Here is a 57,671-nt window from a genome sequence, read left to right on the forward strand (position 1 = left end):
CTCGGCGACATGAGCCCGGTGATGGCGCCCACCCACGACATGGCGAAGGCGAACAGCAGGATCACCGCGAAAGCCAGGACGGCATCGGCGATTCCGCCGTTGATCCGCCACCCCACCACATATCCGCAGCCCACCATGACGCTGAGCGCCAGGATATTGACCACGGTGTCCGACAGCGTGCGGCCCATCAGCACCGCCAGCCGCGACATCGGCAGCGTCCGCATCCGGTCGATCATGCCCTTGTGCAGATCGTTGGCCAGGCCGACGGTGGTGAAGGCCGCGTTGAAAGCGACTGTCTGAGTGAAGATTCCGGCCAGCAGGAACTCCCGGTACTGACTGCCGCCCAGCGAAGCCCCGAAGACGTAGGCGAACAGGAACACGAACATCAGCGGCTGGATGGTCGCGGTCACCAGCAGGGTCGGCACCCGCAGGATGGTCAGCAGATTGCGGTAGGCGACGGTGGCGCTGTCGCGGAAGACGCGGGGCAGCAACATGAGTGGTCCGGGCGCGCCGGCTCTCCCCGTCGCGGCCGGAGCCGGCGGGGTGGCGTTTGCGGTGGTCAAGACAGAATCTCCTCTTGCACATCGTGGTTGGTGCGTACCGGCGGGACGCGTTCGGCGGATTTGCCGGTGAGTGAGAGAAATACGTCGTCGAGACTGGGGCGGTGCACGTGCGCGTCGAGCACGCACACGCCCGCGTCGTCGAGGCGGCGCAGCGCCTCGACCATGGTGCGGGTGCCGTCGCCGACCACCACGAACACCTGGTCGGCCCCGGCGTCGTGGGCCGGTTCGCCGACGCCGATCCCGGCCAGCACACGCAGTGCGGGCGCGGGATCCTGGCCGGCGGCCAGGGTCACGGTGAGTTTGTCGCCGCCGATGGAGGTCTTGAGTTCGTCGGCGGAACCGCGCGCGATGACCCGCCCGCGGTCGATGACGGTGATGCGGTCGGCCAGTAGATCGGCCTCTTCCAGGTATTGCGTGGTGAGCAGGACGGTGGTGCCGTCGTCGACGAGTTCGCCGATGACGCGCCACATGTCCAGGCGCCCACGGGGATCGAGCCCGGTGGTGGGTTCGTCGAGCACCACCACCGGCGGGCGGCACACCAGTGCGCCCGCCAGATCGAGCCGGCGCGCCATACCGCCGGAGTAGGTGCCGGCGCGGCGGCCGGCGGCGTGGGTGAGCCCGAGCGCCGACAGCAGTTCCTCGGCGCGTTCGGCGGCGCGTTTGTGGCTCATGCCGTAGAGCCGGGCCACCATGCGCAGGTTCTCGAATCCGGACAGGTTGGCGTCGACCGCCGCGTACTGCCCGGACAGGCCGAGCCGGGTGCGGGCGCGCGCCGGGTCCTTCAGCACGTCGATGCCCGCGATCCGGATGCTGCCCGAGCTCGGGCGTAGCAGGGTGGTGACGATGCGGACCGTGGTGGTCTTGCCGGCGCCGTTGGGCCCGAGCAGTCCCATCACGGTGCCGGACGGGATCTCGAGGTCGATCCCGTCCAGGACCCGGATCTTGCCGTAGTACTTGACCAGTCCCGTGACTTCCACCGCGAGGCTCATCGGGTTTCCTCCCGTCCGGCGCGAGCGGCCAGCTCCGCCAGGTGATCCCGCAGTACCGGTCCGATGACGGACAGCGCTTCGGGGGTGGTCATTCCGGAATGCCGGCAGCGCACCTTCTGGTCGTGCACCGTGCCGGTGACGTACGGCTCCCACGCGGACGCGCAGCGCTCGGGGTCGGCCAGGTTGATCTCGTCGTCGGCGGCGGTGAAGAAGAGCAGATCGCCGTCGAAGACGCGGGGCCGGAAGCCGTGCGCCTGTACCGCGCCGTTGGTGTAGCCGGTGTAGAGCCGTTCCAGGTGTTCGACGGTGAGCGCGGCGAACGGGCCGGGGCGGCTGCGCAGCAGTTCGGCCGCCTCGTGCAGGTTCATCCGCGGGTCCACGTCGGTATCGCCGCCGAGCAGGTCGGAGCCGAATTCGCCGATGATGTCGGCCACCGACGGGACGGCGCTCTCGAGCCAGCGGTCCGAGAGCTGGTAGCTGTCCATCAGCCCGAGCAGCGCCACTTCGTCGCCGCCGGCCTGCAACTGCACCGCGACCTCGTGGGCGATGAGCCCGCCCAGCGACCAGCCCAGCACATGGTAGGGGCCGTGCGGCTGCACCTCTTTCATGTGCGCCACATAGTATTTCGCGGCTTCGGCGATGGTCGGATGGCTTTCCTCGCCGCACACGTGCGGCGCCTGCAGCCCGTACACCGGCCGGTCGTGCGGCAGGTGCGAGACCAATCCGGCGAAGCACCAGGACAATCCGATGGCCGGGTGCACGCAGAACAGCGGCGGCACCGCACCGTCGGTGACCGGGCGCAGCGGCAGCAGCGCTTCCAGGGCGGCCAGCAGCGCGGCCCCGGCATCGCCGTCGGCGTCGGCGAGCCGGCGGGCGATGGCGGCCGGGGTGGATTCGCCGAACATGGCCTGCACGGGCAGGTCGATACCGGCCGCCCGTACCTGCGAGACCACCTTGGTGGCCAGCAGCGAGTTGCCGCCGAGTTCGAAGAATCCGTCGTCCGCGCCCACCGATTCGATGCCCAGCACGTCGGCGAACGCCGCGCAGAGGGCTTCCTCGGTCGGATTGGACGGCGCCCGGTAGCCCTCGCGGGCCGCGAACACCGGTTCCGGCAGGGCTTTGCGATCGAGCTTGCCGACCGGGGACAGCGGGATCCGGTCCAGCAGCATGATCGATTGCGGGACCATGTAGTTGGGCACCAGCTCGGCCACGTGCGCGGTCAGTTCGGCCACGGTCGGCGCGGTCCCGTTGCGCGGCTTGACATACGACACCAGCGCGGTGGACCCGGCCGGGGTGCGATGGCCGATGGTGGTGGCGAATTCCACCGCCGCGTGCCGGGCCAGCGCGGCGTCGATCTCGCCGAGCTCGATCCGGAAGCCGCGGATCTTCACCTGATGGTCGGTGCGTCCCACGTACTCCATATCCCGTGCGCGCCCGCCCTTTTCGAGCCAGCGCACCAGGTCGCCGGTGCGGTACATGCGCTCGCCGGGTTTGCCGAACGGGTTGGCCACGAACCGCTGGGCGGTGAGCCCGGGCCGGCGCAGGTAGCCGCGCGCCAGGGCCGCGCCCGCCAGGTGCAGTTCACCGGTGACCCCGCCGGGCGCCGGGTGCAGGCGCGCGTCCAGCACGCTGGCCCCGACCCCGCGGATGGGTCCGCCGATGGTGATCTGCCCGCCGGGCGTCATGGGCTGCGAGATCACCGTGACGATGGTGGTCTCGGTGGGCCCGTACACGTTGTAGAGCTTGCGCCCGGGCGCCCACCGGGTGACCAGGTCCGGCGGCAGGGCTTCGCCGCCGACGAGCACGTGCCGCAGCGCGGTCACGCCGGTCGGATCGACGGTGCCCAGGGCGGAGGTGGTGATGAAGGCGTGCGTGATGCCTTCCTCCTGGAACACCTGCCCCAGTTCCTGTCCGCCGACCACCCCGGGCGGGGTGATGACCAGGGTCGCGGCCCCGCCGAGCGCGAGCAGCAGATCGAGCATGGCGGCGTCGAAACTCGGGGTGGCGAAGTGCAGGACGCGGCAGCCGGGCCGCACGTCGAAGCGCTGCGCGGTTTCGGCGGCGAAGTTGGACAGGCCGCCGTGGGTGACGACCACGCCCTTGGGGATGCCGGTGGAGCCGGAGGTGTAGATGACGTAGGCGGGGTTGTCCATGCGCAGGGCGCTGGTCCGCTCGTCGTCGGTGATCGGGGCGTCGGAGGTGGTGAGCACGCGCCGCCGGAAGGAGGGCGCGTCCAGCACGGTCCAGTTGGCGCCGTCGGGCATGCGTTCGCGGTGCGCGGACAGGGTGATGCCCACGGCCGCACCGGAATCCAGCAGCATATGGCTGATGCGCTGTTCCGGATAGTTGGGGTCGACCGGCACGAACGCGGCGCCGGCCTTGGCGATGGCCAGCATGACCGCGACCGATTCGGCCGAGCGCGGAATGCCCATGGCGACCAGCACTTCCGGTCCCACCCCGTAGCCGATGAGGACGCGCGCGAGGCGGTTGGTCCAGCGGTCCAGGGCGTCGTAGGAGATCTGGGTGCCCGCCGCCCGCACCGCGATGGCGGTCCGGTTGAGGTTGGCGGCGGCCTCGAACACCTCCGGGAAGGTGATGGGCAGGCCGGCTTCGGCGCCGCGCACGGGCGCCAGCGCCGACCATTCGGCCTCGTCCAGCAGTTCCAGATCCCCCACGGCGGTGGCCGGATTCGCCGCGGCCGCGCCGAGCAGGCGCACGAACCGGTGGGCCAGGCGCTGCGCGGTGACCGCTTCGAACAGGTCCGAGGCGTAGTTGACCGACACGGTGATGCCGTCGGGTTCGCGCCGCTGCGTCCAGGATTCGGTGAGGGTGAACTGCAGATCGAATTTGGCGATGCCCGGGTCGGCGTCGTCGGCTTCGATGCGCATGCCCGGCAGCTCCAGTACCCGCACGGGCTGGTTCTGCACCGACAGCATGACCTGGAACATCGGGTGATGTGCTTGCGAGCGGGCCGGATTGAGCACCTCGACGAGCCGTTCGAACGGGACGTCGGCGTGCGCGAAGGCTTCCAGGTCGGTGTCGCGGACCGCGCGCAGCAGGTCGGCGAATCCGGCGCCGCCGTCGACGTCGGTGCGCAGTACCAGGGTGCCGACGAACATGCCGATCATGCGGTCGAGCGCGGGGTGCCCGCGTCCGGCGATCGGGGTGCCGACGGTGATGTCGTCCCCGGCGGTCAGCCGGTGCAACAGTGCCACCAGTGCCGCGTGCAGCACCATGAACATGGTGACGCCGTGTTCGGCTGCCAGGGCCTGCAATTCGCGGTGGGTGAAGGCGTCGATCTTGCATTCGACGGTGCCGCCGCGATAGCTGGGCACCGGCGGGCGCGGCCGGTCGGCGGGCACCGCGAGCAGTTCCGGGATGCCGTCGAGGGCGCGCCGCCAGTAGTCGAGCTGGCGGCTGATCACCGATTCGGGATCGTCCTCGCGGCCCAGCACATCCTGTTGCCACAGCGTGTAATCGGCGTACTGGATGGGCAGGGCGGGCCACTGCGGTTCCTGGCCGGCGGTGTGGGCCCGGTAGGCGGCGGCCACATCGGCGGCCAGGGGTTGCAGCGACCAGCCGTCCATGGCGATGTGGTGCACGACCAGCACCAGCACGTGCTCGTCCACGCCGGTGCCGGTCAGGCGCAGCAGCGCGGCCCGCAACGGCACCTGGTTGGCCAGGTCGAATCCGGCCGCGGCGGTGCGCCGGATCTCCGCGGGCACCTGGGCGGCGTCGACGGTGCGTACCGGCAGCCCGATGGCGGCCTCGTCGGCGTCGAGCACGCGCTGGCAGGGTTCGCCGTCGAGTTCGGGGAACACGGTGCGCAGCGTTTCGTGCCGGGCTTGCACCGCGTGCAGGGTCGCACGCAACGCCTGCACGTCGAGTTTGCCGCGCAGCCGCAGCGCCACCGGAATGTTGTACGCGCCCAACGCTTCCCCGTGATCGCCGGAGGCGTTGAACTTCTCCAGGAACCACAGCCGGCGCTGGGCGGCCGAGAGCGGAATGCGCTGCGGCCGGGTGCGTTTGCGCGGTTCGGGCAGCAGATCCCCCGAAGGCGTCCCGGCGTCGAGCTGCGCGGCCAGTCCGGCCACGGTCGGCGCGGCGAACACCGCCCGCACCTCCAGCCGTACCCCGGTCGCGGTGGCCAGGCGCGCCACCAATTGGGTGGCCAGCAGCGAGTTTCCGCCGACCTCGAAGAAGCTGTCGTCGGCGCCGAGCGCTTCGGCCCCGACCAGATCGCCCATCACCTCGGCGACGAGCCGCTCGGTGTCGGTCTCGGGGTCACGTGACACCACGGCCACCACGGCCTGGGGTTCGGGCAGCGCGTCACGGTCGAGTTTGCCGACCGGGGTGAGCGGGATCCGGTCGAGCAGGGTCAGGCTGCTCGGGACCATGTGCGCCGGAAGGTGTCCGGCGCAGTGCGCGCGCAGTTCCTCGAGATCGAGCGCCGCCGCGGCGTGCCCGTCCGGTCCGGCCGCGGCCCCGCTGATCGCGGGCAGCCCGTGGGCGGGGGTGTGGGTGCCCCGTCCGGTCGCCGCGCCCGCGGCGAGGTCCGCCGCGACCGGCAGCACATAGGACACGATGCGGCGGACGCCGGCGATCTCGCAGACCTCGGTGTGTGCGAAGCGGATCGCGGGGTGCGCGGTGAGCACGGCGTCGATCTCGCCGAGTTCGATCCGGAATCCGCGCACCTTGACCTGGTGGTCGCTGCGCCCCAGGTACACCAGTTCCCCGTCGGCGGTCCAGCGCACCACGTCTCCGGTGCGGTACATGCGGGTGCCTTCGGGTCCGTGCGGGTCGGCGACGAACCGGGTGGCGGTGAGCCCGAGCCGGTCGAAATAGCCACGCGCGGAACCCTGTCCGCCCAGGTACAGCTCACCGGGCACGCCGACCGGGACCGGGTGCAGGCGCTCGTCGAGCACCAGGGCCCGCGCGCCGCGCACCAGGCTGCCGATGGTGACGGTCTCGCCGGGGATCATCGGCCCGGCGATGGTGATGACCACGGTGGTCTCGGTGGGCCCGTACCCGTTGAACATCATGCGCCCGGGGGCCCAGCGCGCCACCAGTTCCGGCCCGCACGCCTCGCCGCCGACCATGACGGCCCGCAGGTTGGGCAGCGCCCACCGTTCACGGTCGATGGTGGCGAGGGCGGCCGGGGTCATGAAGGTGTGGCTGACCTCTTCGCGATCCATCAGCTCGGCCAGTTCGTCACCGCCGTAGATGTGCGGCGGCACGATCACCATGGTGGCTCCGGAGCCGACCGCCAGCAGCAGGTCGAACACGGCGGCGTCGAAGCTGGGCGAGGAGAAGTGCATGGTGCGCGATTCGCGATCGACCCGCATCCGCTCGCGGATCTCGTCGGCGAAATTGGACAGGCCGCCGTGAGTCACGGCCACGCCCTTGGGTTTTCCGGTGGACCCGGAGGTGTAGATGACGTACGCCAGGTCGGCGGTCCACAGGGTGGTGGTGCGGTCGGCGTCGGTGACGGCGCCGTCGTCGTGGGCTTCGAGTTCGTCGAGCAGTTCGGCGTCGTCGAGCAGCAGCCATTCGATGGCGTGGTCGCCGCCGGCCTGGTACAGCCGGTCGGCGTGCCCGGTGAGGCTCACCCCGACCCGGCAGCCGGAGTCGGTGAGCATGTGCCGCACCCGGTCCGCCGGATAGTTGGGGTCGACCGGCACGTACGCCGCGCCCGCCTTGGCGACGGCCAGTACGGCCAGCACCGATTCCACCGACCGGGTCAGTCCCAGCGCCACCCGGTCCCCCGGGCCGAGATCGCGCGAGATGAGCGCGCGGGCCAGGCGATTGGAGTAGACGTCGGCTTGCAGGTAGGTGAGTTCGGTGTCCTCGTAGCGCAGGAACACCCGGTCCGGGTTGAGGTGCGCGGTGGCCGCGAAGTAGGCGGCCAGGCTGCACTGCGGTTCGGGCGCGGGTCCCCAGGCGGGGGTGAGCAGTTCGCGTTCGATCTCGGTGCGGGCGTCGATATCGCGCACCTTGATGCGCGGATCGGCGGTGACGGCGTCGAACACCCGGACCAGGCGATCGGCGAGGGTGCTGACGGTCTGCTGCTCGAACAGTTCGGCGGCGTAGACGAATTCGTAGATCCGGTCCTCGTCGTCGGCGCCGGGCAGCACCCGCAGTTCGAGGTCGAACTTGGCGAGCGCGATATCGAGTTCCTCGGCGGCCAGGCCCAGGCCCGGCAGTTGCAGCGCGGGCGCGGGTTCCTGCACGGTCAGCGCGACCTGCAGGGCCGGGCGCAGCCCGCCGGCGCCGCCGCCGATCTCCTCCACGATGCGTTCGAACGGCACCTCGGCGTGCGCGAGCGCGGCCAGTTCGGTATCGCGGTCGGCTTGCAGCAGTTCGGCGAAGCTGCGGTCGGGGTCGACGTCCGAGCGCAGCACCAGGGTGTTGACGAACATGCCGACGAGCTCTTCCAGGCGCGTGTCGGTGCGCCCGGCGACGGGGGTGCCGATGACGATGTCGCGGCCGCCGGTGACCACCCGCAGCAGTACGGCCATGGTGGAGCGCAGCACCATGAACAGCGAGACGCCGTGGGCGCGCGCCACTTCGGCGAGTCGCCGCTGCACGTCCTCGGGGACCTCGAAGCGCACCGCGCCGGCCCGCTGGGTGGGTTCGGCCGGGCGGGCCCGGTCGTAGGGCAGCGGCATTTCCTCGGGCAGGTCCGCGAGCGCGGTCCGCCAGTAGGCGAGCTGGATGGCGGCGGCGCTGTCGGGATCGCCTTCCTGGCCCAGGCATTCGCGCTGCCACAGGCTGAAGTCGGCGTACTGCACCGGCAGTGGCGTCCAGGCGGGTGCGACGCCGCCGTGCCGGGCGGTGTAGGCGACCGCGAGGTCCCGGGTGAGCGGGCCGAGCGACCAGCCGTCGGCGGCGATGTGATGCAGCACGATGCCGAGCAGGTGGCGGCGATTGCCGGTGCGCAGCAACGTCATTCGCAGCGGGATCTCGTGCGCCAGGTCGAAGCCGCGCCGGGCCAGCGACCGCAGCGCCTTGCGGGCGCCGACATCGTCGGTCTCGACGGCTTCCAGCACCGGCAGGCAGCGGGCGGTGTCCAGGACCCGCTGGTAGGCGCCGTGCTCGTCCTCGGGGAAGACGGTGCGCAGTACCTCGTGCCGTTCCACCACGTCACCGAGGGCGGCGCGGAGGGCGGGCAGGTCCGGATCGCCGTCGATCCGAAGCACGAAAGCGATGTTGTAGGCGCTCGATTCCGGGGAGAATCGATTGAGGAACCACAGCCGCTGCTGCGGCAGCGACAGTGGCACGCGCTCCGGACGCGGGGTGTGCACGGCCAGCGCCGCCCGCTGCGTCCGGGGCGCTTCCGCCAGCCGGGCCGCCACGCCCGCCACGGTGGGGGCTTCGAAGATGGCGCGCACCGGCAGCTCCACCCCGAATTCGGCGTGCAGGGCGGCGGTGAGCCGGGTGGCCAGCAGCGAGTTGCCGCCGATCTCGAAGAAATTGTCCTCCGCGCCGTGTACGGGTGCGCCGAGCACGGTGCCGAACACCTGCGCGACCTGCTGCTCCATCTCGGTTTCCGGGGCGCGGGAGGGGGCCGCGGCCACGAAATCCGGTGCGGGCAGGGCCTTGCGGTCGAGTTTGCCGGACGGGGTGACCGGCAGCGTCTCGAGCACGGTGACCGCCGAGGGCACCATGTAGCCGGGCAACCGGCCGCGCGCGGTGTCCAGCACCGCGGGGATGTCGAGGTCGGTGTCGGCGGTGAGATAGGAGACCAGGCGCGGGATGCCGCGTTCGTCGTGGTGGACGACGGTGAGCGCGAAGGTGACTCCCGGATGGTCGCGCAGCACGTGATCGATCTCGCGCAGTTCGACACGGAAACCACGGATCTTGATCTGGTCGTCGGCGCGGCCCAGGAAGCGCAGCTGCCCGACGCCGTCGGAGACCACGAGATCGCCGGTGCGGTACATGCGTTCGCCGCGGCGGCCGTGCGGGTTGGCCGGGAACTGCTGCGCGGTCAGCCCGTGCCGGCCCAGGTAGCCGCGGGCCAGGCCGGGTCCGGACAGGTACAGCTCGCCCGCCACGCCCGGCGGGACCGGGTGCAGGCGGCCGTCGAGCACGAACAGCCGCATGCCGCGCACGGGCAGGCCGATGGGCACCGGGCGGCCGGCCACCATGGGTCCGGTGGCGGTGGCGGCGACGGTGGCTTCGGACGGGCCGTACATATTGTGCATGCGCCGCACCGGCATTCCGGCCGGTCGCGCCTCCGGATCGGTCCAGACCCGGACCAGGTCCTCCGGGCAGGCTTCGCCGCCGACGATGACCGCTTCCAGGTCCGGCAGGTCCGCGGCGGGCACGGTGCCCAGTGCGGCCGGGGTGACGAAGGCATGGGTCACCCGTTCTTCGCGCAGCAGCGTGGCCAGTTCGGCGCCGCCGTAGATGCCGGCGGGCGCGACCACGATGGTGGCCCCGGCGGCGAAGCCGAGCAGCAGCTCCAGCACCGAGGCGTCGAAGCTGGGCGAGGAGAAGTGCAGGGTGCGTGCGGCATCGGTGACGCGGAACAGATGCATCTGCTCGTGTGCGAGGGAGGCGATGCCGGCGTTGGTGACGACGACGGCCTTGGGTTTGCCGGTGGAGCCGGAGGTGTAGATGAGGTAGGCCGGGCCGCCGGTGCGCAGCGGATGGTGCCGGTCGGTGTCGGTCACCGGGCCGTCGGTCTGCTGGGCGCATTCCGCGGCCAGGGTGTCCGAGCCGAGCAGCAGCCAGTCCACGTACGACTTGCGGTGCCGCCCACGGCTTCCGGGCCAGTCCGGCATTTCCGCGCGCCGTTCGGCATTGGTGAGCCCCAGCATGGCGCCGGAGTCGGCGAGCATGTGCGCGATGCGATCGGCGGGATAGTCCGGGTCGATGGGCACGTAGGCGGCGCCGGTCTTGGCGACCGACCACACCGCGAGAATGCTCTCCAGGCTGCGCGGCAGCGCGATGGCGACCACGACCTCCGGGCCCGCGCCGTGTTCGATGAGCACCCGCGCCAGCCGGTTCGAGCGTTCGTCGAGTTCCCGGTAGGTGGTGTCGTGGCCCTGGTAGCGGACCGCGACGGCGTCGGGCACGCGTTCGGCGGTGTCGGTGAGCAGGCGCGCCAGGGTGCTGGCCGGTTCGGCCGGGGACCCCATGATGGGCACCAGTTTCGCGGTCTCACGCGCGTCCAGGATGGGCAGGTCGCCCACCGGGACGGCCGGGTCGGCGACCGCGGCGGCCAGCAGCGCGGCGAAGCGCCGGGCCAGCGCCTCGACCGTGGCGTGGTCGAAAACGTCGGCGGCGTAACCGAATTCGGCGGTGAGCGGGGCTTCTTCGGCGCCGCTGCCGACCGGTTCGTGCACGGTCAGCTGGAGATCGAATTTGGCGATGTCCATGGCCATGGGCAGCACTCGCGCCGCCACCCCGGGCAGGTCGACGCGCAGTTCGGGGCTGCTGTCGTAGGACAGCATGACCTGGAACAGCGGGTGCCGGGCGGCGGAGCGCTCGGGGTTGACGACCTCGACGAGGCGTTCGAACGGGACGTCGGCATTGGCGAAGGCATTGAGGTCGGTGTCGCGGACCTCGGCGAGCATGCGATCGAAGCCGGCGGCCGGGTCGATGCGGGTGCGCAGGACCAGGGTATTGACGAACATGCCGACCAGGTCGTCCAGCGCCGGATCGCTGCGCCCGGCGATGGGTGTGCCGATGGCGATATCCGTCGAATTGCACAATCGCGCAAGCAGTGCCGCCAGTGCGGCGTGCAACACCATGAAGGTGCTGACGCCCCGTTCGGCGGCCAGCGCGGCCAGATCCCGCCGCAGCTGCGCCGGGATGGCGAACTCCACGCGCCCGCCGTCGGTGGAGCGCTGCCGGGGCCGCGGGCGATCCAGGGGCAGGTCCAGCTGGTCGGGCAGATCGGCCAGCGCGGCCCGCCAGTAGGCGAGCTGCCGCGAGAGCGCGCTCGCGGGATCGGCTTCGTCGCCGAGCAATTCGCGCTGCCACAGCGCGAAGTCGGCGTACTGCACCGGCAGCGGCGTCCAGTCCGGCACCTGCCCGGCGGCGCGCGCGGCGACCGCGACCATGATGTCGCGGGTCAGCGGCGCGACCGACCAGCCGTCACCGCTGATGTGGTGCAGCACCACCAGGAACACGTGCGTATCCGGTCCGGTCGCGTACAGCGCCACCCGGATCGGCGCCTGACTGCGCAGATCGAAACCGTACCCGGCGAACTCGGCCACCAGCTGGTTGACGTCGGCGTCGATCGCGTCGACCGGTTCGAGCGTCAGCGGGATCTCCGAGGCCGGATGCACCCGCTGGCACGGACCTTGCGGGGTGTCCGGGAAGATCGTGCGCAGGCTCTCGTGCCGCTCCAGCACATCGAGGAGTCCCGCGCGCAGGGCCGGAACATCCAGCGGCCCGGTCAATTCCACCGCGAGCGGCATGTTGTACGCGGCCGCGTGCTCGGCGAACCGGTTCAGGATCCACAGCCGCTGCTGGGCCAGCGAGAGCGGGATGTGCTCCGGGCGCTGTCCCGCCAGCAGTTTCGGCGAGGCCATCTCGCTCTGCGGGGATGCCAGCCGGGCGGCCAGCGCGGCCACGGTCGGCGATTCGAACAGATCTCGGATGGTCAGCGCGGCCCCGACGGCCGCGTTCACCCGCGCGATCGCCCGCGCCGCCGACAGCGAGTTACCGCCCAGATCGAAGAAGTTGTCCGCCACCTCGATCTCGTCGACGCCCAGTACCTCCGCGAAGACCCCGATGACCTGATGCTCCACCGCATTCCGCGGCCCCGCCTCGGCGGGCCGCGCCGGCCGGCGCACCCCGATGACCGGTTCCGGCAAGGCCTTCCGATCCACCTTGCCGTTGGCGCTGAGCGGTAGTTCGTCAAGCACCATGATCGCCGACGGCACCATGTAACTGGGCAGCGTCCGCCGCAGCACCGTCGTGAGTTCGGCCGCGAGTTCCGCCCGATCGGCGGCCTCGGCGGTGGTCCCCGCCACCGCGGTACCGGTACCGCCGGAGGCGGGGGTGGCCGCAGCAACACTGCCGCGACGTGTGATCGAACCCGCCGGTCCGTCGGCCGCGCCCGGCGCGCCGATCTGCTTGCGCCCGTGCATATCCGGCGCAGCCGTGCCGACACCGCCGGTGCCGTTCGCGGTATCGGCTCCGGCCGGCACGCCGCCGGAGGGCAGGATGCCCTGCGCCGCCACGGCGTAGGCGATCAGTTCGTCGCCGCCGCGCCCGCGCCGGGCCACGCACACCGCGCGGGCGACGCGGTCGTCGGCCAGCAGCGCGTTCTCGATTTCGCCGAGTTCGATGCGCAGGCCGCGGATCTTGACCTGGAAGTCGCTGCGGCCCAGGTATTCCAGGACGCCGGTGCGGCCGCCGCTGCGCCAGCGCACCAGGTCGCCGGTGCGGTACATGCGGGTGCCGGGGGTGAAGGGGTTGGCGACGAAACGGTCGGCGGAGAGGCCGGGGCGGCCGAGGTAGCCGCGGGCGAGTTGCACGCCGGCCAGGTACAGCTCGCCGACGACGCCGGGGGCGACCGGTTGCAGGCGGGCGTCCAGGACGTAGGTGCGGGTGTTCCAGACCGGGGAGCCGATCGGGACGTCGGTGGTGCCGGGCGCGCAGTGCCAGGCGGTGACGTCGACGGCGGCTTCGGTGGGGCCGTAGAGGTTGTGCAGTTGCGGCGCTTCGGCTCCGGTGCCGAGCGCGGCGTGGAACTCGGTGACGGTGGCCGCGGGCAGGGCTTCGCCGGAGCAGAAGACGCGGGTCAGGCCGGTGCAGCCGCGCACATCGGTGTCGGTGAGGAAGACCGAGAGCATGGACGGCACGAAATGGGCGGTGGTGACGTTCTTCTCGGCGATGACGCGGGCCAGGTAGCTGGGGTCGCGGTGCCCGTCGGGGGCGGCGATGACCAGGCGGGCGCCGATCTGCAAGGGCCAGAAGAACTCCCACACCGACACATCGAAGGTGGCCGGGGTCTTCTGGAGCACCACGTCGCTGCTGTCGAGCGGATAGGCGTGCTGCATCCAGCGCAGCCGGTTGACGATGGCGGCGTGGCTGACGCCCACGCCCTTGGGCTTACCGGTCGACCCGGAGGTGAAAATGACATACGCCAGATGGTCGGCGCGCAGCGGCGTGATGCGGTCGGCGTCGGTGATCGGCCGGCCGCCGCGCTCGGACAGGTCGGCGGTGTCGATATCGAATCGCGGGGCGAGCGCAGGCAGTTCGAGTTCGTCGCGGGCGGCGGTGAGCACGCACAGCGGCCGCGCCTGCTCGAGAATCGCCTCGATGCGATCGGCCGGATGGTCCGGATCGATGGGCAGATAGGCGGCTCCGGCCTTCACGATGCCGTACATGCCGACGAGCAGGTCCAGGCTCCGGCGAATCGCCAAGCCCACCACGGTGTCCGGTCCGGCCCCACGCGCGATGAGCTCGCGGGCGAGCCGGTTGGCGCGCTCGTCGAACGCCGCGTAGGTCAGGGTGTCGCCCTCGAAGTCCAGGGCCACCCGGCTCGGGCACATGGCGGCCCGATCGGCGAACAGCCCGGCCAGGGTGCCGTCCTGCCGCGCGACCTGCGTCGAGTTCCATTCGTGCAGTACGCGTTCGCGTTCGAGGTCGGTGAGCACCGGCAGGTCCCCGACGGGGGTTTCCGGCGCGGCCAGCACCAGCCGGCGCAGGAAGTCCACGAACCGCCCGTGGTGCATGGTCAGTTCGGCGTCCCCGTACAGCCGCGGGTTGGCCTCGAAGTCGATGTGGATGCGGTTGCCGACCCCGTTGTACAGGTTGATCGACAGATCCTCCACGGGCCCGGTGGAGAGCACATTGATGGCCCCGACCAGGCTGCCGAACTTCAATTCGCTGTGGAACAGCATGAGATTGACCATGGGCCCGAAGAACCCGCGGGCATCGCGCGAGTATCCGCATTCTCTGCGGATGTCGTCACTGCGATACCGCTGATGCCGCAGCGCCCCGGTGATCTGCAGTTCGACGGCCCGCACCGTATCGGCGAGGGTGTCGGCTCCGGTGAAGCGCACCCGGATCGGCACCACGTTCGACACCACGCCGCCGGAGCGCCGCAAGGCCACGGTGGTGCGCGCGGACACCGGCAGGCTCAGCACCACGTCCTGATGTCCGGTGACGGCCCGCACGTAGCAGGCCAGCGCCGCCACGAAGATGGCGGAACTATTGCTGCCGAAGGTGTTCGACGCGGCTTCGACGGCCGCTTCCAGTTCCGGTCCGAGCACCGCGGTGGCGGTGCGCCGTCCGGAGTCGGAAATGGGCGCGAGCATCCCGTTGCCGGACAGCGTGATCGGCTCGCCGACCCCTTCCAGCTGTTCGCGCCAGTACTCGGCATCGTTGCGGAAGCGGGTGGTCTCGCGGTAGCGGCCCTCGTCGGCGTAGATGGCGGCCAGCGGGGTGGCGCGTGAGACGACCGGTTCGGTCTGGTTCTCCAGCGCCGTGTAGATCTCCGCGGCGCGGGTGGTGCCGTTCATGGCCCCGTAGCCGTCGATGACGATGTGGTGCCCGCGGGTGTACCAGATCCAGTCCGAATCCCCGGTCCGCAGCACCACATTGATGGTGAGCGGATCGTGTTCGATATCGATGGGCGAGCTGGCGTGGTCGTTCATCCACGCCAGCGCGGCCGCGCGCGGGTCCGGTTCCTCGCGCAGGTCCAGGCGCTTCCAGCCGGGCCGCCAGGTGGGGTCCACCACCTGATGCGGTTCGCCGTCGATCTCCAGCAGGCGCACGTGCCCGACCTCGGTCTCCGACCCGAACCGCTCGATGGCGTAGAGCAGCCGGCCCACGTCGAGGTCGCCGTGGATCTCCACGTATTGCGCGATGGTGAGCGGGATGTCGGGCCTGATGCGCTGCGCGTAATAGAGCGCGGCCTGCGCGGGAGAGAGCGCGAATGGTTGAGCCGAGAATTCACCAGATGAACATTGGTCGACACGATCGGTGGCCAATGAACTCATCAAACACTCCGTTCTGCCGCTGTTGACGCAACTCCCCGAGCCCCGAAGACCGATCACGGCCAGCGAATGCGCGCACGCGCGAGCCGTAGGACGTGATCCACGCCCTATGATTCGGAGCACCCCGCCGAGTGGATCGGTGGTGATCTCGAGTTGCTCGCAACCAACAGCATTGGCGGAGCGCAGTATTAGGCTAGTTACCTCATGGCTAACCTCGCGATAAGGTCGCAATTCGCAGAAGAAACCGCACCAACTCGGGCAAAACGCGCCAAAACGGGCTGACTGAACAGCACTCTGGCTATGCGCTGGCGAATTGAGAATCGCCGCCGCGGGACGGCCCTCGTCGCACGAGCCCGCGGTCTATCCGATGATGTTTCCGGGCCGGATGGTTACCGGCCCACCTGGTCGCCGGCCGGCGTCGCAGGGGTGCGCGTCCGCCGCCGAATCACTGCCGCCACAGCGGCAGCCGCGGCCAGAATACACAAGATCCGTTCGGGCGCGGGGCCGAAACGGGTGGCGAGTGTCGTGTCCGTTTGCAATTGCAGTTGCGCCACCAGCGCCGCCGGAACGAACTGTTCAGTCTGCTGTTGGATGGCGCCGTCGGCGGTGATGATCGCGCTGACGCCGGTGGTCACCGAGACCACCACGGCGCGGCCGTGTTCCACCGCGCGGATGCGCGACATGGCCAGCTGCTGGAAGGTCATCTCGCTGTCGCCGAAGGTGGCGTTGTTGGACGGCACCGCCAGAATCTGCGCGCCCGCCTCCACCGCTTCCTGGAAGGCGCGGTCGAAGACCACCTCGTAACAGGTGGCGATGCCGATGGCCACCGGCGCGCCGCCGTTCGCGGGCCGCACGTGCACCACGCCGTCGCCGGAGCCCGGGACGAAATAGCCTGCCCGGTCGGCATAGTCGGAGAAGTGCCGGAAGAAGCTGCGCATCGGGAGGTATTCACCGAAGGGCTGGATGATCTTCTTGTCGTGCCGCTCCCCCGGCCCGTCCGCGCCGTTCCACACGATCACCGAATTGGTGGTGGTCCGATCGTCGTTGACGAGTACCGCCCCGACCAGAATGGGGGCCTTGATGTCTCGTGAGGCCTGGGTGATGAGCGCCCGCGCGTCGGCATTGCGCAGCGGATCGATATCGGAGGAGTTCTCCGGCCAGATGACCACGTCCGGCTGCGGGGCCTGGCCCGCGGCAACGGCTTTCGCCAGTTCCTCGGTGCGCTTGACGTGATTGTCGAGAACCGCGCGGCGCTGGGAATTGAAGTCCAGGCCCAGGCGCGGCACGCTGCCCTGGATGGCGGCGACCGTGATCGGCCGGTTGCCGTCGTCCGGGCGGGGCAGCGCGGTCCGGAGGATCACTCCGGTGAAGGGAACTATAGCCACAAGCATTGCCGCAGCAACAATCCGCGTCCACGATGTGGGACGCGAAGCCCCCCATCTGGGAGAATCCGACACACCGCCCGACACGCCCACAGCGCCCGTTTCCGGCAGCCCGCGCACGATCAGCGCCGCCAGCGCGGTGCCCGTCAGCGCCACCGCGAAACTCACCAGCGGCGCCCCGCCGATCATGGCGAAGGGCAGATACCACCCGTCGGCCTGCCCGAAAGCCAGCCGCCCCCAGGGAAACCCGCCGAACGGAAAGCTCGACCGCCCCCATTCGGTCAACGACCAGGCGGCGGCCACCCACAGCGGCCACCCCGGCAACCGCCCGACGAGCCGCACCAGCACCCCGAACAACCCGATATACACCGCGCACACCGTCGACAACGCGATCCACGGCACCGGCCCCACATAGATCCCGGTCCACGGCAGCAACGGCAGGAAGAATCCCAAGCCCGCCAGGAACCCGTACCCGAATCCCCCACGCAGCCGCCCGTTTCCACGCACCGCGAGCACCAGCACCGCGACCCCCACCGGAGCCAGGAACCACAGCGTCCGCGGCGGAAAACTCGCGAACAGCAACAGCCCGGCGACCACCGCCGCCACCGCGCGCGACAGCACCGGATGTCTGCCGAGGACCGCGATTACACGCGCGCCGATCCCCGGCTCGCCGCCCCTGACGCTGCTGGCGCCGGAACCGTCGGAAGCAACCGGATCCGCACCGGATTCCACTGCGAAACCTTGACTTTCGGTCGGAGCGATACCGGTCCCACCCTGCCGGTCGGGGCTCACCGCATTCGCGGCTCCGGACGCGTCGTCGCGCGGCCCGGTCGCCCCGGACGGCCCGGCTGCCGCGAGATCGCCGGATTCGGCTGCGCCGGAGGAGTTTCCGGGGCGGGACTCAGGCGGCATGGATGGTGACCCCGCGGTGCACGGTGCGCAGGCAGCGCGGCAGCGGGGCGCCCGGGTGCAGCGGAGGCAGGCCGGGAACACGGGAGCGCGGGTCGGTGGACCAGCGCTGGACCGTATCGGAGGCGGCGGCCACGACAAGCTCCTCGGCGTCCCAGATCGCGTACGACGCCGGGGCGCCGGCGACGAGGGTGCCGGCCATGCCGTCGCGGACGCCGCCGGCGCGCCAGGCGCCGCGGGTGGCGGCGGCGAAGGCGGCGCGGGGGGAGATCTGGTGGCCGGGGGTGCGGTGGTGGGCGGCCGCGCGGATGGCTTCCCAGGGGCTGAGCGCGGTGACCGGGGCGTCGGAGCCGATGGCCAGGGAGATGCCGGCGGCGGCCATGGCGGAGAAGGGGTTCAAGGTGGCGGCGCGGTCGGCGCCCAGGCGGGTGGCGTACATGCCGTCGGGGCCGCCCCAGGCGGCGTCGAAAGCCGGTTGGACGCTGGCGATCACGCCCCATTGGGCGAGTTTCGCGATCTGGTCGGCGTCGATCATCTCGGCGTGCTCGAGGCGATGGCCGCGCGAGGCGACGGCGGGGCCGCCGAGCTGGGTGACGACGCGTTCGAAGCCGGTGACGACCGCGTCCATGGCGGCGTCGCCGATGACGTGGAAGCCGGTCTGGATGCCCGCTTCGGTGCAGGCCAGGATGTGCGCGGTGATCGCGTCGGCGTCGAGGTAGGCGGTGCCGAGGGTGTCGCGGTCGGCGTAGGGGGCGCGCAGCAGGGCGGTGTGCGAGCCGATGGAGCCGTCGACGAACAGGTCGCCGCCGAGGGCGTGCACGCCCAGTTCCTTGACCAGGGTGCGGGCTTCGTCGGCGGTGCGCACGGCCTGGCCCCAGTAGGCGCGCACTTCCACGCCGTGGGTGAACTCGAGGAGTTCGCGCACGTCGGTCTCGCCGGAGATGTCGGGGCCGGCGCATTCGTGCACGGCCACAATGCCGTTCGCGGCGGCGGCATCCAGGGCGGCCCGGCGGGCGCGGTCGCGCTGGGTGCGGTCCAGGGCGCCGAGGGCGGCGGCCCGCACGCGGTGGTGGGCGTCGGCGCGCAAGGGTTCGCCGCGGGTGAATCCGGTGGCTTCGGTGATGCCGGGGACCGTGTCGAGCAGTGCGGCGGAGGCCATCGCCGAATGTGCGTCCACGCGAACCAGATACACCAGCCGGCCGGGTGCGGCGGTTTCGATTTCCTCGACCGACGGCGGCCGCCCTTCCGGCCAGGTGGTCTCGTCCCACCCGTCGCCGAGGAGCGCGCCGCCGGGGTGCGCGGCCGCGAAAGCCGCCAGCAGCTCCAGGCATTCACGCAGCGAGGCCGCCGCCGACAGATCCAGTCCGGTGAGTTTCAATCCCAGCGCGGTGACGTGCACGTGCGGGTCCACGAAGGCGGGCGCGACGAACGCGCCGCCGAGGTCCACGATGTCCGCGTCCGGGTGCAAGGCCCGCCCCGCCCGGTCCAGTCCGACCCAGCTCACCACCCCGTCGGTGACGGCCATGGCCGTCGCGTCGGGATTACTGGAACTGTAGACACGACCGCCGACAAGCAACTGGGTACTCACGAGTTTCCAGTCTGCCCCACGCGCGCGTCCCGCCCGCAACCGCACCGGCCCACTGTGACCTGGGTCCAATACGAAAGGGCTGGGCGCCCATTGGACACCCAGCCCGCCAATTACCGATAGCCGTCGGCTATCTGAAGACTTATCGCGGATCGATGGCCCGGAAGCCGCCGTTCTTGCCCTGACCGTCGTCGTACCACTCGTTCACCACGGTGGCGTCGATGACCTCACCGTCCGGGTCGATGACCACATTGCGGTACCCGTAGGGCCCGACCGCCGTGGCGACCCGGCTCAGCCGTCGCGCCGCGAACGCCGCCACCACCGGCCGCAGCACGAACCGGGTGAACGGCACCAGCGCCAGCAGACCCAGCATCGAGGTCAGCAGGCCGGGCACGAACATCAGCACCGCGCCCACGGTGACCAGCGCGCCGTCGGCGACCGCCGTGGTCGGCTCGACCTCGCCGCGCGCGGCCTTGCGGAAACCCTCGAACACCTTGCGGCCCTGCGAGCGCACCAGCACCAGCCCGGCCGCCGAACCCAGGGTCAGCAGCGCGATGGTCGGGAACACCCCGATGAGGTGCCCGAACACCACGAGCGTGGCGATCTCGGCGATGAAGTACAGCGCGAACAATACGGCGGGCATGGCGGCGATCCTTTCGATCGATCTACCCTCCCCAACGCGCGAGCCCCCGATTTTTCTCCCGCCTGCGTCCCGCCTCACACTCAGGCGCTGCCGGGACGAACCAGACCGGTTTCGTAGGCGAGCACCACGGCCTGCACGCGATCGCGCAGGTCGAGCTTGGTCAGCACCCGCCCGACATGGGTTTTCACGGTGGCCTCGGACAGGAACAGCGCCGCGGCGATCTCCGCGTTCGAGCGCCCGGCGGCGATGTGCTCGAGCACCTCGCGTTCGCGCGCGGTGAGCGCGTCCAGCACCGACGGGTCGCGGCCCGCCCCGGGCGCATCGGCGATGAGCCGGTCCAGCAGCCGTTTGGTCACCTTGGGCGAGACCACCGCATCGCCCGCCGCGACGCTGCGGATCGCGGACACCAGATCCTCCGGCGGGGTGTCCTTGAGCAGGAACCCGCTCGCCCCGGCCCGCAGCGCACCCAGCGCGTGCTCGTCCAGATCGAAGGTGGTCATGACGAGAACCCGGCTGCCGCAACCGGATTCGATGATGCGCACGGTCGCGGTCACCCCGTCGATGACCGGCATCCGCACATCCATCAGCACCACGTCCGGGCGCAGTTCGGCGGTCCGGGTGATGGCGGTGGCCCCGTTGTCGGCCTCCCCCACCACTTCGATATCGGGTTGCGCGCCGAGCACCATTCGCAATCCCGCCCGCATGAGCTCTTGGTCGTCGACTACCAGCACAGTGATCGGCACGCTCATCAATCTATCGGCCGCACACCGCAACCGGGGCAGCCCCGTCCCGGAGACGACACGATCCGTTCCCGGTACCCTGTCGCGATGGCCTACGCACCGAACGCGGCACGGCGCAGCGAATCGAGCCGCCGCGCGGTCTTGGCGGCCACCGCGGAGCTGTGTGCCGAGTTCGGGTACGGCCGGTTGACCATCGAGGCCATCGCCGCCCGGGCCGGGGTCAGCAAGAAGACGATCTACCGGTGGTGGCCGTCCATCGGCGCGGTCGTGGTCGAGCTCATCGACGAAACCGCGGACGAGGTGGCTACGCATCCCGATACCGGTGATCTGTTCACCGATCTGCGCACCCAGCTCGGCAATGTCATCGCCCTGCTGTCGCCGCCGGAGACGTCGCTGTTCGCGGGGCTGATCGCGGCCGCGCAATCCGATCCCCAGCTGGCCGGTGAACTGCGCGACCGCCTGATCCAGCCGCGCATCGAGGAATTCCACCGCCGGATCCGCAGTGCCAAAGCCCTCGGCCAGCTGCCCGCCGACGCTGATCCGGCCATCGCCTTGGATCTGCTCTACGGGCCGATCTACCACCGGTTGGCGTTCCACCTGGGCATGCCCGAAGGCGAATACCTGGATTCGCTCATCCGGCACACCCTGCGCGCACTCGGCGGCTGACCGCGGCTCGGCGCTCCGCCGGCGGCTCGATAGCCGGGCGCGCCGGTCCAGGCAGACGGCTCAGGGCGCGCCCCCGTCTAGTCGATGTCGGTGCGATCCAGCGGGATGGTGGCGCGCACCGACCAGCCGCCCTGCGGATTCCGTCCCGTCGACAGCGTGCCGCCCAGCACGGCGATGCGTTCGCGCATGCCGACCAATCCCAGTCCGCTGCCGGGGATTCGGAGCGCGGGGCCGAGCGTCCCAGCGGCGCCGGAAGTGGCCGGGCCGCATCCGCTTCCGGTCTGACCGCGTCCGCCGCCGGTCCCCTGCGTGCGAGCCGGGGCGGGCGGGCCCGGGATATCGGACGGGCGCGCCCCCGGCATCGCCTGCCCGGCGGGCACGCCCGCGGTGGCTTCCAGGCTGGCGGGGGTATGCCAGCGCGGCCCGGAACCGTTGCGCGGCTCGGGGCTCGGCGTCGGTTCGGTGGCGAGCCCACGGGAATCGACGATCTCGACGAGCACATCGGTGTCGCGGCGGGCGACGGTGACGCGCGCGGACGGTGTGGGACCGGCGTGGCGCAGGGTGTTGGTGAGCGACTCCTGAACGATCCGGTGAATACCGAGGCTGACTTCCGGACTGACGGTGTCGATTTCGCCGGTCAGTTCCAGGGAGACCTGCAATCCGGTATTGCGCATCATCTCCACGACCTTGGCGATGCCGGCGGTCCCGTGCTGCGGAAGTTGTTCGGGGGCATGCTCGGTGCGCAGCAACTCGACGGTCCGCCGCAGTTCGCGCAGGGCGTCGCGACCGGTGCCGGCGATGGTGGCGAGGGCTTTCTCGGCGGTGTCCGGGTCGTGGCGCAGGGCGTAGCGGGCGCCGTCGGCCTGCACGATGATGACGCTGACGGCGTGCGCGACCACGTCGTGCAGTTCGCGGGCGATGCGGGTGCGTTCGGCGGCGACGGCATCGTGGGCGCGGCGTTCGCGGTCGTAGTCGGCGACGGCCAGGCGGGCGGCCACCTCGTTGTCGTAGGCGTGGCGGGCGCCGACGAATTCGGCCAGGGTCCAGCACAGGGCGTAGAAGAGGGCGGTGAACGCATTGTCCGCACCCTCGGGCTTGCCCAGCATCGCATAGGAGAACACGCTGTCGAGCAGCAGCAGAGCCAGGTAGATCAGTCCCTCGCGCCGCCCCACATAGCCGACCAGCGTGTAGAGCATGATCCCCAGACCCAGCAATGCCGGATGCGCCGCATCCTGGTCGCTCCCCGCCCAATTCGTCACCGTGAGCGTGGTCGAGGCCAGCACCAGCGCCAGCGCCGCCGCCTTCGGATAGGTCCGCCGGAACACGAGCGGCGCCACCAGCAGCACGCTGAGCACCAGGTAGGCGACCTTGTTGCGACTCTCCCCCACCGCGAGCACATCGATGACGAGCAGTCCGAGCGCGAGCAGCGAATCGGAAACCATGGGCTTGCCACGCAGCCACAGACTGAACCGGCGCACCACCCCACCCTAGTAGCTGCGCCCGGCATGCCCGGATTCCGCGCGGCCGCCGGCGTCCGCTCCGCACGGAAACCCGAGCGACCGGGCTCCTTCGTCGGCGTCCCGGCGACCAAGGCCGATCGCTCGTCATCCCCCGGGACGACCCAAGTCGGCTTTAGTGCACGGAGCGCGGCCAACAGACACCGGCAGCCGCGGGTCACCCGGCGGCGAGCAGCAGCGACGGCGGACAGCGGACAGCGGGCAGCGGGCAGCGACGGATGGCGACGGACAGCAAGCAGCGGCGGGGGACGACGGGCAGCGGTGGCGGTTTGCCCGGAGTTGGCGCGGTCTGGTTGGGTTCCGGTGTGAGTCTTGCGGACTGGGCGGTATTGCTTACGGCGGCGACGGCGGCCGGATGGGTCGACGCGGTGGTGGGCGGTGGCGGGCTGATCGTGCTGCCGACCCTGTTCGTGGTGCTGCCCGGTGTGGTTCCGCAGACCGCGTTGGGCACGAACAAGCTGGCGGCTTTCTCCGGTACCAGTGCCGCGGTGATCACGTTCGCTCGCAAGGTTCCGCTGAATTGGAAACAGCTGCTGCCCGCGGCCGCCCTGGCGGCGGTCGCCGCCGCGTGTGGGTCGGCAGCGGTCGGGCTCATCGACCGCGCGTTGTTCATCCCCATCGTGATGGTGGTGCTGGTCGGCGTGGCCATCTTCGTCACCGCCCGCCCGGCCATCGGCGTCACCATGGCCACGCATCCGCCGACTCGCCGCAAAACCCTGCTGGTCCTGGGCCTGGCCGCCGGTCTCATCGGTCTCTACGACGGCATCCTCGGCCCCGGCACCGGCACCTTCCTGATCATCACCTTCGCCACCCTGCTCGGCACCGAATTCGTCCGCGCTGCAGCCATGGCCAAGGTCGTCAACTGCGGCTCCAATCTCGGTTCCCTGGTCTTCCTCGGCGCTACTGGGCACGTGCTGTGGACCCTCGGTCTGGCCATGGCGGTGGCCAATGTCGCCGGTTCCATCGTCGGCTCCCGCATGGCCCTCGCGCGCGGCGCCGGTTTCGTCCGCATCGTGCTGTTGGTCGTGGTGATCGCCATGGTGATCCGCCTCGGCTGGCAGCAATTCGCCTGACCCGCGCGGAACTACCTCACCGCGGCGACGAAACGGCCCGGCCGGGAACGAATCCCGGCCGGGCCGTCTGCGCGCTTCGACATCACCGCCGAACGAAATCGCGTGACGATCCCGCCGCTACACCAGCACCTCGTCGTCGGCCGCGGTCCCGGCGACATCGGATGCCGTAGCGGCGGCATCGCTTCCGTCGTTCCCCGGCCCGTCCGGCTCGGCAGCGTGCTCCGGCTCGGTGGTGGATCCGACGGTATCGACCATGGACCCCGGATCGACCGCGGCCGTCTCCGCGTTCTCGCCCTCTCCGAACGCGTTCCCGGCCCGCATGTTCCGCACCGCTTCCTTGTACAGCTTCCCGGCATCGGCGTATTCCAGTCGGGCGCTCGCCTCCGAGATCGGGCGGAACACCGACGAATTCACATGCAAGCGCGATCGCCACGCCGGCACCACCACGTTCGGCCGGGGCGGCAGCGGCGCGGCGATCTCCTGCACCACGAACTCCCCGGACCCGCCGCGCGCGGGCGCAACAGGCTGCGCGGCCCCGGCCGACGGGCGCGCCGCCGCGTCCCCGGACGGATCCCCTTCGGCACGCGGCGAATTCCCCGACGGCCCGCCGCTCTCGCCGGGGGCATCCGCGCGCGGACTCACGATCGCGGCCCCCGCACCGCGCACAGCGGCCGCCAGATCGTGCAGCCGTGCCGCCGCGGACGGACCGGACCGTTCCACCTGCCCGGCACCGCGACCCGCCGCCTCGGCGCCGGCCCCGTCCTGCCCACTGTTCCCGGTGCCCCACACGACGGCGCTCCGGCGCAACGCACTGGACGCGACAGACTCCGAACCACTGCCCGCGACACCGGAACGGCTCGATTCCCCGCCGTCGCGACGCTGTCCCGAATCCGGCGATGCGTCCGCCGCCCGGAAACCGCCCGGCGCCACCGACTCCCGGCTCACACCCGAAGCTTCGGTGTCACCGAGACGCCGAGCGCCCGGCGTGCCATGCGAGTCGTCACCGTGACGCATGGGATCGGCCTCGGCATCCTGAGCCCCACGGCTCTCGGTGCCCGCGGACCGCAGCTGCGGCGCAGGTCGGTAGCCGTCGACCCGCACGTCGTTCGAAGGCCCGGCAGAGCGCGCACCGCCGTTCCCGCCGGCACCGTCGATTCCACGCCGGGTGGCGTCATCGAGGTGGTGCGAGGTGTCGCCCCGTGCGGCATGCGAGCCGGACCAGCCGGACCGATCGTCCTCGGCGCGAGCGTCTTCGGCGCGGATCTCGTCGGTATCCGCCGAAGCCGAGTCGGATTCGCCCGCGCGCAGGGCCGCTTCGCGCACTCCGGACAGCCCCGATGCGAACGCGTGGGGGCCGACCTCGTCATCAAGGGGATGCAACGGCACCGAGGACTCCGCGTCGACCCGGGTATCCGCGCGACGCCGATTCTGGTTGTCGCCGGCGAGATCTCGCGTATCGGCCAAGACCGGTTCCAGGCCCGGGCGTTGATGCGCAGCGGGATTGTCGTCGGCCGTGCGAGGGCGGGAAGCCGAATCCGCGGGCGAGTCGGGCCTGTCGCGTTCGCTGTCGGCACCGGTGGGCCCGGCGCTCGCTGTCGCCGACGCGGCCGGGTCGCCAGCGGTTTGCCCGGGAGCCGGATTGAGCCAGGGGGCAAGGACTTTGTTGGTGACCTCGCCGATCTGACGGTGCAGGCGGTCGGGGTCGGCGGCGCCGGCGGGGTGGGCGAAAAGGGCGGTCAGGGCCCCGGAGACGGCGCCGACGACCGCGCCCACCAGTGCGGCGGCTTCGACCTCGTCGAGTTCGTCAGGGAAGGCCGCACGCAGGTGGTGGGCGATCTCCATCTGGGCGGCGAGCTGGGCGTGCGCGGCACGGCCGCTCACGGCGGGGACGGTGCGAGAGACCTTGGCGCGCAGCACCGCTATCCGGGAGGCCAGGTTGTCGCCGAGATGATCGCCCGGGTTGTCACCGGCCGCGCGCAGGGCACGCAGCAGGACTTCCACGGGGCGTTCGTCGGGGCGGCGAGTGGCCACGGCATGGGCTGCGGCGGAGACTCTTTCGTCGGGTTCGGGGAAGAGCAGCTCTTCCTTGCTGGCGAAGTAGTTGAAGAACGTCCGGGTGCCGACTTCGGCCGCGGCGGCGATATCGGCGACGGTGGTCGCCTCGTAACCTCGGCTCTCGAACAGTTCGACGGCGGCCTCTTGCAGGGCGCGGCGGGTACGTTCTCGTTTGCGATCGCGGAGTGCGGATGGCGGCACGCGGACGGACAGTACGGCATTCGCGCAGCAAAACGCCGCATATCCAGGGCTTGTCGGGCGCGTTTCATACTGTGCCGGTTCGCACTTCGTGCATTCTTGCAGCGTGTGCCACTTTGCACGTTGTGTATTTCACTCCGGGTGAGCGTGTTGTTGATGCCCCTGCCGCTCGCCCTCTAGCGTGGAGCGGGTGAGCATCGCAACCAAGGTCGTGGACGAGCAGTTCCGCGCACTGCCATTGGCCGCGCTCGCCGACGCCGCGTTGTCGGCGGCGCGGGCGGCCGGGGCCGAGTACGCGGATCTGCGGGTGCACCGACTCCTGCAGCAGTCCATCCGGTTACGTGACGGCCGCGTCGAATCGGTGCGCGACAGTACCGATCTCGGTATCGCGGTCCGCGTGATCGTGGACGGCACCTGGGGTTTCGCCTCGCATGCCGACCTGTCCACCGCATCGGCGGCCGAAGTGGCACGCCGCGCAGTCACAGTAGCCAAGACTTTGCGGTCCCTCAACCGCGAGCGTGTGGAGCTGGCTCCGGAGCCGGTGTACGCCGACGCCGAATACGTCTCGCCGTACGAGGTGGACCCGTTCGAGGTCGCCACCCCGGATAAAGTCGCACTGCTGCTGGATTATTCGGAGCGGCTCAAGTCCGCGGACGGCGTGGATCACGTGACGGCGAGCGTGCTGCAGGTCAAGGAGCAGACCTTCTACGCCGACAGTTTCGGCTCGCGCATCACCCAGCAGCGGGTGCGCCTGCATCCGGACCTGGAAGCCATCACCGTCGATCCGGCCGCGGGCGTGTTCGAGACCATGCGCACCCTGGCCGCCCCGGCGGGCCGCGGCTGGGAGTACGTGACCGGCGCGGACGGAACCTGGGACTGGGCGGGCGAACTCGCGCGCATCCCGGAGTGGCTGGCCGAGAAGGTGAAGGCCCCGACCGTGCAGGCCGGGCCCACCGATCTGGTCATCGACCCCACCAATCTGTGGCTGACCATTCACGAGTCCATCGGCCACGCCACCGAGTACGACCGTGCCATCGGCTACGAATCGGCCTACGCGGGCACTTCTTTCGCCACCCCGGACAAGCTCGGCACCTTGAAGTACGGCACGCCGATCATGCATGTGACCGGCGACCGCACCGAAGCCCACGGCCTGGCCTCGGTCGGCTGGGACGACGAGGGCGTGGCCGGGCAGCGCTGGGATCTGGTGCGCGACGGCATCCTGGTCGGCTATCAACTCGATCGCGTCTTCGCGCCGCGGCTGGGCCTGGAGCGCTCGAACGGCTGCTCCTACGCCGACTCCGCGCATCACGTGCCGATCCAGCGCATGGCCAATGTGTCGCTGCAACCGGATCCGGTCAACGACACCAGCACCGCCGAACTCATCTCCCGGGTCGAGGACGGCATCTATATCGTCGGCGACAAATCCTGGTCGATCGATATGCAGCGCTACAACTTCCAGTTCACCGGCCAGCGTTTCTTCCGCATCCGCAACGGCGAACTCGCCGGCCAGCTGCGCGATGTCGCCTACCAGGCCACCACCACCGACTTCTGGGGTGCGATGGAAGCCGTCGGCGGCCCCTCGACCTGGGTGCTGGGCGGTGCGTTCAACTGCGGCAAGGCTCAGCCCGGACAGGTGGCGGCGGTCTCGCACGGCTGCCCGTCGGTGCTGGTGCGCGGCATCAATATTCTCAATACCCGCGCCGAAGCCGGGCAGTGAGGAAAGGACTTTCACGGTGAGTGTGCTCCCCGCCCCCGAGGTCGTCGAACGCGCGCTGCGGTCCGCCCGCGCCGATGAGACCGTGGTGATCGTCACCGACGCGCACGAGGCGTCGCTGCGCTGGGCCGGAAATTCCATGACCACCAATGGTTCCTCGGTCGCGCGGGACTGGGCGGTGGTGTCGGTGTTCCGCGACGGCCCGAATGCCGCGCGGGTCGGCAGCGTCAGTTCGACCAGTGTCGATCCGGCCGATATCGAGGCCGTGGTGCGCGCCAGCGAGGAGGCCGCGCGCACCGCCGAACCCGCGCGCGATGCCATGCCGCTGCTGGCAGCCGACGCCGTCGAGGCGGGCGCGCCCGATCAGCTGCTGGACTGGCAGGGCCCGCCCGCGACCACCGATATCGGGGTATTCGCGGGCCTGGCGCGCGATCTCGCACCGGGATTCGACGAAGCCGACACCCTCTACGGTTTCGCCCACCATCAGGTGCATTCGACCTGGCTGGGCACCTCCACCGGGGTGCGCCGCCGCTGGGTGCAGCCGACCGGTTCGCTCGAGATCAATGGAAAACGCGGCGCCGGAACCGATCTGGCCAGCGCCTGGGTGGGCGCGGGCACCACCGATTTCGCCGATGTCGACACCCCCGGCCTGCTCGCCGAACTCTCGCGCCGCCTGGACTGGTCCAAGCGCCGCGTGCAGCTGCCCGCCGGCCGCTACGAAACCCTGCTGCCGCCGTCCGCGGTCGCCGATCTCATGATCTACCTGGCCTGGTCCATGGAGGGCCGCGGCGCGCACGAGGGCCACACCGCCTTCGCCCGGGCCGGCGGTACCCGAATCGGCGAGCGGCTCACCGATATTCCGCTCACCCTCTACTCCGATCCGAGCGCGGCGGGCCTGCAATACCGGCCGTTCGTCGCGACGCCCGCCTCCTCGGAATCGCTGTCGGTGTTCGACAACGGGCTCACCGCCCAGCGCGCGGACTGGGTACGCGAGGGCGTCATCGAATCGCTGGTGTATCCGCGTGCCACCGCCGCCGAATTCGACGCCCCCGTCACGGTGCCGGGTGAAAACCTGCTCATGACAGGCGGTTCCGACGCGACACTGCCGGAGATGATCGCGAACACCGAACGCGGGCTGCTGCTCACCTGCCTGTGGTACATCCGCGAGGTGGATCCGGCCACGCTGCTGCTCACCGGTCTCACTCGCGATGGCGTGTACCTGGTCGAGAACGGTGAAGTGACCGGTGCGGTCAACAACTTCCGCTTCAACGAGAGCCCCCTGGATCTGCTGCGCCGGGTCTCCGAAGCCGGGCGCACCGAGATCACGCTGCCGCGCGAATGGAAGGACTGGTTCACCCGCACGGCCATGCCGCCCTTGCGGATTCCCGACTTCCACATGTCCTCGGTCAGCCAGGCGACATAGCTATCGGAAGGGACGCCATGCTCGCACGCGACCGCTCGGCCCGGATCGGCTTGGGCGGTCGCGCCGGTTGGAACGCGCTGGTGGCGGGCATGGCCGGGCTCGGCGTGCTGGAAGCGGCGATCCTGCACTTCGCGGGCACGGCTTTGCTGCCGTCGATGGCCGCCCATCTGCTGGACCTGGTGGTCGGCGTCCTGACACTGGCTTTCCTGCTCGCTGCCGCCTCCCCGCTGTGGACGCGGATCCGGATCGACGACACCACGATTCACGCACGCTTCGGCTGGCTCGGCTCCCTCGATATCGCCCGCGCCGAAGTGAGCGCGGTGGGCCCGCATCGCGCCACCCCGCAACGCCCGGCCCAGCTGGGCATGGATTTCGACGCCGAGTCCGGCTTGCTGTCGTGGGTTCGCTCCCCCACCTCGCCCCTGGTGCGCATCGACTTCGATGTATCGCTGCCCGCCCGCACTCAAGGCTGGAAACGAATCGAAGCCCGCTCCCTGCTGCTCAGCGTGGACGACGCCGACCACGCCCTCGCCGCACTGCACGGCTCGCCCCGATGAATCCGCTCCCGGTCCGCTGAACGAACTCGGGGCGCCGCTCGGCGCGGGCACCTGCCCGGATTGCGCTGTCGGCGAACGGGTTGTCGCCTCGCCGCCGCGCGCGCATCCTGAATTAGGGACTGTAATCATGTAATCGGGGACGGTGATCGTCGTGGACGACGAAGCGACCTTCTCGTCAGCGGCGAGACCGGACGATACGTCAGGCAATGGCGCAGCGGGAGAGCCGGGACCTGCGATGCTCGGCGGCCCGGCCGACGCCGAAGCCATGGATTCCTACTCGCGAACCGTGATCGCGGTAGCCGCCTCGGTGACACCGCACGTGGCGAGCGTGCAGACCCGGCGCGGAGGCGGCTCGGCGGTGGTGTTCACCGATGACGGATTCCTGCTCACCAACGCGCACGTGGTCGGCTCCGCACGCAACGGAACCATCGTGTTCGCCGACGGCGTCGAATCGAAATTCGATGTGGTGGGCGTGGACCCGCTCTCGGACCTGGCGGTACTGCGGGCCCGCAGCGGCGCACCGGACGCGGCGCTGCTCGGAGACGCGGACAACCTGGTCGTCGGGCAACTCGTGGTGGCCGTGGGCAGCCCGCTCGGATTGGCCGGATCGGTGACCGCCGGGGTGGTGAGCGCTCTCGGCCGCTCGGTACCGGTAGGCAACAACCGCGCCGCACGGGTGATCGAAGACGTGATCCAAACCGACGCCGCCCTCAACCCAGGCAATTCCGGCGGCGCCCTGGCCAATTCAGCCGGTCGAGTGGTCGGCATCAATACCGCCGTCGCCGGCATCGGCCTGGGCCTGGCCATCCCGATCAACATCACCACCCGCCGCATCATCACCACCCTGCTGCACGAAGGCCGGGTACGCCGCGCCTACCTCGGCGTCGTCGGCGTCCCCGCACCCCTGCCCGACGCCGTAGCCGCCCGCACCGGCCAGAACGCCGGCCTGCGCATCGTGGAAGTGGTCCGCGGCGGCCCCGCCGAACGCGCCGGCCTGCGCCGCGGAGACCTGGTGCTCAGCGTCGCCCGCCAGGAAGTCCGCGACGCCCAGGGCATCCAGCGCCAACTCTTCGCCGAGGCCATCGGCCGCTCACTGCCGGTGACCGTACTGCGCAACGGCGCCATGGTCGACGTGATCGCGGTCCCGGTCGAACTCACCGTCGACTAGGCGGTCATCGTTCGATGGCGGCTGCGCTGAATCCCATGCCTCGCATGGTGGTTCGCAGGTGTGCCTCGAACAGGGCGTCCGGGTCGGAAACCAGCTGGGCCAGGGTGCCGAAGGCCTCGGCAAGGAGGAACCCGGTGATGGACGCGAAGGCGCTGGTGATGATGCCGGGTATCGGGGAGTCTGCGGCGGCTTGCGTGTCGAGCAGGTAGGCCAGCAGTGGTCCCACCGACATCGCCGGCACCTCGGTCTGCTCCGGATCCGCCATCCCGGCGGCGACGGCCTCGAGGTAGGCGCCGGTGAGTGCGTTGACGAATCGGCGTGCCGCCGGCCCGGTCTCCTCGGGCGCGGCCTGGTATCCCGGGATCGGGGTCCCGCCGATCAGGGCGAATTCCGCGGGGTGCGCGAGTACCCATCGGCGCATCGCGTGGCATACGACTCGCCAGTTGCTCGCCGGACCGCAGTCCGCGGCGCGCTGGGCTTCAGCGATCGCGTCGGCCAGGTGGTTATAGGAATCGACGCACAGCGCGGTGATCAATGCCGACTGGTTCTCGAAGTACCGGAACGGCGCTGTCGGCGACATCCCCATCTCGCGGGCGATGGCGCGCAACGACAATCCGCCCGTCCCTTCCGTGGCCAGCTGCCGCCGAGCCAGCGTTTTGATCTGGGCGATGGTCTCGGCGCGGCGGAGCTCCCGGCGAGAAGTAGCCGTTTCGGGCGGCATGGACATCAGGCTCCTTGTACGGCGTGGAGGCGGACCGAGCCCGCCCCGGCTGCCCACATCCTACAAGAATCGTAAGCATCGCTCACAGAAGCCATGGCTGTCTATATCGCGATTAGCTGGGTTGTCCATCAAAAACAACCCTTGCAGTTTGTGAGCAGTGCATACAAAGTAGATACTGCTAACAAATAGGCGGGCTGCCGCGACAACCCACGCTGCGAAGGAGTTTTCGTGCGTGAACTCAACTTGCTGTCTCCCGGCACCATGGCCTGGCTCGATCGCCGCGACCCAGAACTGGAACGCGAGGACGACGTGATCGTGCGCCCGTTCGTCGCGGCGCGCTGCGATGCGGACTCGATCCCGACCACTCCGGCGCTGCTGCGGCTGGTGCGACTGGCCATGAAGGCGAAACTGCTCGATCCGATCGTTCGCGACGGTGTCGGCCCGACACCGTTCGCCGCGCCGTGCGCCCTCGGGCACGAATGCGTCGCCGAGGTGATCGAGGTCGGTGCGGCGGTCACCGCGGTCGCGGTGGGCGACAAGGTCGTGGTGCCGTGGTCGATCTCGTGCGGGCAATGCGCGCCGTGCCGCCGCGGACTGACGACGAAATGCGTGGTCAGCCGAAGCGAATCCGGCCGGGAACGACCTGTCGCGTGCTACGGAAACGGGCCGGTCGCAGGCGGATACGGCGGAATGGTCAGCGACCTGGTGCGCGTGCCCTACGGCAATCACATGCCGGCCCGATTACCCGACGGGCTCGACCCGCTCAGGGTCGCGGCCGCATCGGACAACCTCACCGATGGATGGCGTTGCGTCGCACCGTTTCTGCGTTACCGCCCCGAGGCGTCGGTATTGGTCGTCGGCGGGCTGGCGAAATCGGTGGGCCTGTACGCGGCGGGCATCGCGGCCGCGTTCGGTGCGAGGGTCGACTATCTCGACTCGAACCCGCGCCGGCTGGCGATCGCGGAATCATTGGGCGCCCGCCCCACCCAACGGCCGGGCCTGCTGCGGTTTCCGCGCGAACGCGGCGAGTACGACCTGGTCGTCGACGCCTCCAACCTCACCAACGGCCTCACCTACGCCGTGCGTTCGACCGCACCCGGCGGTGACTGCGTAGTGCCGAGCTACCACCTCGGCGCCTTCACTCCCGTCCCGCTCATGCACATGTCATGGACCGACATCACCTTGCACGTCGGCCCCTCACACCCCGCGGCGAGCCTGAGCGACATGCTGACCTGGATCCACGAGAACGCGTTTCCCGCCGAGAAAGTCACCACCGTCATCGCCGATTTCGACGACGCGCCCCTCGCCTACGAACAACGCGCGACCAAATGCGTGCTCTACCGCCCGCCCCTCACCTGACGCCGGCATCCACGTCCGAAACTATTTCGGGAAATTTTTCGCCCCGGATGTCGAGAACGCCGGTTCGGCTCCGTCCCTGGGATGACGAGCGACCACGAGCGGTCGCCGCGACACCGACGAAGGAGCACTCGCCATGGAACCGAACGAGATCGCCGAAATCCTGAACCGCCCGCTCAGCCAGGAACTGCTGGCCCGCGATCTGGCCCGGCTGGCCTATGTCGCCACCGACGGCACCCCACGCGCCATTCCGATCTCGTTCACCTGGAACGGCGCCGAGATCGTGCTGTGCACCACCAAGAACGCCCCGAAGTTGTTCGCACTGCGCAAGAATCCGATGGTGGCGCTGACCATCGACACCGAGGTTCATCCGCCCAAGATCCTGCTGCTGCGCGGGCGCGCCGAGCTCGATGTCGTCGACGGCATCCCGGAGGAGTTTCTGCAGATGAACGGCAGCTACGAGATGACCGCCGAGCAGCGGGTGGAATGGGAGGCAGAAGTGCGTTCGCTGTATGACGGCATGGTGCGCATCGTCATCACCCCGACCTGGGCCAAGCTCATCGATTTCGACACCACCCTGCCGAGCGCGGTCGAGGAACTGGTCCGCGAGCGCGCCGAACGTCAGCACGCCTGAGCCGGCACGAACACTTCGAGGAGACGATCATGGCTAAATACCTGCTGCTCAAGCACTATCGCGGCGCACCGGCTCCAGCCAACAATGTGCCGATGGACCAGTGGACGCCGGAGGAAGTCACCGCACATGTGCAGTACATGCAAGACTTCGCAGCCAAGCTGGAGGCCACCGGGGAGTTCGTCGAACATCGGGCGCTGGCCCCGCAGGGCGCCTGGGTCCGTTCCGACGGCGAGGGCCGCCCGCCGGTCACCGACGGGCCGTTCGCCGAGACCAAGGATTTGGTCGCCGGGTGGACCATCATCGACGTGGAATCCTATGAGCGCGCTTTGGAACTGGCCGCCGAACTGTCCGCCGCGCCCGGCGCCGGCGGCGTCCCGATCCAGGAATGGCTCGAGATCCGGCCCTTCTTCACCGCGCTGCCCACGGTCACCGAGTGAACGAGGCGCTGCTGCGGGATCTGGTGCCCGCGGTGATCGGCATCCTGGTCCGGCGCGGCGCTGATTTCGCCTCGGCCGAGGATGCCGTGCAGGAGGCGCTGATCCGGGCCTTGCAGACCTGGCCTGCCGACCCGCCGCACGATCCGAAAGCCTGGCTGGTGACGGCGGCCTGGCACCGGTTCCTCGATGCCGCCCGCGCCGAAACCGCGCGGCGCGGCAGGGAACTGGTCATCGACGCCGAGCCGCCGCCAGATCCGGTCCCGGGCACCGACGATTCGCTGTGGCTCTACTTTCTGTGCGCGCACCCGGCGCTGTCGCCCGCGTCGGCGGTGGCGTTGACCTTGCGCGCGGTCGGCGGCCTCACCACGCGGCAGATCGCGGCGGCCTATCTGGTGCCGGAAGCGACCATGGCGCAACGGATCAGCCGCGCCAAGAAGCGGCTGGGCGGGGTGCCATTGAACCAACCCGGGGATCCGGCGACGGTGTTGCGGGTGCTGTATCTGGTGTTCAACGAGGGCTACGGCGGCGATGTCGATCTGTCGGCCGAGGCCATTCGCCTGACCCGGCAGCTGGCCGCCGCCACCGACGAGCCCGAGGTGGCGGGTTTGCTGGCGCTCATGCTGCTGCATCATGCCCGGCGGGCGTCCCGGCTCGGGCCGGGCGGGCGGCTGGTGCCGCTCGCGGAACAGGACCGAAGCCGCTGGGACACCGCGCTGATCGCCGAGGGGGTGACGATCCTGCAGGCGGCGCTGGCCCGCGACCGTCTCGGCGAGTATCAGGCGCAGGCCGCGATCGCCGCCTTGCACGCCGATGCCCGCGTCGCCGCCGAGACCGATTGGGTGCAGATCGTCGAGTGGTACGACGAGTTGCTCAAGCTCACCAACAGCCCGGTGGTGCAACTCAATCGGGCGGTCGCGGTCGGTGAGGCCGATGGGCCGCACGCGGGATTGGCGGCGCTGGACCAGGTCGATCCGGGGTTGCCGCGCTACACCGCCGCGCGCGCCTATCTCGTCGAACGTACGGGTGATCTCGTACAAGCCGCCGAACTGTACGCGGCGGCGGCCCGCGCGGCCACCAGCGAGCCCGAACGCGACCACCTCACCCGCGAGTGCGCCCGCGTGCGGCAGCTATCACGTTCGTGAGGAAATCGTGGACGCGTCTGTGAGCACATCTTGGCCGGTCCGCGAGTACCTCGTGGCCGGTCCGTGAGCACCTCGTGGCCGTGTCCGTGAGCACGTCGCGGCTTGTTCGCGAGCACGTCGCGGCTTGTTCGCGAGCACGTCGCGGCTTGTTCGCGAGCACGTCGCGGCCTGTTCGTGAGCACCGCGGCTCCTGGGCGGTGCGACCGGCACGCGGTTTTCGCTGCTCGGAATCGGCTGTGGGTGGCGCGAATTCAGGAGGCCGAGCGGTGCAGTTCGGCCGACGTCGACTGCCATACCTCGGCCAGCTCGTCCAGGGGGATCTCCAGGGCGCGGGCGAGCGCGACGACCGTACCGAAGGCGGGGGTCGGCAGCCGCCCGGATTCGATCTTGCGCAAGGTTTCCGGCGAGATGCCCGCCGCGGCGGCGACCGCGGTGAGTTCACGTTCGGCGCGGGCGGCGCGCAGGGCGGCGCCGAGCCGGCGGCCGGCCTCGAGCTGGGCGGGAGTCAGCGGCAGTCGGACCATGCGGGCCACACTACGGTTGGTATTTAAATACCGCAAGCCGCTATGGTCGGTATAAAAATACCGAGCATTGGAGGTTCGTCATGGTGGAACTCAAGTCTGCCGAGGAGATCGCACGTATGCGAGTGACCGGCCGGTTCGTCGCGGATGTACTCGCCGAACTGCGCACGAAGGCGCAGATCGGGGTCAACCTCTTGGAACTGGAAGCCATCGTGCGCGAACGCATCCGCGAACGCGGCGCGGTGTCCTGCTACGTCGACTACTCGCCCTCCTTCGGGCGCGGACCGTTCCGCAACACCATCTGCCTGTCGGTCAATGACGCCGTCCTGCACGGACTTCCGCACGATTACGCGCTGCGCGACGGCGATGTGCTGAGCATGGACCTGGCCGTGAGCATCGACGGCTGGGTGGCCGATTCGGCGGTCACGGTCATCGTCGGCACCCCGGACCCGGAGGACGTGCGTCTGGTGCGCGCTACCGAGGAAGCCCTGGCCGCCGCTATCGAGGTGGCCCGCCCGGGTAATCGGATGGGCGATATCTCCGCCGCTATCGAAGCGGTCGCCCGCGCCAACGGCTACCGCGTGAACACCGAATACGGCGGCCACGGCCTGGGCCGCACCATGCACGAGGACCCGCACGTGTCCAATGCCGGCCGCCCCGGACGCGGCTTCCGCCTCACCCCCGGCCTCACCCTGGCCATCGAGCCCTGGTTCGCCCGCACCACCGACCGCGTCTACACCGATCCCGATGGCTGGACCATCCGTTCCGCCGACGGCTCGCACACCGCCCATTCCGAGCACACCATCGCCATCACCGACTCCGGCGCGGAGGTGCTCACACTGCCCGCCTGAACCCAATTTCCGGCCCCTGACCGGGCGATTTCATCCCACTCTCCGGGTCTGCCCCTGCCGTGAGCTTGACCACAGTGCTGTGATCCAGTTAACGTTCCGTTCACTAAGCGCCCGCTTAGCTGCTCCACGTGACCTGAACCACGCATCCGGTCCGAATGATCCAACCATTCGGGTTCCAAGTTGGTTCAGGGAGGCCCTGAGAAGGACAAGATGAGGAAGATCGCCGCCACCTCCGCCCTGCTGATCGGCACCGCCGTCGTCGGGTGCGGAACGGCCACCGCCGCTCCGGCCCCCGCCGCCGCCGAACCGGTGAACTACGCCGCGCAGATCAGCGAGAAGAACGCCGTCATCACCACCGATGCCGGCTCCCTGACCGCCGAGAACGGCGTCTTCGCGATCAAGGCCGCCGACGGCACCGTGCTCGGCGGCACCGAATTGTCCTTCCGCGTGGACGATTTCGTCTTCCCCATCGCCGCCGAGATCAACAACCACACCGCCACCCTCACCCCCCAGTTCGATCTCGCCCACGCCACCTACAAGCCGGTCGCCCTCCCCTACGAGAACCAGGCCCCCTGGAAGTCGGAGTACGAGCGCGAACAGGCCGCCTGGAACCGCATGACCCAGACCATCACCATGGGCGCCACCATCGGCACCCTGGTCGGCGGCATCGGCGGCGCCGGCCTCGGCTGCCTCCTCGGCGCCGGCGTAGCCTTCGCCGCCACCATCCCCCTGGCCGCCATCTTCGGCCTCGGCCCCCTCGGCGGCTGCGTCATCGGCGCCAGCCTCACCGGCTTCCTCGGCACCGTAGCCGGCCAGCTCTTCGTCACCGCCCCCGTGGTGATCGCCGCCGCCGTCCAGTACTTCACCACCATCAACGCCCCCGCGCCGTCCGCGGCCAAGTAACCGCGGGCTCCCCACTGACGTGAGCCGCGCCCGGCAGTCCCCTCGTGCCGAGCGCGGCTCACCTCACGTCCGGACAGTCGCGGTGTAACCCAGGCCCTTGACGGCGGCGACGATGTCCTCGGGCGCGACTCGCTCGGAGTCGGCCTCGACGGTACAGCGCCGCTTCTTGACCGAGGTGGTCGAGTCGAGAACGCCGGCCAGATCCGCGAGGGCATCGTCGATCAGCAATGCGCAACTGCCACAGTGCATTCCGTCGATGTCGAAGATGTAAGTGATCATGGGTACGGCTCCGGTGGTGTCGCAGGGTGGTTTCGTGGTCAGACGACGGTGATGACGCCGGAGTACATGCCCATTCCGCAGGTGTAGTCGAGTCGGCCGGGATCGAGTACGCCCAGTTCGACGCGCGTTTCACCACGCACGGGCAGCGTCTTCTCGATGCCTCGGGACGGAATGACCAGGGAACGGATGCAGCCCTTGGCGTTCTCGGAGTTCAGCACGAGGATGGTCGGCAGCCCGGCCTTCGCTTGGACGTTCCGGGGTGAGTAGGCGCCGGGGCGCACCGTCACCACAACCGTCTGCACGCCGTCGGATACCGCGGTGGCCGTCGCATCGGCGGCCGATGTGGTCAGGCCGGCGGCCTGCGCGATCCGGCTTGCGGCCCAAGGACTTCCCGCCAATTCGAGGCCACCGTTCAGGGTGATCAGCCCCATGGCGAGCACCGCCAGCCCGGTGGCCAGCGCGAGACGTCCGCGCCACACCGTCGCGGCGACCCGCGCGGCATACCCGAGCAGCGCGAACAGCGGGCCGGTGCCGAGTACGAACACGGCCATGATCGCGGCGCCCCAGAACGCCGAACCCGAGGCCAGCGCCAGGGCTTCCACCGAGAGTGTCACGCCGCACGGAATGAGCACGGTGACCAGGCCCAGGACCGCGGGCGCCAGCGCCGACCGCGACCGGCTGCGCCGGCGCACCAAACGCATCCACGACTGTGGCGGTTCGACGACGATACTCCGGAAACCCGGTACGCCCAGCTGCGCGAGGCCGAACACCACGATCAGCAATCCGGCGCAGATCTGCAACCACGATCGCACCCCGGCCGAGAGCTGGACGGCCGCGCCGAGCGCACCCAGCAGGGCGCCTAGCAGCGTATGCGACAACAGCTTTCCAGCCAGGAATCCCATGACCGGCGCGAGATCGTCGCCGAGGCGCGCGGCCCATCCTGCCGATGCCGTTCCAGCGGTAGCACGCGACGTCTGTTCCGATGTTGTGACGGCCGTGGCGGATTCGGCAGCACGCTGGCGAGTGATCAGACCTGTCAGCAAGCCGCCCTGTACGGCGGCACATGACACACCGCCGGCGAACAAACCGGTGGCGAGAACGGGAAGAAGGTTCACGAAAAGAGCTCCTGGCGAAGTGATTACGCAGACATGACCGATTTCGGCAGGGGTGCGGTAGAGGCGCACAGCACTGCCGTCATCGTGGCGGTGTCACCACGATGATCGAGATCGGTCTATGTCCTGAGCACGCAGAGTTCGGCCAGGCTGGGTGGGCGACAAGGAATCTCGGGCGGTCTCAGGACCAGCCCGCCGTCAGGTCCTCTACGGTCGAGCCAACTCCGCGGCGCCGATATCACCGCTACGTACAGCAATACGGCCAGCACCGTGACGCACACCAGCATCAAACCGGCCGGCGGCATCGTCGGCCCGGACGGATCGGCGAACATCGCAACTGGACCGTTCAGCACTTCGAAACCCGCGCCATCGGAGGTGATGCCGGGATGCGCCACGACATCGGCCGAGCCGACACCAGGCTCCATGACCATCGGCATCGGGTCCGCACACATCGCGCAGTGCGCGAGGCCGAGCCCCGCCAGTGCGACCAACACCAGAAGCAACCGCGCAAACCGCACGCGTGCGGCGCCACGGTCCACTCGGTCGTCGATCACGCGAGCGATAGTACTAAGTAGCTACGTAGTTCGCACACCAGCGGCGAGCGGGCCGGCAGGCGCGGAAAGGAATTCGATGATCGTGCGGTTCACCGTGTCGGGCTGTTCGAGATAGCCGTAGTGTCCGCAGTGGTCGATCTGGGTGTAGCGGGCGGCGGGGATCGCGGCGGCGACTTCGCGGCCGAGTTCGGGCGGGACCATGCGGTCGTCGGCGAAGCCGATGACGAGGGTGGGGACGGTGATACGGCGGTAGTCAGCCAGGCGGTCGCGGGAGCGGTCCATGCCGAGTTGGGCGCGCACTCCGGCCGAAGGTTTGCCGGATGCGGTGAATTCGAAGATATCGAGCCATTCCTGGGCTTTGCCCGGTTCGGCGAGGGTGGCCGGGGACAGGTTCAGGATGGCTTTGATGGCGGCCGCGTAGGACGGCGGCAGTTGCACGCCTTCGTCGATCAGCGCGCGTTCGCCCCGATTGAGCATCTGCGCAACGGGATCCGGGCGGCCGGTGGCGGCCATCAGCACGGCTTTGCCGACCAGGTCGGGGCGGGCCAGGGCCAGTTCGGCGACCACGCGCGAACCCATCGAGGTGCCGACCACGGCGGCGGGCCCACCGCCGAGATGCTCGATGAGCGCGGCGATGTCACCGACCATGTCCTCCATGCGGATGCCGGCGGCGCTCTCGGCCGAGGGCGCGATCCCGCGATTGTCCAGGGTGGCCACCCGGAACCCGGCCTTGACCAGTGCGGGCACCTGGTATGTGCGCCAGACCCGTCCGGGACTGCCGGATCCCATCACCAGCACGACCAGTGGACCCGAACCGGTCACGTCGTAGTTGAGCTGGATTCCGTTCAATGTGGCGACAGGCACGCGTGATCTCCATGGTTTCGATAGGGGCAAGTGACGATGCGCCGCGGTGCTCGGTCAGCGAGCCGAGGGCCCCGCGACCGGTCTAGTTATACTGCTTGCTAAAGTTCGCAATCAATCGAGCGGTCGTCGCACCGCTCGCCCGCCGTCTGCAGAAGGAGTGGCGCACATGCCGGGACTGCAACGGCCGCTCTATCAAATGAAGGCCGAGTTCTTCAAAACCCTGGGCCACCCGGTGCGCATCCGGGTACTGGAATTGCTCAGCCAGCGTGAGCACGCGGTCTCGGAGATGGTCACCGAGATCGGCGTCGAACCGGCCAACCTGTCCCAGCAGCTGTCGATTCTGCGGCGCGCCGGTCTGGTCACCGCCCGCCGCGAAGGCCTCTCGGTCACTTACGAACTCACCAGCTCCGAAGTCGCCGAACTCCTCGCCACCGCCCGAGCGATCCTCACCGGCGTGGCCACCGGACAGGTCGAAGCCCTGGAACGGCCGGCCTGACCTTCACACCGGATCGCGTGGGCAGCCGCGCGGCCACTGATTGCAGACTTTCTAAACTAACTATCTAGCGGTTTCGTAAAGGAGAATTCGCCGTGACCAACCAGTCCATCGCCGTCCCCAGCGCCACCGCGGCGCCGACCGAGCACGAGCGCATCCTCGCCTGGGTGGCCGAGGTCGCCGAGCTCACCGCACCGGAGCGGATCGTGTTCTGCGACGGGACCCGCGCCGAATGGGACCGGCTGACCGGGTTGCTCGTGGACAAGGGCACTTTCGTACCCCTGCAACGCAAACCGAACTCGTTCTGGTGCGTCTCCGATCCCGACGATGTGGCGCGGGTGGAGGACCGGACGTTCATCTGCTCCGAGCGCAAGGACGACGCCGGCCCGACCAACAACTGGGTCGATCCCCTGGATATGCGCACCGTCATGACCGAGCACTATCGCGGGGCCATGGCCGGGCGGACCATGTACGTGATCGCGTTCTGTATGGGGCCGCTGGATGCCGAGGATCCGAAATTCGGTGTGCAGATCACCGATTCGGAGTACGTGGCGGTGTCCATGCAGATCATGACCCGCTCCGGCACACCGGTCTGGGAGAAGCTCACCGCGGGAACGGAATTCGTCAAATGCCTGCACTCGGTGGGGATGCCGCTGACCGATGGACACGCCGATGTGGCGTGGCCGTGCGACAAGACCAAGTACATCGCCCATTTCCCGGAATCGCGCACGATCTGGAGTTACGGCTCCGGCTACGGCGGCAACGCGCTGCTGGGCAAGAAGTGCTTCGCACTGCGGATCGCCTCGGTGATCGGCCGCGACGAGGGCTGGCTGGCCGAGCACATGCTGATTCTGAAACTGACCTCGCCGCAGGGTAAGACGCACTACATCGCCGCCGCCTTCCCCTCCTCGTGCGGCAAGACCAACCTCGCCATGCTCGAACCCGCGCTGCCGGGCTGGCGGGCCGAAACCGTCGGCGACGACATCGCGTGGATGCGGTTCGGCGCGGACGGACGGCTCTACGCGGTGAATCCGGAAGCCGGGTTCTTCGGCGTCGCACCGGGCACCGGCGCCAAGACCAATCCGAACGCGATCGCCACCATCGACCGCGGCAATTCCCTGTTCACCAATGTGGCCCGCACCGACGACGGCGACATCTGGTGGGAAGGGCTGACCGACCAGCCGCCTGCGCATCTGATCGACTGGCACGGCAACGACTGGACACCGGACTCGCAAACCCCTGCCGCGCACCCGAACTCGCGCTACTGCACCCCGATCGCGCAGTGCCCGTCGGTCGCGCCGGAATGGAACGATCCGGCCGGGGTGCCGATCTCGGCGATCTTCTTCGGCGGCCGCCGCGCCTCCACCATCCCGCTCATCGCCGAATCCTTCGATTGGGCGCACGGGGTCTTCACCGCCTCGGTGCTGTCCTCGGAGACCACCGCCGCCGCGGCCGGGCAGGTCGGAGTGGTGCGACGCGATCCGATGGCGATGCTGCCGTTCCTGGGCTACCACGTCGGCGACTACTTCGCGCACTGGCTTTCCCTCGCCGACCGCGAAGGCGCGCAACTGCCGAAGATCTTCCAGGTCAACTGGTTCCGGCGCAGCGCCGACGGCAAATTCCTGTGGCCCGGGTTCGGTGACAATGTGCGGGTCCTGAAGTGGGCGCTGGACCGCCTCGACGGCGCGGCGTCCGCCGAGGAGACGCCCATCGGGTACGTGCCGAGCCCCGGCGCGCTGGACCTGGACGGCTTGACCCCGGCCCAGCGCGAACTCGCGGCCGCCGCATTGGAAGTCGATACCGGCGAGTGGGTCGGGGAGATCGCGTCCATTGACGATTGGTACGCCACCATCGGCGGCAACCGCTTGCCCGAGACGCTGCGCGAACAACTGGCCGCGCTGAAAACCCGTCTCGCACACGCGCGTTCCGACACCGCCGCCCGCTGATCGTGCGCGCACTCCTACCCGCCTGGACGGACTGGAAGCCCGCGCTGCGCTCCCCCGGCGCGGACCTGCTATCGGGATTGATCGTGGCGCTGGTGGCGCTGCCGCTGGCGCTGGGTTTCGGCATTTCCTCCGGGCTCGGCGCGGCGGCCGGTCTGGCGACCGCGGTCATCGCCGGTGCGGTGGCGGCGGTCTTCGGCGGTTCGCGGTTCCAGGTGTCCGGACCGACCGGGGCCATGACCGTGGTCCTGGTCCCCATCTTCCACCGGCACGGGGGGAGCGGGGTGCTGGCCGTGGGGCTGATGGCCGGCCTCGTGCTGGTGGTGCTCGCGGTCGCCGGGGTGGGCCGGGCAGTTCGATACATGCCCGCCCCGGTGATCGAGGGTTTCACCGCGGGCATCGCGGTCGTCATCGCGCTGCAGCAGTTCCCGTCCGCGCTCGGCATCGGAGAGGCGGACGGTGAGAAGGTGTGGCAGATCGCGGCCGACGCGGTGCGCCGGTACCTGTCGCAGCCGCATCACGCGGCGCTGCTCACCGCGCTCGGGGTAGCCGCGATCATGCTGATCGGCGGGCGGTACTTCCCGAAGCTGCCGTTCGCGCTGCTGGCCGTGGCCGCCGCCACCGTCCTCGCGCGTGGCTTCGAACTGGACCTGCCTCGAATCGGCGCGCTTCCGTCCGGATTGCCCTCTCCCACAATGGGATTCGTAGAGATAGACCGGCTGGGCTCGCTCATCGCACCCGCCTTGGCCGTGGCCGCGCTCGCCGCGCTGGAATCGCTGTTGTCGGCGACCGCCGCCGATTCGATGGCGGTCGGCACGCGGCACAATCCCGACCGGGAACTGTTCGGGCAGGGGCTGGCCAATATCGCCGCACCATTGTTCGGCGGTGTCCCCGCCACGGGTGCCATCGCCCGCACCGCGGTGAATGTGCGCTCCGGGGCCCGCACGCGCCTGGCCGCGCTCACCCACGCCGGAATACTGGCCGCGATCATCTATCTCGCCGCGCCACTCGTGGCCGAGGTGCCGCTGGCCGCGCTGGCCGGAGTGCTGCTGGCGACCACGGTACGGATGGTCGAGACCGCGTCCCTCTCGGCGATCGCCCGCGCCTCCAAGGCCGACGCCGCCATCATGGCCATCACCTTCGTAGTGACCGTGGCCCTCGATCTGGTGACCGCGGTCGCCGTCGGCGTCGCCATCGCGGTATTGCTCGCACTACGCGCGGTCGCGAAAGAAGCACGGCTGCAACAGATCCCCATCGAACCGCCGATCGAGGACACCGAACATCTGGCCGAGGAACACCGCCTGCTGCACGACCACGTCGTGGCCTACCGCCTGGACGGACCACTGTTCTTCGCCGCCGCCCACCGCTTCCTGCTCGAACTCGCCGAAGTCAGCGACGTCCACGTGATCATCCTGCGCATGTCGCACGTGACCGCGCTCGACACCACCGGCGCACTGGTCCTCAAGGACGCCATCACCAAACTCGAGCACCGCCACATCACCGTACTGATGTCAGGTCTGCGCCCCGACCACCAGCGGCGCCTGGCCGCCATCGGCGCACTCCCCACTGGCGGCCCCACGCACCTGTTCGACCACACCCCCGACGCCATCGCCCGCGCCCGCGAACTGGCGCCGACCCTCTCCCGGAGCACCACATGACCGCACCCACGACGCCCACCCTCCCCCAGCGCATCCGCTACATCACCGGAGGCGTTCTGCCGCAATCGATGTCGGCGTGGGTGATCGAAGATCTGACCGGCCCCGGCGCGACCCGCCGCTACCTGCTGCGCATCCTGATCCCGATCATCGCGCCCCTGTGCCTGTTCCTGCTGATCCCCGGCCCCCTGTGGATCGGACTGGCGATGATGGCCCTGCTGTACCTACCCCTCATCTACTTCACCACCGCCCTGATGTACGTCTATCGCCGCGCCCGCCTCGTCAAACACGGCCTCGACCCAGCACTGGCCGACCAACGCGAACGGCAACGCAGCGCCGCGGCACGAGACGCCTACGAAAGACGCCACGGCCGAGGCTGATTCACCAGGCAACTACTCAGAATGAAACCGACTGCCCCGCAAGCCTACTCGAGACGGCCCAGGCGCGAATCGCGGCGTTGACACCCACCCGATCATATCTACTATCTGCGTACGTAACTAGTAGAAAGAAGGGTTGGGACATGGCAGACACCGCCACCCACCGCATCCGAACCGTCACCATCCAAGCCGGAATCGCCGCCCTGGCAGCGGGTGCGGTCGCGTTCGCCGCGGCACCCATCGCCACAGCTGCGGCACCCAACACCCCCTCGAACCGATCACGCGCCCCCACGACGGACACGGCAACGGCAATGGCGGCCACCTCAATCACGACAAGGCACGACAGCGCCCCACACGGCAGCAACGGCTATCAGCCGTCAATTCCGCTGCCGCGAACCGACAGCTGGTAACCCGAACCCGTTCACCATCCACAAAGCGCAATGCGGTGCCACATCGATGGACGCACCGTCGATGTACCCGCCGGGCCGCTGAGGTTGATGATTTGTCGGGGGTGGTCGCTATCTTGGCGATATGGGTTGGTACGGCGCTGGCCGCTTCCTCAGACCAGGCGACAGTCCGCCCGGCGAGTCCGTCGCGGAGGGCAGCATCTACGCAATCCTGAACTTCGTCCTCGGGACGGGTACGCGAAACTACCGAGTGGCTGGACGCTATGAGCTCCGCGCCGACATGATGTTCATGATAGGCAACCGCGAGGGCCATCCTCTCGTCGTAGAGTACGACGGCGCCTTCTGGCACCGCGATCGCGAAGAGACCGATACACGAAAGATCTGCGAAACCCGCAGTCTCAGCGAGCGACACGACATCATTCGACTTCGCCAGCAACCTCTACCGCGCCTACAACCAGCCGACATCAGCTTTCCACGGAAAGCCGACGCCATGACATGTGCGCGTCTTGCGCTCCTCCACATCACTCACCGACCCAAGTACTTTGCACCCGAAGACGCTATCGTGCGCCGGATCCACAGGTTCCTCTCGTTCGGAGCGATCCCACTCCAGGACGACTGGATCACCTGTGATGCCTGCCTGGAACTGAACGACGTTCTACAAGAACATCATTCGTTCACTCACCAACTCGATCGCAACCTCAGGAACTCAGGTAGAAGCCGTTTCGTGGAACTCGCCGCTGAGCACAGCCAGCTTGGTGAATACGCCGAGGATATCTGGCATCCAGACAACCGTAAGTGGGAGCTAGCCGAGACTCGGTTACACGAGAAGCGGGGATTCAGGGCTCGGTTGTACCGGCAGCGCGAAGCCGAGCGGCCTCCGCCACCTCCACCGTCCCCAGTGGGCTCCACCATCCCGCTGATTACAAAACAGGAGTCGGGTTGGGTCGAAGGTCCCTGAACCCTGTCGACCGCCTCACCGAACAGCGATGCAGCATTCAGTGCGTTCCGAACACGGCACCGCTCGAAAACCCTCCGGGCCAACCGATCACCTCTACTATTGCGAAGCTGACCGCACTCGAGGGGAGACATACGATGGTCGAATTCCTGCAGCGTGGAACGCGGCAGCTGGGTTATGAACTCAGCGGCACCGGCCCCACGATCGTGCTCTCGCACGGTCTCGCCGACTCCCGCGACACCTTCCGTCACCTCACCCCGCTACTGGCCGCGGCCGGCTTCCGGGTCGCCACCATCGACCTGCGCGGACACGGTGATTCGACTCCCAAGTGGGACAGCTACACCCAATCCGACACCGCCGACGACATCGCCGCCCTCATCGACCATCTCGGCGCCCCCGCCACCGTCGCCGGTTCCTCCTTCTCCGCCGGCGCCGCCGCCATCCTCGCCGCCGACCGCCCCGATCTGGTGAACGCCGTCATCCACCTCGGCCCCGCCACCCGCCCGGTCCGCCCCACCCGTTCCATGCTCCGCCCCGGCTACCTGCGCGGCATGATCCTCGTAGGCGCGACCATCGGCCTGCGCAGCCCGAAGTTGCTGGGCCGCTTCATGCGCGACATCGCCTACGCCACCCACCGCCCCGACGATTTCGACCAGTACCTCGAAAAGCTCGTCACCACCATGGCCCAACCCGGCCGCATGGCAGCCGCAGCCGCCATGGCCATAGCCCTCCAATCCCGCACCGCCGTCAACGCCCTCCCCCGCGCCACCCAACCAACCCTCATCGTCATGGGCACCCAAGACTCCGACTTCCCCGACCCCGCCGCCGAAGCCACCGCCATCGCCGCCCTCCTCCCCGCCCCGCAAATCGTCATGATCCCCGACGCCGGCCACTACCCCCACGGCCAATTCCCCAACGAAGTAGCCGCCGCGATCCTTTCGTTCCTCGACAAGGAACCCACCGACTCGACGCCGCAGAACTGAGCGCCCGCCTGCTCGAACACACCTCACGGCCGACGACCCCCGAACGGGTGTGGTCATCGCGCGGTGTCGATCGGCCGACGGGGTAATCCGCTGCGACACGCCGCAATTTCGGCGGCTGAAACGTCTCGGGCCGGGTCACCGATAAGCCCAAGGTGGTGACCCATGGCTTTCACTGAGTCCGAAGCGAAAGTTCTTGGTGCACTGTCGGTTCTCGGATCGGCAGGCACATTGTCCGTACCGCAACTATGTCGCGTGACGCGGCTACCGGTGACCTCGATACATCGTGCGCTGTTGCGGCTGTCGCGGAGCGGGCTGGCGATGGGTACGACGGACGGGTGGTGTAGCACCGCGCGGGGGCGTATCGCTATGACACGGCCTGTCTATCGCGAGTACGTCGGGGCGCGTCCATGACGGATCATGTGATCGGGTTCGTGCGCAAGGATGTGTCGGGCGGGGCGTGGGAGCGGGATCAGGCTCGGGTTTATGACCTTGCCGCCGAGTTCGGGTGGTCGGTGGTGCTTGTCTACCACGGGGATTCGGATCGTGCGCGTGGGCGGGTGATCAATCGGCTGATGAATCTCGCGTACAGCGAGGATGTGGGCCGGATCATCGCGCCGAGTGCCGCGCATTTCGATGACGGTGAACTCCCGGCGCTGGTGAAGATCGCGGAGGTGATCTGCGCGGATACGGGCACGAGATACACCACTGCGGCGGCCGGGGCGCTGGGCATCGCTTCGGCGAAGTGACCCGGGGCCGAGGGGCGGTCCCGGGTCACGCCGGGCTACGGAAGCAGCAACGTACCGAGGAAGCTGTTCACTGCCTGAATGACGTCACCGATGAAGTGCGGGATCATGCCTTGCCTCCTTCTCGAAAGATGCTTGTAGATCAACTCGATTCGCCCGCCGAGCGGGTCCCGATCGATACGGGCGCTGATGAGGTATTCGTTGCCGACGCCGAGAAGGATGGACGGTCGGTTTCAGCGAATGCGGGCGGCGGTTCGGTTTCGCGTCGGCACGGCGGGGTAGTCCGCGATCATGACCGTGACACACGAGGCTCTCACCAGTCGAACCTTCGGATCGCGCTCGATCCCGAGCACCGGCGGGTCGATCACTCGACGCCACGACGACCGGCTCGCGCGCGCTCAGGCCCGGCTCGCCGCCCTCGCCTGCGGCAGTGCGATCACCGCGGTCACCGTCATCTCGCTGATCCCGCCGCACCTCTAGGAATCTGCCACCGAAGCTCGCAATCGACGGAGACCTCGCTGCAGGAGGGTGAGGTCCCAGAGACTCGCGGGAGTGCGCTCGGGGTCCATCAGTTCGTTCTCCGCCAGCGGGCTGTCCTCGTTCTGGACGGTGTCCGGGTCGAAGCGCACCAAGGTGCGGCCGGGCTTTCGCAAGGCTTCGACGGTGGCGAGGAGTGAGCCTGTGCGGGAGAGCGTTTCGTCGAACAAGGCGGGAACGACATCCAGGTGCTCGCACAGCAACTGCCGGCGGATATCGAGGATGGTCGCGCGCAGGTCGGCGGCATCGGGGGTGGCGTCGGTGACCTCCACGATCAGATCGCACTCGCTGTCGAACCCCATCGAACGGTTGTTGAGGTTGGATGAGCCCACCCGCAGGATGCGGTCGTCCATCACCAGCACTTTCGCGTGGACGTACACGGGAGCGCCGCCTTCGGTGACGGGATAGTAGACGCCGAGCCGACCGCCGGTGTCGGCTTCCCAGAGCAGGTGCAGCAGCCGGCTGCGCGCGCCGTCCATCGCCAGCTGTTCCAGCCAGCCATCGGCGTGCCGGGGAAGCACCACAACGATTTCCGGACCGTCCGGTTCACGCAGCCGGGCGGCCAGCGCTTCGGCCAGGGTACGCGAGGCCAGGTATTGGCTCTCGATGTAGAGCGAGCGGGAAGCGCTCGCGATAGCGGCCAGGTAGAAGGCTTCGATCTCCCGGGTTTCGATCCGGTCGGCATGTGCGGGCAGGGTTCTGGCGATCCCGACGTCGACATTGCGCATGATCGGCACAAGACCGCGCGGCCACGGTCTGCTACCGGGATCATCGACGGGTTCGAGCTCCTCGCCCGTCGCGGCCTGCCAGCGCGCACGAGCCAGCTCCCCCATGGCGCGCGCCGCCGCACCGTCGACCGCGGTGGTCGCATCGTGCCACGGACCGTAGACGGTCCCGTTCGGCTCGGTGCGATAGTGGTTCTCGTCGCGATGATCGCTGGTGTCCCAGCGATCCACGGTCATGTCGATCCCGCCGCAGAACGCCAGCGCATCGTCGATCACCACGATCTTCTGATGATGCGCCGAACCGATCGGGTGCGCACCGTCGATCTCGAGATGCAACCGCCGATCGGTCATCCAGTTGATGACGAAGATCGGCGTCATCCCCCGCCCGATCGCCGCGAACGCACCGAGATTCCACTTCAGCAGATAGATGTCCAGATCCGGTCGCTGCCTGGGCAACCAGGTCAGGAACCGGCCCAAGGTGTCGGGCCCGGCCAAGGTCTTGCCCTGCGGTTCGAACTTGATCCTGGTGTCGAAATCCCACCCGATCAACACGATTCGCTTGCGCGCCTGCAACATCGCCGACTTCACGTACCGGAAGTAGTCGGCCGCGTCCACGATGCAGGCCAGCCGATCGGCCCGCGCGATCTGCCAGCAGGTCTCACCGGGAACCAGCACCGGTCGATCAGTACCCGTCACGATCTCCCCTTCGCCCGCACCCCACGCCTCAAAAGGCCAACATTTCAGACAGTACCGTCCCTCCACGCCGCCGGCGGTGCGAGCACCGCCCGCAATCACCCATCAAACCGCACCTGACCAGCGCCGCAGCGATAGACTGACGTGATGACGACCACCGACGCCGCCATCGCGTGAGCCCGCGCGGGTGTCACGGAATCCGCACTGCGCCACAGCTTCCCGACCATGGATGATCTGGTGCTCGCGGTCCTGGCGCGACGCGAGCGGCTGTGGATCTTCTTCGGGCCGCGCGGGCAATGAAAAAGCCCCACACCGATTTCGGTGCGGAGCTTTTCACGAACTCGATCCCGCGGAATCAGATAGCGCGGACGTCCTGGGCTTGCGGACCCTTCTGGCCCTGCTCCACCGAGAACTCGACACGCTGACCTTCGTCGAGAGTTTTGTAACCCCCGCCGCTCACCGCCGAGTAGTGAACGAAAACGTCCGGACCGCCACCGTCTTGAGCGATGAAGCCGAAGCCTTTTTCACCGTTGAACCACTTCACACTGCCTTGGGCCATGTTGTAAGCCACATCTTTTCTGTAGTGAGCCGGGCAAATTCTTGATGAGAAGCCCGTTCTCGATCACTGACTATGCCACGAAAGTCCTCGATCGGCAGCATCGTGCGGCGGCGTGGAGTCTGCCGCGCGGGCTCCACGGGACGAAATCGACTGCCGCGAGCGACTATTCGAGATAATCTTGCAGCAATTGCGAGCGTGACGGGTGGCGCAGTTTCGACATCGTTTTCGACTCGATCTGCCGGATTCGCTCGCGGGTCACCCCGTAGACCTTCCCGATGTCGTCGAGGGTGCGGGGCTGTCCGTCGCTCAGTCCGTAGCGCAGGCGCATGACGCCGGCCTCCCGCTCGCTGAGCGTGCCGAGCACCGCTTCGAGCTGCTCCTGCAACAGGCTGAACGCCACCGCGTCGAGCGCGACCACCGCCTCGGAATCCTCGATGAAATCGCCGAATTGGCTGCCGCCGTCATCACCGATGGTCTGATCCAGCGAGATCGGTTCCCGGGCGATCTGCCGGATCTCGAACACCCGCGCGGGTGTGATGCCCAGTTCCTCGGCCACCTCTTCCGCGGTGGCCTCACGGCCCAGTTGCTGAAACAGGTCGCGCTGGACCCGCGAGAGCCTGTTGATGATCTCCACCATGTGCACGGGGACGCGGATGGTGCGCGACTGATCGGCCATGGCGCGCGAGATAGCCTGCCGAATCCACCAGGTGGCGTAGGTCGAGAACTTGAATCCCCGGCTGTAGTCGAACTTCTCGACCGCGCGCACCAACCCCAGATTGCCCTCCTGGATCAGGTCGAGAAACGCCATCCCGTGTCCGCTGTAGCGTTTGGCGATCGACACCACCAACCGCAGATTCGCTTCCAGCAGATGGTTCTTGGCGCGCACACCGTCCAGCGCGATCCAGGCCAGATCCCGGCGCCGCGCCGCATCGAGCCCCGGCGACAGCGCGGACTCGACCCGCAGCTTCTCCGCGGCGTACAGCCCGACTTCGATCCGGACCGCCAGCTCGACCTCTTCGACCGCGGACAACAACGGAACGCGCCCGATCTGCTTCAGATACGCCCGTGTCGAATCGCCGGTTTCGCTGAAATCCTGCGCCACATTCGCCTCTCCGAGAAATTCGGGTGGCATCGCGATTCGAAGACGAACCGCAGAGAGGCCTCGAGTGGCTCGGCAATCACCGGAACCACCAACCAGCCTACTAGCCGACAACGTTTGCGTACGGTGAGACGCGACGAGGCGGACCTCGAGCGTCCGGGGCCGTATCGGAGCGATTACGCCGCGGCGGTGCCGAAATGCTGCCGATAGCGTTCAGGGGTGGTGCCCAGGCGGCGGGTGAAGACCCGGTGCAGGGTTTCGCCGTGCCGGTAGCCGATCTGGCGGGCGATCGCGCCGATGGTCAGCTCGGTGGATTCCAGCAGGCGGCGCGCGGCTTCGATGCGCAGGTCTTCGACGAAAGTTCCTGGCGTGCTGCCGGTTTCGGCGCGGAAGGCGCGCGCGAAACCGCGTTCGCTCATGCCTGCCCGGCGCGCGAGGGCGGCTACCGAGAGATCTGCGTCAAGGTGGTCGGGTAGCCACTGCTGTACCGCGCGGATGGCGGGTGTTCTGGCCGGTTGGGCGCGTAGCTGGGCGCTGAACTGCGCTTGCCCGCCCGGGCGCCGGGTGAACACCACTGCCACGCGCGCGATCATGGCGGCGGTTTCGCGACCGTGGTCGTCCTCGACCAGCGCCAGGGCCAGGTCGACGCCCGCGGACATGCCCGCCGAGGTCCAGCGGTTGCGATCGCGGACGTAGATCCGGTCCGGCTCGACGGTCACCCGCGGAAAACGCTGCGCCAGTATGCCGGTCGTGGTCCAGTGGGTGGTGGCGCGATAGCCGTCCAGCAGTCCGGCGGCGGCCAGCAGCAACGCTCCCCCGCACACCGAGGTCACCCGGCGCGCCTTGCGGGCCAGGGCGGGCAGCTCCGGAATCACTTCGGCGGCACCGGAACCGGCGACATCGCCGCCGACCACGACAAGGGTGTCGAAGTCGTCGCCCGCGGCGATGTCGGCGAGCGAATGCGCGACCGAGAGGGTCAGTCCGCCATCGGCGTTGATCGCCCGGCCGCCGGGCGAGGCGGTCAGCAGGCGGTACGGCAGCCACGCCGGACCGCCGTTCGTGCTCACCGGATCGTCCCCGGCGGTGCTCGCCTCCCACCGCAGCTCCGGCGGCAGCTGGTCGGGCGGACGCGATGCCAGATCGTTGAGGAGCGCGAACACATCCATGGGCCCGGCCAGTTCGGACAGCTGCATGCCTTGGAAGACAACGAAAACGATGGTGCGAGCCGCCGGCATCTCGCCATCATCGCAGCCGGTGCGGCGAACTGTCACGGTCAGCCGCTGATCGATCCCGCCGTATCCCGCACGGCGTGGCGGTCGAGGAAGGGAATCATCAGCGCGGCCATTCGCTCGGGGAACTGCGCATGGGGGTAGTGGCCGCCCTGATCGATGACGGCGACCTGACCGAGCCCCGGCGGCAGCGCGGCGACGATCCGGTCGCCCTCTGCCACCGGATCCGGGTAGTCCGGATCCTCCGAGCCCATGATCACCAGTGCGGGACAACGCACTTCGCCTATCCGGGACTGGGCATCGGCGGGCGAGGTCTTGCCGGTCTTGCGGAATTCGGCCCATCGGCCCGGCTGTTCCAGCAGGTCCCGCAATTCGCGCAGGTAATGGTCGTGGTCGGCGGGTCGGGTCGGGTATGCCACGCCGCCGAGGTACCGGAACCACAGCCGGGGCGAGTTGAACACCTGCGTACCGATCAACTGCGTGATCCCGCGCCGGTAACGCCGAACCGACCACAGTGCACGGAAGTCGAGCGCGGGGACCAGTGTGAACGGGTTGATCTCGACGATCGCCGACACCGACTCCGGCGCCTCGGCGGCCGCGATGGTGGCCGATCCACCTGCCAGCGAATGCCCGACCACGATCGCCGGTCCCCCGAAATGCCGGATGACGCCGAGGATGTCGAGGGCGACATCGGTCCGGCTGATCGCGGCCTTGCCGGTCACCGACGGCCAGTCCAGGCTGGATTCACCGTGCCCGCGCATATCGACGTTCACCACCCGGTATCCGGCCGCCGCCAAGGGACCCATCAAATGCCGGAAGTCCTGACGCCCGCACCCCATCCCGTGCGCCAGCACCACCAGGGGGCCTTCACCGACCACGTCACATGCGATCCGCCCGTGCTCGAGCGATACGAACTCGGTCATTTTCCGCTCCTACCAACGTTTTTCGACGACCTGCCGCGGATTGCGGCATGCGGGAATTGAACGCCGCGCAGGTCCTCCAGCCGAGCCCGCTGGCCGGACCGATCAGCCGCATGACCGTTGCGATCAGACACTGACCACACCGGAGCAATCGCACCGAACCACAGGCAGCGAGCCGCTCCCGGCCGCGACGGGTGCGCTGGCGCGACATGATCGGAGTTTCAGGACAGCCGGCCGGGGAAGGCGAATGCCATGGGCGGTGACGAAAACGAGGGCGATAGACCTGACGATGAGCAAGTGTCGGTGTTACTGATCGCGGACCCGGGCAAACCTGCCGCGGTCGCCGAGCAACTGGCGGAGCGGCTACCCGAACTCCTGCGCAGCCGTGACCGTTCGGGCCGCCGCTGGATGGCGTCTGTGCGCTCCGAGCCTTACCTCCCTGACGAGCAAGCCGATCTCGCCGAGGTGATCGATGCCGTCGACCCGTCCGCCGAAACCGAGGACCTCGTCATCTATCTGACCGATCTCCCCCGCCGCGCGGACACCCTGCCGATCGTGGCCGAGGTCAGCACCGATCACCGATTCGCGCTCGTCTCCGTACCCGGCGTCGGCGGGCTCCGCCTCGAACAACGCCTGCACACCGTCACCGAACTCGCGATCAGCCGCATGCTCGGCGACCCGGAACTCACCGCCGCCCGCGCCGAACGCAAGTTTCCGTCCACGCCGATCCCCGGCGGCACCAGATACTTCGCCCCGCCGGGACTGCGCCGGCTGCGGCTGCTGTCGGGAATGGTGCGAGCCAACCGGCCCTGGCGGCTGGTCACCGGACTGTCGAAGGTGCTCGTCGGCGCGTTCGCCACGGGCGCGGTCGCACTCGCCACCAGCACCATCTGGCAGTTCGCGGACACCATGGGCCCTTGGCGGATGAGCGCGGCAACGGTTCTGTCGATGATGGCGCTGATCCTGTGGCTGATCCTCGATCACGAACTATGGGAGCGCCCGAAATCCCGGGCCGATCGCAACCGCTCGGCGCTCTACAACGCGGCGACCGCGCTCACCCTGATCACCGGCGTCGCCGTCCTGCACCTGGCCCTGTTCGCCATGTTGCTGGCCACCGCGTCCCTGACGCTGCCCCCGGGCCTGTTCACGCGCGAGCTCGGACATACGGTGACCTTCACCGACTACCTCACCCTGGCCTGGCTATTGGCGTCGGTCGCCACCATCGGCGGGGCTCTGGGCTCCGGTCTCGAGGACGACACCGCGGTCACCGAAGCGGCGTACGGGATCCGGCAACGCCAGCGCCTCGGTCATTCGGGCAGTCCGTCCCGCCAATAGAGTTCGACCGGGTTGAAGCCGGGCGGGTCGGGAAGACGCGGCGGGATGCGATGAAATCCCGCTTCTTTCATGGTGTTTCGGACGATGTCGCCGTCGATGTATTTGTCGTGCACTTCCAGGACGACCCGGTCCACGCGGTCCATCCACGGCTGCGGTTCGGCGAAGATGTCGACCTCGCTGCCTTCCACATCGACTTTCAGCAGGTCGACGTGGTCGAGGCCGTGGCGGTCGAGCAGTTCGCCCACGGTGCGGGCCGGCAGGGTGCGGGGCGGGAGTGCGAGCACGTTCTCGAGCCGCCACGGTCGCCGCCGGCGGGTTTCGTAGACCTGCGGTACCGCGGTGCAGGTGTCCCAGAACGCGCTGACCACGAATTCGAGTTCGCTCGCGCCGCCTGCGACCGCGCAGTCTTCCACGATCCAATCGCCGCCGGACAGTTCTCGATTGCGTTCGAGCACCGCCCGGCTCTCGGCGATCGGTTCCACGGTCAGCAGCCGTCGCGGTCGATAGCGGGCGGTCAGGTAGGCGGCTGCCTGCCCGGTGTTCCCGCCCAGGTCGACGACGGTGTCCAGCGAGCCGATGCGTGATTGCAAGGCGTACACGGCGTCGAGTTCGTAGAACCGCTGCAGAAAGACCTGCCACATGATCAACAGGTCACTCTGATTGCGCCGCACCACGATCGGCGCGCGCCCGCCCGGCACCGCGAAGTCGAACCGGATCAGCCGCTCGTCCGCGAGTGGCCGACCGGCCGCACCCAGGAGCCGCCGTGCCATCCAATACGGCGCGCGCACCCGGCTCCGGCCTCGGCCGATCCCCGCGGCGACCTTCATATCCCGTCCGGCGGCGAGGCTCTCGCGCACCATGACCCGCGCCGTGCCGACGCCGAACACCCGGTCCGCATCCGACCGTAGATAGGCAAGTCCCACAACGCCTCCCTCGAAGTCACCGTCCTCGGATGAGTCCTGCTGTCCGTGAAAATCGGCTACGTGGGTCGTTCACCCAGGAAGTAGACGACCTCCCAGAGGTGGTCGTCCGGGTCCGCGAAGTAGCCCGCGTAGATTCCCCATGGTCGTTCCAATGGTGCGCGCACGAGTTTGCCGCCCGCTTGCCCGACTCGGTCGAGTACCCGATCCACCTCGTCGCGCTCATCGACGAAGTAGCCCAGGCTCATCGGAGCGCCAACTGTGGGCCCGAGCGTGACGCTGGCATCCTTGGCCAGATCGGCGCGACCGTACAGCGACAGGATCAAGCCGCTGTCCAAGGTGAACATCGCGGCGGTGCCGCCTGGATCCTCTTGGTTGCCAACGTATTCGGTACCGATAATGCCTTTCGAGGACAACCCCAGCGCGTCACGGTAGAAGCGGAGCGACCGCTCGATGTCGGCGACGCCGAGCGTGATCGCGGCGATATTGGCCTGCATTCCGGATCTCCTTTGGTCTCTTTACCCTTGGGACGAGAGTCAATACCGGAGCCTTGCCTGGGGTCTTGAACAATTCGGACAGGCCGCACCGCTCGTCAGCGGGCCGGGCAGTGGGATCGATGCGGCGGCGGGTCGGTGCGGGCGAACAGGCGCAGGATGATTTCGCCCAGCAGGTTGGACAGGTTGTCTATCTGGTCTTCCACGGCTTGGCGCGCTTCGGGAGTGGGGGCGAGCAGGAGTTGTTCGCCGCCGCGCCAGGCGTATTCGCGCCAGAGCTGAATCGTTTGGCCGAACGCGATGGCGGTGAGCGGTTCGGAGTCGTAGGGCGCGCGCATGGCGGGGTCGGCGTCGCCGTAGAGGACGGCCAGTTCTTCGACGGTGCCTTGTTCGGCGGCGGCGAGCAGCGCGTTGATCTTCTCGTGGTCGGGTTTGTAGGAGGCGCCGTCGGGCGCGGTGACACCCATTTCGGCGATGACGATCGGCAGGTCGTGGGTGATGTGGGCGTTGTACGCGGCGGCCACATTGCCGAAGACGGTGAGCGAATGGTCGTCGGAGGCGCGGAAGTTCTGTTTCCACGATTCGGGAACCAGGTCGGGGCGGTCGCGCCGGTAGTAGTTGTCGATGGCGTCGAAATAGTGGTGGGCGTAGGTGGTCGACCAGTCGTTGACGTGCGCGGTGTGCTCGAAACCGCCTTGCTCCCGGGCGATTTCGCGTTCGCCCTTGGTGGTGTGCAGGTAGCTCAGCAGCAGGGGCGCGTTATCGTCGCACTCGCGTTTCATGACCGCGGCGCGGGCTTCCATATCCGCGATGGTGTCGTCGATACAGCTGTCGGCCCCGCTCGGGCACACCCCTCGGGCCGGGGTGTGCGGCACCGGCGCGGGCGGTAGCTGGTAGGTCCACGGCAGATACGGCCCGCCCTCGGGGAACAGCTGGCGCGAGATCTGCAGCAGCGCCAGGGTCGGCGGCAGCCCGGCGGCGCCCAGCACCAGTCGCGAACCGAGCGAATCGTCGATCTGCGGCGGATCCGCTTCGGCGGGAACGACACCGAACGTTCCGAGCATGCACAGCACACACCCGGCGA

44 protein-coding genes and 1 pseudogene (2 of these 45 cut by a window edge) are annotated in these 57,671 nt (G+C 69.0%); 22 read left to right on the top strand and 23 right to left on the bottom strand.

From position 1 onward, the window contains the following. The 7 genes from LTV02_RS11600 to LTV02_RS11630 form a co-directional block, all read right to left on the bottom strand. On the bottom strand, positions 1–494 hold the 5' portion of the coding sequence (locus tag LTV02_RS11600; RefSeq protein ID WP_233041552.1) for an ABC transporter permease. The gene continues 304 nt to the left of window position 1, outside the view; the window shows 494 of its 798 coding nt (coding positions 1–494); the start codon lies at positions 492–494; its stop codon lies beyond the left edge, outside the window. Positions 495–559: 65 nt separating this feature from the next. Then, positions 560–1,552, bottom strand: a complete 993-nt coding sequence (locus LTV02_RS11605; protein WP_233039997.1) for an ATP-binding cassette domain-containing protein — start codon at positions 1,550–1,552, stop codon at positions 560–562. Then, positions 1,549–15,519 (bottom strand): non-ribosomal peptide synthetase, encoded by a 13,971-nt coding sequence (locus tag LTV02_RS11610; RefSeq protein ID WP_233039998.1) that lies wholly within the window; start codon positions 15,517–15,519, stop codon positions 1,549–1,551. Before LTV02_RS11610 ends, LTV02_RS11605 begins: the two co-directional genes overlap by 4 nt. 386 nt (positions 15,520–15,905) lie before the next feature. Continuing rightward, on the bottom strand, positions 15,906–17,810 hold the full coding sequence (gene lnt, locus LTV02_RS11615) for an apolipoprotein N-acyltransferase (RefSeq protein ID WP_408639354.1): 1,905 nt from the start codon (positions 17,808–17,810) through the stop codon (positions 15,906–15,908). Further along, the gene (locus LTV02_RS11620) at positions 17,800–19,395 is read right to left on the bottom strand and encodes an amidohydrolase (protein WP_233039999.1); all 1,596 of its coding nucleotides are present in this window, start codon (positions 19,393–19,395) and stop codon (positions 17,800–17,802) included. The genes lnt and LTV02_RS11620 overlap by 11 nt, the downstream gene beginning before the upstream one ends. Before the next feature lie 139 nt (positions 19,396–19,534). Continuing rightward, entirely contained in the window at positions 19,535–20,035 is a 501-nt protein-coding gene (locus tag LTV02_RS11625) for an FxsA family protein (RefSeq protein ID WP_233040000.1), read from the bottom strand. A gap of 80 nt (positions 20,036–20,115) precedes the next feature. Beyond that, positions 20,116–20,778 (bottom strand): response regulator, encoded by a 663-nt coding sequence (locus LTV02_RS11630; protein WP_233040001.1) that lies wholly within the window; start codon positions 20,776–20,778, stop codon positions 20,116–20,118. An 84-nt stretch (positions 20,779–20,862) separates the two neighbouring features. On the opposite strand from LTV02_RS11630, the gene LTV02_RS11635 reads away from it, so the two are divergent. Then, entirely contained in the window at positions 20,863–21,441 is a 579-nt protein-coding gene (locus tag LTV02_RS11635) for a TetR/AcrR family transcriptional regulator (protein WP_233040002.1), read from the top strand. A gap of 77 nt (positions 21,442–21,518) precedes the next feature. On the opposite strand, the gene LTV02_RS11640 is transcribed toward LTV02_RS11635, so the two are convergent. Continuing rightward, the gene (locus LTV02_RS11640) at positions 21,519–22,919 is read right to left on the bottom strand and encodes a sensor histidine kinase (RefSeq protein ID WP_408639355.1); all 1,401 of its coding nucleotides are present in this window, start codon (positions 22,917–22,919) and stop codon (positions 21,519–21,521) included. Between the two features lie 344 nt (positions 22,920–23,263). Here LTV02_RS11640 and LTV02_RS11645 point away from each other — a divergent pair, with 344 nt between their 5' ends. Further along, positions 23,264–24,031, top strand: coding sequence for a TSUP family transporter (locus LTV02_RS11645; protein WP_067709186.1), 768 nt, complete (start codon positions 23,264–23,266; stop codon positions 24,029–24,031). Positions 24,032–24,148: 117 nt separating this feature from the next. On the opposite strand, the gene LTV02_RS11650 is transcribed toward LTV02_RS11645, so the two are convergent. Next, positions 24,149–26,287 (bottom strand): TetR family transcriptional regulator, encoded by a 2,139-nt coding sequence (locus LTV02_RS11650; RefSeq protein WP_233040003.1) that lies wholly within the window; start codon positions 26,285–26,287, stop codon positions 24,149–24,151. 187 nt (positions 26,288–26,474) lie between these two features. Here LTV02_RS11650 and LTV02_RS11655 point away from each other — a divergent pair, with 187 nt between their 5' ends. From LTV02_RS11655 to LTV02_RS11670, 4 genes are all read left to right on the top strand, one after another. Then, on the top strand, positions 26,475–28,001 hold the full coding sequence (locus LTV02_RS11655) for a TldD/PmbA family protein (protein WP_233040004.1): 1,527 nt from the start codon (positions 26,475–26,477) through the stop codon (positions 27,999–28,001). A 22-nt stretch (positions 28,002–28,023) separates the two neighbouring features. Beyond that, positions 28,024–29,421, top strand: coding sequence for a TldD/PmbA family protein (locus LTV02_RS11660; protein ID WP_233041554.1), 1,398 nt, complete (start codon positions 28,024–28,026; stop codon positions 29,419–29,421). A 17-nt stretch (positions 29,422–29,438) separates the two neighbouring features. Further along, complete coding sequence (locus LTV02_RS11665) at positions 29,439–29,978, top strand: hypothetical protein (RefSeq protein ID WP_233040005.1); 540 nt, start codon at positions 29,439–29,441, stop codon at positions 29,976–29,978. Positions 29,979–30,213: 235 nt separating this feature from the next. After that, positions 30,214–31,146, top strand: a complete 933-nt coding sequence (locus LTV02_RS11670) for a S1C family serine protease (protein ID WP_233041555.1) — start codon at positions 30,214–30,216, stop codon at positions 31,144–31,146. A 4-nt stretch (positions 31,147–31,150) separates the two neighbouring features. Here the strand turns inward: LTV02_RS11670 and LTV02_RS11675 are convergent, their stop codons facing one another. After that, entirely contained in the window at positions 31,151–31,873 is a 723-nt protein-coding gene (locus LTV02_RS11675) for a TetR/AcrR family transcriptional regulator (RefSeq protein WP_233040006.1), read from the bottom strand. Between the two features lie 222 nt (positions 31,874–32,095). Between LTV02_RS11675 and LTV02_RS11680 the strand changes: the two genes are divergently transcribed. The 4 genes from LTV02_RS11680 (at position 32,096) to LTV02_RS11695 (ending at position 35,436) form a co-directional block, all read left to right on the top strand. Continuing rightward, the gene (locus LTV02_RS11680; protein ID WP_233040007.1) at positions 32,096–33,226 is read left to right on the top strand and encodes an alcohol dehydrogenase catalytic domain-containing protein; all 1,131 of its coding nucleotides are present in this window, start codon (positions 32,096–32,098) and stop codon (positions 33,224–33,226) included. A gap of 133 nt (positions 33,227–33,359) precedes the next feature. After that, entirely contained in the window at positions 33,360–33,857 is a 498-nt protein-coding gene (locus tag LTV02_RS11685; RefSeq protein ID WP_067723075.1) for a pyridoxamine 5'-phosphate oxidase family protein, read from the top strand. Positions 33,858–33,886: 29 nt separating this feature from the next. Continuing rightward, positions 33,887–34,294 carry a YciI family protein gene (locus tag LTV02_RS11690; protein ID WP_233040008.1) on the top strand — a complete coding sequence of 136 codons (408 nt, stop codon included), beginning with the start codon at positions 33,887–33,889 and terminating at the stop codon, positions 34,292–34,294. After that, positions 34,291–35,436: an RNA polymerase sigma factor gene (locus LTV02_RS11695; RefSeq protein WP_233040009.1), complete on the top strand. Its 1,146-nt coding sequence runs from the start codon at positions 34,291–34,293 to the stop codon at positions 35,434–35,436. The genes LTV02_RS11690 and LTV02_RS11695 overlap by 4 nt, the downstream gene beginning before the upstream one ends. A 251-nt stretch (positions 35,437–35,687) precedes the next feature. Here LTV02_RS11695 and LTV02_RS11700 read toward each other — a convergent pair whose 3' ends face one another. Beyond that, complete coding sequence (locus LTV02_RS11700; RefSeq protein WP_067723069.1) at positions 35,688–35,960, bottom strand: helix-turn-helix domain-containing protein; 273 nt, start codon at positions 35,958–35,960, stop codon at positions 35,688–35,690. A gap of 80 nt (positions 35,961–36,040) precedes the next feature. Between LTV02_RS11700 and map the strand changes: the two genes are divergently transcribed. Together map and LTV02_RS11710 are read left to right on the top strand one after the other, a co-directional pair. Continuing rightward, positions 36,041–36,808 (top strand): type I methionyl aminopeptidase, encoded by a 768-nt coding sequence (gene map, locus LTV02_RS11705; protein WP_233040010.1) that lies wholly within the window; start codon positions 36,041–36,043, stop codon positions 36,806–36,808. Between the two features lie 210 nt (positions 36,809–37,018). Further along, a complete protein-coding gene (locus LTV02_RS11710; RefSeq protein WP_233040011.1) occupies positions 37,019–37,711 on the top strand; it encodes a hypothetical protein in 693 nt (230 codons plus the stop codon). Positions 37,712–37,774: 63 nt separating this feature from the next. On the opposite strand, the gene LTV02_RS11715 is transcribed toward LTV02_RS11710, so the two are convergent. From LTV02_RS11715 to LTV02_RS11730, 4 genes are all read right to left on the bottom strand, one after another. After that, positions 37,775–37,990 carry a heavy-metal-associated domain-containing protein gene (locus tag LTV02_RS11715; RefSeq protein ID WP_233040012.1) on the bottom strand — a complete coding sequence of 72 codons (216 nt, stop codon included), beginning with the start codon at positions 37,988–37,990 and terminating at the stop codon, positions 37,775–37,777. A 38-nt stretch (positions 37,991–38,028) separates the two neighbouring features. Continuing rightward, positions 38,029–39,105, bottom strand: coding sequence for an urease accessory protein UreH domain-containing protein (locus LTV02_RS11720; RefSeq protein ID WP_233040013.1), 1,077 nt, complete (start codon positions 39,103–39,105; stop codon positions 38,029–38,031). Between the two features lie 116 nt (positions 39,106–39,221). Further along, positions 39,222–39,656, bottom strand: coding sequence for a hypothetical protein (locus tag LTV02_RS11725; RefSeq protein WP_233040014.1), 435 nt, complete (start codon positions 39,654–39,656; stop codon positions 39,222–39,224). A 21-nt stretch (positions 39,657–39,677) separates the two neighbouring features. Continuing rightward, positions 39,678–40,520, bottom strand: coding sequence for an alpha/beta fold hydrolase (locus tag LTV02_RS11730; protein ID WP_233040015.1), 843 nt, complete (start codon positions 40,518–40,520; stop codon positions 39,678–39,680). A gap of 166 nt (positions 40,521–40,686) precedes the next feature. Here LTV02_RS11730 and LTV02_RS11735 point away from each other — a divergent pair, with 166 nt between their 5' ends. The 9 genes from LTV02_RS11735 to LTV02_RS11775 all read left to right on the top strand — a co-directional run bounded on the left by LTV02_RS11735 (position 40,687) and on the right by LTV02_RS11775 (position 48,556). Next, the gene (locus LTV02_RS11735) at positions 40,687–41,016 is read left to right on the top strand and encodes an ArsR/SmtB family transcription factor (protein ID WP_067723039.1); all 330 of its coding nucleotides are present in this window, start codon (positions 40,687–40,689) and stop codon (positions 41,014–41,016) included. A gap of 92 nt (positions 41,017–41,108) precedes the next feature. Beyond that, complete coding sequence (locus LTV02_RS11740; RefSeq protein WP_233040016.1) at positions 41,109–42,959, top strand: phosphoenolpyruvate carboxykinase (GTP); 1,851 nt, start codon at positions 41,109–41,111, stop codon at positions 42,957–42,959. 2 nt (positions 42,960–42,961) lie between these two features. After that, positions 42,962–44,614 carry a SulP family inorganic anion transporter gene (locus tag LTV02_RS11745; protein WP_233040017.1) on the top strand — a complete coding sequence of 551 codons (1,653 nt, stop codon included), beginning with the start codon at positions 42,962–42,964 and terminating at the stop codon, positions 44,612–44,614. Next, the gene (locus LTV02_RS11750; protein WP_067723029.1) at positions 44,611–44,991 is read left to right on the top strand and encodes a DUF5313 family protein; all 381 of its coding nucleotides are present in this window, start codon (positions 44,611–44,613) and stop codon (positions 44,989–44,991) included. The genes LTV02_RS11745 and LTV02_RS11750 overlap by 4 nt, the downstream gene beginning before the upstream one ends. Before the next feature lie 140 nt (positions 44,992–45,131). Continuing rightward, positions 45,132–45,398 (top strand): hypothetical protein, encoded by a 267-nt coding sequence (locus LTV02_RS11755; protein WP_233040018.1) that lies wholly within the window; start codon positions 45,132–45,134, stop codon positions 45,396–45,398. Between the two features lie 121 nt (positions 45,399–45,519). Next, positions 45,520–46,353: a hypothetical protein gene (locus LTV02_RS11760; RefSeq protein WP_233040019.1), complete on the top strand. Its 834-nt coding sequence runs from the start codon at positions 45,520–45,522 to the stop codon at positions 46,351–46,353. 134 nt (positions 46,354–46,487) lie between these two features. Then, positions 46,488–47,333, top strand: coding sequence for an alpha/beta fold hydrolase (locus tag LTV02_RS11765; protein ID WP_233040020.1), 846 nt, complete (start codon positions 46,488–46,490; stop codon positions 47,331–47,333). A gap of 407 nt (positions 47,334–47,740) precedes the next feature. Then, complete coding sequence (locus LTV02_RS11770) at positions 47,741–48,079, top strand: hypothetical protein (protein WP_233040021.1); 339 nt, start codon at positions 47,741–47,743, stop codon at positions 48,077–48,079. 288 nt (positions 48,080–48,367) lie between these two features. Next, on the top strand, positions 48,368–48,556 hold the full coding sequence (locus LTV02_RS11775; protein ID WP_233040022.1) for a hypothetical protein: 189 nt from the start codon (positions 48,368–48,370) through the stop codon (positions 48,554–48,556). On the opposite strand, the gene LTV02_RS11780 is transcribed toward LTV02_RS11775, so the two are convergent. The 5 genes and pseudogenes from LTV02_RS11780 to LTV02_RS11800 form a co-directional block, all read right to left on the bottom strand. Beyond that, on the bottom strand, positions 48,553–50,034 hold the full coding sequence (locus LTV02_RS11780; protein WP_233040023.1) for a phospholipase D-like domain-containing protein: 1,482 nt from the start codon (positions 50,032–50,034) through the stop codon (positions 48,553–48,555). The two genes, LTV02_RS11775 and LTV02_RS11780, sit on opposite strands and share 4 nt — an antisense overlap. Positions 50,035–50,386: 352 nt before the next feature. Then, complete coding sequence (locus LTV02_RS11785) at positions 50,387–50,590, bottom strand: cold-shock protein (protein WP_233041556.1); 204 nt, start codon at positions 50,588–50,590, stop codon at positions 50,387–50,389. 163 nt (positions 50,591–50,753) lie between these two features. After that, positions 50,754–51,665: pseudogene (gene rpoD / locus LTV02_RS11790) on the bottom strand (RNA polymerase sigma factor RpoD); the annotation flags it as partial. Positions 51,666–51,865: 200 nt separating this feature from the next. Next, on the bottom strand, positions 51,866–52,924 hold the full coding sequence (locus LTV02_RS11795; RefSeq protein WP_233040024.1) for a GlxA family transcriptional regulator: 1,059 nt from the start codon (positions 52,922–52,924) through the stop codon (positions 51,866–51,868). A 38-nt stretch (positions 52,925–52,962) separates the two neighbouring features. Next, a complete protein-coding gene (locus LTV02_RS11800) occupies positions 52,963–53,841 on the bottom strand; it encodes an alpha/beta fold hydrolase (RefSeq protein ID WP_233040025.1) in 879 nt (292 codons plus the stop codon). 249 nt (positions 53,842–54,090) lie between these two features. On the opposite strand from LTV02_RS11800, the gene LTV02_RS11805 reads away from it, so the two are divergent. After that, positions 54,091–55,173, top strand: a complete 1,083-nt coding sequence (locus LTV02_RS11805) for a hypothetical protein (RefSeq protein WP_233040026.1) — start codon at positions 54,091–54,093, stop codon at positions 55,171–55,173. On the opposite strand, the gene LTV02_RS11810 is transcribed toward LTV02_RS11805, so the two are convergent. The 3 genes from LTV02_RS11810 to LTV02_RS11820 all read right to left on the bottom strand — a co-directional run. Further along, positions 55,146–56,096 (bottom strand): FkbM family methyltransferase, encoded by a 951-nt coding sequence (locus tag LTV02_RS11810; RefSeq protein ID WP_233040027.1) that lies wholly within the window; start codon positions 56,094–56,096, stop codon positions 55,146–55,148. The genes LTV02_RS11805 and LTV02_RS11810 overlap by 28 nt on opposite strands. A 56-nt stretch (positions 56,097–56,152) precedes the next feature. Beyond that, on the bottom strand, positions 56,153–56,590 hold the full coding sequence (locus tag LTV02_RS11815; protein ID WP_233040028.1) for a VOC family protein: 438 nt from the start codon (positions 56,588–56,590) through the stop codon (positions 56,153–56,155). A 95-nt stretch (positions 56,591–56,685) separates the two neighbouring features. Further along, a protein-coding gene (locus tag LTV02_RS11820; RefSeq protein WP_233040029.1) for a DUF5995 family protein crosses the window boundary here: on the bottom strand, positions 56,686–57,671 show its 3' portion. The gene runs 28 nt beyond the window's last position; the window shows 986 of its 1,014 coding nt (coding positions 29–1,014); the start codon falls outside the window, past its right edge — the gene reads right to left on this strand; it ends in the stop codon at positions 56,686–56,688.

Source organism: Nocardia yamanashiensis, from assembly GCF_021183565.1.
Taxonomy (GTDB): domain Bacteria; phylum Actinomycetota; class Actinomycetes; order Mycobacteriales; family Mycobacteriaceae; genus Nocardia; species Nocardia yamanashiensis.

Coding starts and splice junctions, on each gene's coding strand:
- LTV02_RS11785 (WP_233041556.1), bottom strand. CDS start 50,590: ATGGCCCAAGGCAGTGTGAAGTGGTTCAACGGTGAAAAAGGCTTCGGC.
- LTV02_RS11710 (WP_233040011.1), top strand. CDS start 37,019: ATGAGGAAGATCGCCGCCACCTCCGCCCTGCTGATCGGCACCGCCGTC.
- LTV02_RS11715 (WP_233040012.1), bottom strand. CDS start 37,990: ATGATCACTTACATCTTCGACATCGACGGAATGCACTGTGGCAGTTGC.
- LTV02_RS11665 (WP_233040005.1), top strand. CDS start 29,439: ATGCTCGCACGCGACCGCTCGGCCCGGATCGGCTTGGGCGGTCGCGCC.
- LTV02_RS11610 (WP_233039998.1), bottom strand. CDS start 15,519: ATGAGTTCATTGGCCACCGATCGTGTCGACCAATGTTCATCTGGTGAA.
- LTV02_RS11815 (WP_233040028.1), bottom strand. CDS start 56,590: ATGCAGGCCAATATCGCCGCGATCACGCTCGGCGTCGCCGACATCGAG.
- LTV02_RS11755 (WP_233040018.1), top strand. CDS start 45,132: ATGGCAGACACCGCCACCCACCGCATCCGAACCGTCACCATCCAAGCC.
- LTV02_RS11700 (WP_067723069.1), bottom strand. CDS start 35,960: ATGGTCCGACTGCCGCTGACTCCCGCCCAGCTCGAGGCCGGCCGCCGG.
- LTV02_RS11760 (WP_233040019.1), top strand. CDS start 45,520: ATGGGTTGGTACGGCGCTGGCCGCTTCCTCAGACCAGGCGACAGTCCG.
- LTV02_RS11735 (WP_067723039.1), top strand. CDS start 40,687: ATGCCGGGACTGCAACGGCCGCTCTATCAAATGAAGGCCGAGTTCTTC.
- LTV02_RS11690 (WP_233040008.1), top strand. CDS start 33,887: ATGGCTAAATACCTGCTGCTCAAGCACTATCGCGGCGCACCGGCTCCA.
- LTV02_RS11765 (WP_233040020.1), top strand. CDS start 46,488: ATGGTCGAATTCCTGCAGCGTGGAACGCGGCAGCTGGGTTATGAACTC.
- LTV02_RS11775 (WP_233040022.1), top strand. CDS start 48,368: ATGACCGTGACACACGAGGCTCTCACCAGTCGAACCTTCGGATCGCGC.
- LTV02_RS11805 (WP_233040026.1), top strand. CDS start 54,091: ATGGGCGGTGACGAAAACGAGGGCGATAGACCTGACGATGAGCAAGTG.
- LTV02_RS11670 (WP_233041555.1), top strand. CDS start 30,214: ATGCTCGGCGGCCCGGCCGACGCCGAAGCCATGGATTCCTACTCGCGA.
- LTV02_RS11605 (WP_233039997.1), bottom strand. CDS start 1,552: ATGAGCCTCGCGGTGGAAGTCACGGGACTGGTCAAGTACTACGGCAAG.
- LTV02_RS11795 (WP_233040024.1), bottom strand. CDS start 52,924: ATGCCGGCGGCTCGCACCATCGTTTTCGTTGTCTTCCAAGGCATGCAG.
- LTV02_RS11750 (WP_067723029.1), top strand. CDS start 44,611: ATGACCGCACCCACGACGCCCACCCTCCCCCAGCGCATCCGCTACATC.
- LTV02_RS11635 (WP_233040002.1), top strand. CDS start 20,863: ATGGCCTACGCACCGAACGCGGCACGGCGCAGCGAATCGAGCCGCCGC.
- LTV02_RS11770 (WP_233040021.1), top strand. CDS start 47,741: ATGACGGATCATGTGATCGGGTTCGTGCGCAAGGATGTGTCGGGCGGG.
- LTV02_RS11685 (WP_067723075.1), top strand. CDS start 33,360: ATGGAACCGAACGAGATCGCCGAAATCCTGAACCGCCCGCTCAGCCAG.
- LTV02_RS11800 (WP_233040025.1), bottom strand. CDS start 53,841: ATGACCGAGTTCGTATCGCTCGAGCACGGGCGGATCGCATGTGACGTG.
- LTV02_RS11675 (WP_233040006.1), bottom strand. CDS start 31,873: ATGTCCATGCCGCCCGAAACGGCTACTTCTCGCCGGGAGCTCCGCCGC.
- map (WP_233040010.1), top strand. CDS start 36,041: ATGGTGGAACTCAAGTCTGCCGAGGAGATCGCACGTATGCGAGTGACC.
- LTV02_RS11625 (WP_233040000.1), bottom strand. CDS start 20,035: ATGCCCGCCGTATTGTTCGCGCTGTACTTCATCGCCGAGATCGCCACG.
- lnt (WP_408639354.1), bottom strand. CDS start 17,810: ATGCCGCCTGAGTCCCGCCCCGGAAACTCCTCCGGCGCAGCCGAATCC.